The sequence below is a fragment of the Ureibacillus sinduriensis BLB-1 = JCM 15800 genome (assembly GCF_000772955.1).
GTDB lineage: Bacteria > Bacillota > Bacilli > Bacillales_A > Planococcaceae > Ureibacillus > Ureibacillus sinduriensis.
On the sequence record NZ_JPVO01000046.1, the window covers coordinates 1 to 57671 of the forward strand.

Consider the following 57671-nt stretch of genomic DNA (forward strand, 5'->3'; position numbering starts at 1 on the left):
ATAACGCCTTCTGCGTTAGATCGCTGGATTAAAAACCATCAGGACACAGGAGCATTCACTGCACAAGAGAACCGTACTGAAGAAGAAAATGAGCTAATAAAATTACGCAAAGAAAACCAACGTTTAATGATGGAGAACGACATTTTAAAGCAAGCAGCGCTGATCATGGGACGAAAATAGATGTGATTCGAAATAACGTTCACAAATATTCAATATCAGCAATGTGTAAAGTCCTCAACATCGCCAAAAGTACCTACTACTATCACGCCAATCGGCGTGAAAAAGAAGCACATGACAAAGAAGAAGTTGAGCTTTCCAACGACATTCAACGACTCTTTAAAGAAAGTCGTAGCAACTATGGTACTCGTAAACTTAAAGTAGAATTAGAGAAAAAGAAAAAGATTGTTTCCCGTCGTAGAATTGGTCGGATTATGAAACAATTAGGGCTGGTATCTAAGTATACCGTGGCACAATATAAGCCGTATAAACAAACCTGTAATGAAGCACTAATCAAAAATGAATTACATCGTCAGTTTAAACAAGAGGAACAATTAGCAGTAGTTGTAAGTGATTTAACATACGTCCGTGTTGAGAAAAAATGGCACTATGTATGCTTATTTGTCGACCTTTTCAACCGAGAAATTATCGGTCACAGTGCCGGTCCAAATAAAACGGCAGCCCTTGTCTATCAGGCATTAGCGAGCATTAAAGGGGATTTACATAACATCAAGATGTTCCACACAGACCGTGGAAAAGAGTTTGATAATAAACTAATTTCAGAGGCTTTAGAAACATTTGGAATTCAGCGATCATTAAGTATGAAGGGCTGTCCCTATGATAACGCAGTGGCCGAAGCGATGTTTAAAGTATTTAAAACCGAATTCGCAAACGGAGCGCACTTCGCTTCTCTTGAACAGCTCGCTCTAGAACTTAATGATTATGTGCATTGGTTCAATAACATTCGAATTCACGGAACACTAGGCTATTTAACGCCAGTGGAATTCAAGAACAGGTCCTTATAAAAATTGTCCAGTTTAGTGTTGACATTCCAGGGTCTGCTATTGGACAATTTACTTCCTGTTCCTCTCTTTTTTGTCCATGAAGGGTCTGCTATTGGACAATTTACTTCCTGTTCCTCTCTTTTTTGTCCATGAGGGGTCTGCTATTGCAATTTACTTCCTGTTCCTCTCTTTTTTGTCCATGAGGGGTCTTCTAATGGACATTCATCTCCCTGTTCCTCTCTTTTTTGTCCATAAGAGATCTCCGAGGAAGCATCTACCTAAAAAGCGATTGCTCTAATTTAGCAACCGCGCTCGGGATTATTAATTACTAATATACCGGTAAATAGATTTGAACCTCTTCCTCTCCATCATCCATAGGGTGGTATGTTTCCACAATGTAGGACTCCAAGTTTCTTGTATACCCCTGCACGTTCGCCCAATTTATCAAATTTGTATGGATGCTGCCGATTGTTGAAATTTTGCCTCTAGCCGTGGCATATTGTTGATCTATGTCAATAAACTCCATCCCTGCAGGTACGGTTTTTAAGAAATCCCTAACAATTAACCCTACAATATAGTGCCCCTGCCGATGACCTACATCCCGTTTCGGTTCATATAATGCAATTTCTATACCTAAATGGTTCCCGATTTCATGAGTCCGGCTCAATAGCTGTTGTGCGAGAGCCGGCACCTCCACTCCATGGTTCTCAAAGTATCCTCTACCTTTTAAGCCAACCACTTTAAACTTCTTCCTGCCAATTTGGAAATCCACCATACTCCTCTTCCTCCTCCCCCTATTTACATTAGAGTTTCTCTCAGAATCTATAAAATCCTTCTTTCATAAAAAAGAGGCGATTGCATCTCTTGTGCAGTCGCCTTTTCCGAAAATTAATTTTTAAGGAATCTAACTCTCTTTTAGAAGTTTTCTTTAAGCATTTCAGGGATTTTCTCGAAAGGTACCGGCTTACCGAAGAGGTAGCCCTGGATATAGTGACATCCCAGCTCTTGCAAATAAAGCAATTGATGCTTCTCTTCCACACCTTCAGCGATGATCCCTTTTTCCAAGCTATCCGCCATCGAAATAATTGTACGTACAATTGTCTCTTGATATAAACCATGGATATTTTGTATGAAAGATTGATCGATTTTAAGTGTATTGATTGGAAGTATCCCAAGATAACTTAGAGAGGAATAACCTGTTCCAAAATCATCGAGAAATACGCCGATACCAAGTTTTTGCAATTGATTCAACTTATCGATTACGTCCTCTACATCTTTCATCATGATGCTTTCCGTCAATTCTATCTTGAGATATTTTGGATTAAAATTCGTCTCCTTCAAGATAGTAGTAAGTTTTTCCACAAATTGCCCATTATCAAATTGCTTTGTTGATACATTGATCGATAGATACGGAGAAAAGCCAGCCTTATATAATTCGTTAAATTTGAAGCATGCCGTGCGGATAACCCACTCCCCCAACGGAATGATCAGCCCTGATTCCTCTGCTATAGGAATAAACTCTGCAGGGGACAGTATTCCCAATACGGGGTCATTCCAGCGTAAAAGTGCTTCAAAGCCGACAATCTTTTCACTTCGCGCATCCACAATCGGTTGATAGTTTAGAGTTAACGAATCAATGTCTTTTATCGCCTGCCTCAGAGCCTGCAGTATATCAAGTTTTCTGACGATGCCTTCGGAGAATTCGGGTTGGTATAATTTATAAGTATTTTTCCCTTCTCTTTTCGCTACGTATAAAGCCTGGTCGGCAAAGTTGATCAACTTCTCGCCATCCCTTGTATGATCCGGGAAGATGCTGACCCCGATGCTTGCCGTGAGCACATAGCTTCTTTGACCAAGAAGGATGGGTTGGACAATGTCGTCAATTAGTCCCTGCGCTTTCTCTTCGACTTCCACCAATTGATTGATATCTTTCAGCAGGATGATAAATTCATCCCCACCCACTCTTGAAACAATCCCATCTTTTCCAACAAACGTTCTCAACCGTTCTGCTATTACGCGCAAAACTTTGTCACCGATAATATGTCCTAGCGTATCATTAATCCATTTAAATTGGTCCAAATCAAAGTACAGAACGGCCATTCTAGTATTTGTCACACGGGCATTTAAAATGGACTCATTCAAAAGCTGTTCAAATCGCCTGCGGTTCGGCAATTGTGTTAGCTCATCATTGAATGCCATAAATTCAAGTTGCTCCTCGGCAATACGTCTCTGGTGAATGTCTGCCACAACTCCATTCAGCCTGATAATATCACCTGCTTCATTAAAAATCGGCGTTGTAAAATTTGATACCCATTTAATATTTTGATTAGCATCGATAATGCGGTATTCGAGATTAAGAGACTTCCCTTCAGCTAATTTTGGCTGCATCTCTTTTACATAATCGATGTCATCCGGATGAATCAATTCCATCCATAGATGGGGGTTCTTTTTAAACTCATCCTGTGTGTAACCATATATCTTTTTGCAGGCAGTGGAAATCTGAAAAACGTTCTCTTGTCCAAAGTTGCTCGACCATACACAAACATCGATGTTATTGAACACACTCTCCAATTCGTTCTTCGTTCTCTCCAATTCTCTTTGCATCTGGTTCTTTTCGGTCATATCTTTCACGATACCTGCAATACCCAATGTTTTATTATCCACAATAATAGGTACCGAGGTTCCATACAACTCGATGATTTTGCCTGTTTTATGTTTTATGGAAACATCGAAGCTTTTTCTCGTTCCATTTAATAAAACATCTTGGAACGTTGCAAGCATCATTTCTCTATGTTCTTCCGCCACGATTTCCGCAAAGTGAAATTTGGAGATCTCCTCGCCGGTATATCCAGCCAAGTCTACTGCCATTTTGTTGATGACAATAAACTTCCCATTCTTATCCAATGCATAACACGGATCGGGATTCGATTCAAAGAGAGATCTGTATATTGCAAATAATGTGTTTGAATCATCATCGATGCGATGCATATGTACTCCTCACTTCATGAATTATAGTATTAAAAGGATATATCAGATTTTATAGATATTCAATTCCTATTATTAATTCCTGCCTTTAACGCCTATGAATCCCAGTAATTAAATCAATCTTATATGCCCATTTACAATATCGGATTGTTGTTGATAGCTGCCCTTTGGAAAAATAAACGTCCAGGGCATGCTTGTTTTGTGTGGAATCGACAGTGCCGGTAGAGTGAATGTTTCTTCTGCAATAACTTCACCTTGTATGCTATAAAGTAATCTTGTATTTTGAAAACTCAATGATTCATTCGTAAAATTATGGACCAATACAGTTACAAGCAATGCTTCCTCATGGTTATTAGCTTCTCTTATCGGTGTGAAAACAATATCGGATTGATCATGGCGTTTCGTTTCATCAAAAATTCTTTTAATTTCAAGTCGGTCTTCGGCAGCCAATGCCTTGTCCCAAGATGCTTCGAATTGTAATTGCTGCATAATTTAATCACCTCTAAATGCTTAAGATTATCATAAAGGATTGAAGAGTGTGGATTGTTAACTTTATCGTGAATGTCGTTCGTTCTATCCGTACTGGAGCAATTCCTTCTTTATAGACAGTGTAAACTCTATGGATTAAGATGAATAGGAAAAATACTTCTTACATATAGATGGACAAGTGAAGTTTTGACACGGATGAAGGAAAGGAGCTGTTAAACATGACGGTATCTTTTTTAGAAAATGTAAAGGAAGTTGCTTCTTTAGTAATCCTTCTATCTTGCGTGATTTATCGAAGGCAGCTGAAGCTAACGAAGTGGAGAAGAAAACTCTCTAAAGGCGAGATGGCTATGTACGTGATCACTTCCATTGTCATTCCCGTATATGCAATCACCTATTTACTGCTTCTATTAGGTGTTGAGTAAGTCTTGGGTCCTATTCCACCGGGAGAAGATGTTCTTCAATGAACTCTATACTCTTTGGACTTATTGCATATGTTAAAATTTGCCTCTTAATATTAGGATATAGAGAGATTCCCGCCAATTCGGCAAGCTGGATCCACTTAACACCAACTTGTTTCGGGTCTGGATTTTTTGGAAGCATTGGAGTCGTTCCGTTTTTAATTTTACAATCGAAAATCAATTGCAAGGAGGGCGTTTCCCCAAATTTATTGGCGCTCATTTGAGGCACGTATTCATAGACTAAAGCTAGAGGTCCAACTTCCACATCTATTGATGCTTCCTCTTTGGCTTCACGTTTGACTGCCTCCACCACAGATTCGTTCGGCTCTACCCCACCTGCTGGCAAGTTGTAGTGCACTCCTTTTTCATCTTCAAATTCTACCAACAAAATACTGTCATTTTCTATAATTAGTGCACAGGCCCTAACTCTAATCAGAAAAGTCATTCAGGATCCCACCTTCTTTTTATTAATTACATTTTACTCCAATCTTTAATATAACAGTTATAATCAAAATTAAAAAACACTCCCGCCTTAATTAAAGCGGGAATGATAACTACTTATGCTGTGAAGTTGCCGTCATAGCTTAACATAATGGCTGATTTGACGCCTTCGATGCCGGATATATTGTTAATAAAGCTCATATCATTTTCTTTAACACGGATTTCATAGGTTACTTCAAAGTCATTTCCTGGCATAACGGATTTTGACTTGATGCAGTGTTTTTTGACATGTCCGGAAATGATATGTTCCATTGATTTCTCAATGGATGTTTCATTATAGCGAACGACCAATAGGAATGGGTTTTCTACTTTTATGCGGTTCCCGAATAGAATTAATACAAGGCCGATAAGTACGGAACCAATAATCACGAGCGGGATGAATCCTGCTCCGCATAATATGCCTGCAACGATTGCCCAAAAAAGATACACGATATCCATCGGGTCTTTGATTGGTGTTCTGAAACGCACAATCGATAATGCTCCTACCATCCCTAAAGACAACATAACATTAGACGAAATCCCGATAATAATTAAAGCGGTGGTCATCGACATGACGATTAAAGAAATATTGAATGTATGGGAGTAAATAACACCCGAGAAAGTTTTCTTATAAACATAATAAATAAATATCCCTATTAAAAAGGCCGCTATTAAGCCTATCGCTGAATCAATAATCGAGAAGCTACTTGTTTTTTCTAGTATACTTGATTTGAATATATCATCAAAATTTACAATTTCCATTTAATTTCCCTCCATTTTCTCCATTAACCTACCCAAACATCCGGCTGATTTGATATTTGGAATAGGTCCCTTTTTTCCGATTGCCAAGCTGCAGCAAATACTTTATGACATCCGGAATGAACTCGTCATATTTTACTTCTAAAATAACAACTTCCGGATTTGTTTCAACCATGGCCAGATGTGGATTCAACAAATCATTATTACGAAAGCTCGTTTTGATATTGCTGTCGAATGTTACCCGGACATTGCCTTGGTCATATATAAAAACTTCCCTTTCATAATCCACAACCGTTACTGGCTTGACTTGAAACATGTTCATCTGGACGTAAAGATCTTGAATAAGCGTTCTTGGGTCACTTTCCATCCAGGTGATGTCCCCGAATCTTATCTTTTCAAATTCCTCTGCTGTCATCGAACATTTTTGTTTATATGTCAAATTATTTCGCTTACTCTTTTTCTCCAAGTTTAGGAAGTCCATATTGTAGTCATAGAGCCTTACGCGAAACTTATCGCGATGATAAAAACCTTCTTTTTTTTCGGTTAGTACTTTATTGTCGAAGTTATCGAAGTACACACTACGAATCAAATACTTGCCATCCTTCTTGGCGTGGGGATCCACCTTCATGTAATGCTTTAATTTGTTTCTCAAAAGATAGCAATCCATCTTGGTAATCTCATGTTTTAGTTCCGTCCGCCCCATTACTCCATTTAAGCGTCTTGCCTCCATCTGCGTTTCTCCTTTTCTCTGCTTTCTCTTATGAATCACATTATTGAGGACAAACCTTAAACAAACCTTAAAAGGAAATTAGATTAAATTCTGTTCTGGGTTTTGTTTAAACAGACATGGTTAACTCTAATGGGGATACCTTACTTCCACGGCTCGTTTGCTTGTTGTCATTGAACTGGCGTCTTTTGGATCGCTTATTCTTTCAATGGTTGTCTCTTTGCTCGGTGTTCTATTGGACAACTTTTCCCCAACTCACCAATAGTTGTCTTTTAGCTCGCTTCTATTGGACAACTTTTCCCCCATTCACCAATAGTTGTCTTTTAGCTCAGTTCTATTGGACACTTTTTCCACCATTCACCAATAGTTGTCTTTTAGCTCGATTCTATTGGACAACTTTTCCCCCATTCACCAATAGTTGTCCCATAGCTCGATTCTATTGGACACTTTTTCTCCCAATCACCAATAGTTGTCTTTTAGCCCGCTTCTATCGGACAACTTTTCGCCCATTTTTCAATAGTTGTCCCATAGCTCCCTTCTATTGGACAACTTTTCCCCCATTCACCAATAGTTGTCCCATAGCTCGATTCTATTGGACACTTTTTCCCCCAATCACCAATAGTTGTCCCATAGCTCGCTTCTATCGGACAACTTTTCGCCCATTCTTCATTAGTTGTCTCTTAACTTGCCTCTTTGGGACAAAATCTTTACAGAAAATCGTATAAAAAAAGAGATTGCATTTCTGCAATCCCCTACTTAGGAAGTTTGATGATAAAAGTCGTTCCCTTTTGTTGATGTTTCATGACTTTTATGGAGCCTCTGTGTTTCTCGACTATCCATTGGGCGATGGATAGCCCCAAACCAACCCCGCCTGTTTCTCTTGATCGTGCTCGGTCTTCACGGTAGAAACGCTCAAAAATATGCTGTATATTCTCTTCTTTTATCCCTATTCCCGTATCACTCATCTCTATTACTACACGCTGATCCTCAACATAAGTTTTCACGCCGATGCTGTCATTTTCCCCTGTGTATTTCAAAGCATTATCAAGCAAAATGACGAATAACTGATGCAGGCGGGTTTCATCGACATTGATTGAAATCGGGCATTTTAAGTTAAGCCAAAAATGCTTCTGCTGTGACTCGGCAATTTCCTGATAGGGAGCACAAACCTTCTGAACAAAAGCATCAAACTCAACAGGTTTTATATTAAGTTCGGTCTCTGCTGAGTCTGCTCTTGCTAAAGTTAACAGATCCGATGTTAGCTTTGATAAACGGCGTGTTTCAGAAAGACTCAAAGCAATATTTTCAAATTTATCTGCTATTCTTTCTTGCGGCGTTCTAAGCAGCAGCTCTAATTTATTTTGTATAATGGTTAATGGCGTTCTTAGTTCATGTGAAGCATTTTCCACAAACTCCGCCTGCTTATTCCACGATGAAATAATTGGTTTCATCATCTTTCTAGATAATAGGAAACTTGCTGAAATCGAAAGAATAATGAAAATTACTGAACAAATTGTCACCAGTTTCATAAAATTGGAAATAATCGTTTGTTCCGCATCCACATTGATCAAAAGCTGAATATAGGCAATGTCATCCTGTTCGTTTGCATCTTCAAAAAGAAGGTACCTGAAATGGTACATATCGTCAATTGCCATCATCTTGATTTCGTCTATCTTGGTTTTATCGAGCTGATAATCTGTGAGATAATTTTCATAAAATAAAGATCCGATTTCTCCCTTATTCAAAATATTGCCAGTACGGTCCCATTGAATCACCACAATCCTCGGGTTCGGGTTGTCTCTTTTTTTATCCATCGGAGAAGGGTCCTGGTTTCCTTTTCCAGGCATCGGTCTTATTTCATCCCCCTCCAAACCATTCAAATCGTCAGTAAGTCGCTCTTTAAACAATTGCAGCTCCTCATCTGCATGGGAGTACAAAGTTCTTTGAACCTGACCGAAAATGATGAAGCTAAAAATTGCAAAAATGACTGTAAATGCAAGCAGATTCAGTAGCATGAACCTAAGCTGCTGCTTCCTGAATATTGTCTTGTTAAACATTCTAATCACCACTATCCGCAAGCATATATCCTAATCCACGGTACGTTTTGATGAATTGGTCATAGCCATGTTTTTTTAAGTTTTTGCGCAGATTGCTTGCATACACTTCTACTACTGTCATCGAAGTATCGGATTCAAATCCCCAAATCCGATCGAAAATTTGCTCTTTTGTTAATATGGCATTTTTATTATTGATCAAGTACTCTAAAAGGTCGAATTGCTTGCCATTAAGTTTAAGTAGCTCTCCATCAAGTTCAGCGGTCTTATTCTTAATATTCAATTTGAGGTCCTTAAAGGTAATCACATTCTCCTTCAATAAGTTGCCCAATCTTCTCACCATCGCCTCCAGCCTGAGCAACAGCTCTTCCCTATGGAACGGCTTGACGAGATAATCGTCCGCCCCCACCTTGAACCCCTGAATTTTGTCATCTATGCCATCCTTTGCAGTCAGCATAATGACAGGAGTCGTTATGTTTTGCTTTCGCAGGTTTGACAATACCTCGTATCCGTTCATCGAAGGCAGCATGATATCTAGAATAATGACGTCAAATATATTCTGTTCTGCTAGAAACAGCCCCTCTTCTCCATCGAACGCTTGCTCCGCCTCGAACATCTCTTTAGTCGTTTCACATATGGAATCAGAGAGATATTTGTCATCTTCAATAATCAATAGCTTCATCTACCTGCTCCCTCATTTCTCTGTTCATTTTCTACGTTTGATTATAGGACCAATTTCCAGAATTGCAAATTTAATTTTTTAAGGTTGGTTTAAGGTTGACCCTCAATAATAGCCTCAGATGCTATGACAGATTATTAATCGACATATGAAAAGGAGTCAATTTTAATGAAAAATAGTAAACCTAAGTTTATAAAAATCGCAACACCTCTTGTAATGTGTAGTGCGTTATTAATTGCATGCAGTGATACTACAGAAGAGAATTCTTCAACTAGTAAACCAGCAATTGCTGAAGCAGAGAGTTTGAGTACCATTGGCAACCAGGAAGTAGCTAGTGTGATTAAAGATAAAGTAACATATTCCGATGAGGATTATTATACCGATTGGGACAATGCCACTTCCATCAAGCTTGAAGGCGACAGTGCAAGTTTTGACGGGAACGGTGGCGTTACCATTGATGGCAGTACCATCACCATTCGAACATCCGGTGTATATGAAATTAGCGGGAAGTTGAATGACGGGCAAATTATTGTAAATGCCGAGGATGAAGGAACGGTTCGGCTGATTTTGAACGGAGTGGAAATCATTTCATCAACCTCCTCCCCCATTTATGTAGAAAAAGCGAAAAAAACAGTTGTCTCATTGGAAGAAGGAACAACTAATAGTTTAAGCGATGGTGAAAATTACGTCTATGAAAACTCAGAAGACGATGAACCAAACGCCGCACTTTTCAGTAAAGATGATTTGACGATAAACGGTGATGGCATATTAGTCGTGAATGGCAATTACAACAATGGGATTGCCTCTAAAGATGATTTAAGAATTACTAGTGGGACTATCCAAATCGACGCAAAAGATGATGGGTTGATGGGACGCGACCTCGTTGCCGTTCAAGATGGGAAGATAACGATTACAGCAGGAGGAGACGGAATCAAATCAACAAATGACAAAGATACTTCAAAAGCAATCATTGCTATTGAAGGTGGGAGCTTTGATATAAAATCGGCAAATGATGGAATTCAAGCAGAGACTTCCCTCCTGATTGCTGATGGCGATTTTACGATTACATCCGGTAATGGTAGTCCCGAAACGATTGAAACAAATGAAAATAATCAGATGCCTGGCATGCCTGGTGAAATGAACAATCCTGCAGCTACAACTAGCGCAAGTACGGAGATGGATACCGAAAGTACGAAAGGTATAAAAGCAGCTGGTGAAATAGCTATTGGTGGTGGTACCTTTACGATTGATTCCTTGGATGATGCGGTTCACAGTAATAATTCGATTACCATCACTGGCGGAGAGTTGGAAATAGATACAGGAGATGATGGAATCCATGCTGATACTTCCATTCTAGTTAAGGGTGGTCATATCAATGTGACAAAGAGTTACGAAGGCGTGGAAAGTAAAACCATTACTATCGCTGATGGAGAAATACATGTTAATGCTTCTGATGACGGTATTAACATTGGTGGTGGCGCAGATGCTTCCGGCCGTGACTTTTCATCAACAGAAAGTACGGAAGAGAATGTCCTTTCCATTATCGGCGGCTATGTCTATGTGAACGCAATGGGAGACGGCCTTGATTCCAATGGTTCGATTGTTATGAAAGACGGAACAGTAATCATAAACGGTCCAGCCAACAACAACAACGCTTCCTTGGACTATGATCAAAGTTTTAATATTGATGGAGGCTTACTTATTGCTACTGGTAGTGCAGGTATGGCAATGGCCACTTCTGAAGACTCTGCCCAAAGCACAGTTATGATGACGTATACTGAAACCCAAGCAGCTGGAACGGTACTTCAGCTCGAAGATAGCAACGGAGATGCTCTACTGACTTTTGCACCTGGGAAAGATTTTCAATCGGTGGTAATCAGTTCACCACAATTAGCGGAAAATGACGCTTATACACTTCACTGGGGCGGTACAGCAACAGGAGATGAAAACGACGGATTGTATACAAAGGCAAAGTATCAAGGTGCCACAAATAAAGTCGAGTTTACGATTTCGGATACTGTGACATGGCTAAATGAATCGGGCGTTACCGAGCAGGCTACCACACATCATGGTACGGGTGGTCCTGGCGGTATAGGCGGAAATCCAGGCGGAGGCCGTGGCGATATGTTCGCGGATTTGGATGAAGCAACGAAAGAAAAAGCCCAAAGCATCATAGAACAACAGCGAAACGGCACGATTACACAGGAAGAAGCCCAAGCACAACTAGCTGAACTCGGAATTGAACTTCCAACCGGAGGACAAATGAAAGAACCAGTTCAGCCAGAATAAAAATAACGGTTAGTAATAGTTTGGACGTACCCAAGTTACGAAAATAATTCATTTGAGTGCTTGGGTATGCCTTTACTGATTCAAGATCCAACCTCTTTTATCCTAAAATACTCCAATACTCCTTCTTTATCCTAAACAATTTCCCTTTTCCTCCTAGTTTCCCTTAAGCTGGTCTGCGGGAGGATTTCTCCAAAAGCATATAATCATATGTTTTTACTACTGGGATTGAATGTTTATCAGCAAATATATTTAATTCTGCACATACATGTACAGGTTCAAAATTAATGATGCGTATATTGAACCCTTTTTTCACCTTTATAATTGCGCCCTTATTGCTCCATCCGGATCGCACAAATTGTACCCGTTTAATTTCATCGGGGTTGATTATTCTTTTATAAATCACTATTGAATAGAACAGAATTTCATAAGTGAGCGTTTTGTCTTCGATGTAGAATTTGAACCTTAAAAAAGAGAGTAAAATGATTGCCGCCAACAAGGCGATCCGTAATACCAATGTTTCCACTTCTAGTCCATTGAATGTAACCGATGTGTTAATTACCATAATAGTCGTTAGAATAATAATAGGTCCACTACGTACCGAGGCTGTGTAATTGTATTTCGTACGGTTATTAACTCTTTGCCCTATGTCTTGGACACTGACGAGAATCATTGCACTTATTAGGATAAATACTGCCATTACGTAGATGTATTCCCAATCGATGGCTTCATTGAACAAAAAGCTAAATAATAGAAACAATCCTATTAATGGTAGTAATAAACCGAGAGAGATAGTTAAAAATTGTCTGATCACCAAATCCCTTCTTCCCCGTTCGTTATTGATATTCTCCCAAACAACACCCAGATGTTTCCATATTTTATATTCTAACATATATTTTTTCAGTTCATGAAACATTATGTCATTGGGCATAATAAACATCAGTTGATTAAAATCGAAGGAGTAGTGACACGATGCCCAGAAAGCCAGCTCAGACTAACGAAGAAGCTGAAAATGAAAAAATAGATGAGGAGCCAAATAATCCGCAAAGTGAAATCGATAAACTTTCACGTATGTTAGCTGCTGTACTTGATTATTTGGCCGATGAAGAAAATGAAGAAATCGATATTGAATATCTTTTCGATAAAACCGAAGGCCTGCGTGAGTGGCGCAAGCAATATCAAGAAAAAAACAGGAAGCTCATTGAGGAGGAAATCAAAAAATCCCTTGCTGATTTGACCTTTGACGAACTTCAAAGAATACGTGAACAGATTAAAGAAAAATAGGCAAATCCAAAAATTAATTTCCTGAGACACCTAGATTCTTTAATACACTTTGTTTTAGATGGTTATATTGTTTTTCATTGGTATCCAAATAAGCTTCTTGTCGATTTGAAGGGATATCTTTATAATCGATCGGTTCTTCAAACTGGGAAGATGTGAAATCATATCGCTTCCCATCAATAAGATTATAAAAGTGCCATCCGTCAGGTAATTCCGTTTTTAAAATCTCCCCACCCAATAAATCGTTTACCACCAATGTTGCGACACCACAATGGCCTTTTGCGGGGTTTTCCAAGCTCCATTTGGAACTCGATTCCACGGACCATGATTTAGATAATGCATTCATTATTCTTTCAATCTGTATATGATCATTAATCACTTTAGTCTTCACTCTCTTTCAAAGATTATTGGAGGATTTAAAACTTCATAACTTGAATGAGGACGTATTCACCCGTCCACATTTGGGTGGTTGCAATTAACCTTTCCCCGTCTTTTTCAAAGAACAAGCCAGAACCATCTTTTTCTTTAAAGCTCCACCCTTTAGCTGCCACCAACTGTTTGACTTTATCATCAGCACTTTCGATACCTTTGTCATCAACTCTAGTGAGGTACCATAAAAATTCGCCATCATCTTCAATTTGAGTAAGTTTACTATCCGAATCATTTAAGCTATCAATAGCTTCTTTGGCTGAAAGGCCTTCTACTGGAAGCGGTGGGTAGTATAATTTATTTACATATACAACTGCTGCAAAAATAGCTATTAAGACACAAAAAATCATTGCCAGCTTCTTCACATAAATTAACTCCTTCCAACGAAAGTATTTTTTAAGATAGTTAACCTATTGTATCAGTTACCAAGTTTCATTTTGCCGTTGAAATCATTTTGGAAATACCCCTTAAAAATAACTGCCCAAAAATATACACTATCGCAATTAATATTATAGCCACATTCCGTCCAAATGGTTTAAACCAAGACCCATCATCTTCAATAAAGAAATGGCCTAACGCAAGTGAGAAGAACGTCATCAAAATGCTTGCTGGAAAGAACAATGATAACTTAACCTTCCGCATTTGCAGTCCCACAACAATCATCACAAAGATAAAAGCAGGAGCTAAAAGAAAAGGCTCTTGCCTGGCTAGATGGCTATTAAATTCATACAAATGAAACAAAAACGGGATTGGAAGTAATGACAAAACAAGGTGAATAGCTTTCAAAAATACATCTCCTTTCCGCGGAACCTCTCCAATGAAATGCAGAAATTTTTTCTTTTATTTTTATGAGTTTAATTCGTCCAGACGTTTCATTGCTTCTTCTTTTTCAAATGAACTAAACCGGCGGTAGTTGCTTTCATCCAATATTCGATAGTGATGACTGATGACATTTTGCTGCAAACGGAAATTACCCCGTTCTTTGATTTCCTTCCACCAAAACATCCCACCCATCGTTTTATCCTTTGGCGCATCTTCGCTGTTATTTGCAATTAAGCGGATGAGATAGACTGGCTTATCACCAATGACCGATAACAATAATTCACTGTCATTAAATAGGGCACAAAATGCGATTACAGTCGTCCAATTGGCATTTGTTCGCCCTTTTTCAATTTGAACAAGTGTCTTTTTTGAAATACCCAGCATTTCTGCCATTTTGTCTTGCGAGAAACCTTGTTCCGTTCGTACAAGTTTCATTTTTCCGGATATCAGTTGTATAAATTGATCTCTTTCCACATCGCAACACCCCCTTAATAGTGTAATATTACACTATTTGTAACTTTCCCAACAACTTCAAAGTTAATAAAAATGTCCAGAAATTAAAAAAAGACATAACATCAACTTAAGTGTTATGTCCCTTCTATAGCTTTACCGCACCTATGAAATGCCTTTTCCTCCCAATGCCTTAAGGGTAGAGATTCTTTCCATCCCTGTAATGATGGGTTTTGCAAGTTGAATTAGTGTTTTTGTTGCTTCAAGGGTCAACGATGCTTGATGTGCCTCTTCATTACTCCATACTTCATAGACGTAAACCGATTCTGGCTCATTTTCGGAGATATTCACAAGATAGATTTCACATTCCTCCAAGTCAGTCATTGACTTTGCAGCTTCCAGCAAAATCTCCACCATTTTCTCCCGTTCACCTGTTTGTACTGTAAACTTGCCAAATAGACTAAATTTGCTCATTGCTTCCTCCCAATTTTGGCTTACGATTATTGTTTCTATATATATGCTGCATTAACCTTTTATTAAAATAAAAAATGAGGAAATCATCCAAAAAAGGATGCCCCCCTTTCTACGATAAAACTATTTAATCTAAACTTGCAAATTTCGCTAAATCATTTCGATTTCCTATTGCTACTAAAATATCTCCCATTTGTAGCAACTCTTCAGGGGAAGGCGAAATTATGATTTCGTCATTTCTTAGTATCGCAATGACGCTTACTTTGAATCGCGCACGAATATCAAGTTGCCGCAAATTTTTACCTGCCATTTTCTTCGGTAGAATAACTTCTTCAATATTATAATCTTTGGATAACTCAATATAATTAAGCATATTTGGTGATAGGAGTTGATTGGCGACTCGTTCCCCCATATCTCTTTCAGGGTAGATGATCCAATGTACACCGATTGTTTCTAGGACCTGCCCGTGACGCTTACTTGTTGCTTTCGCAATAATTTTTTTGATTCCCAAGTTTTTCAAAAGCATTGCCGTCAGAATACTTGATTGTATATCATCCCCGATTGCCACAATCACACAATCAAAGTTCCTTATTCCTAATGAAGCAAGTGCCTTTTCTTCGCTTGCATCAGCTATTGCACTATCTGTTACGTAGGGCTCTGCATTTTCGACACTTTCTTCATTAATATCGATACCCAATACCTCTTGCCCGGCTTCATGTAACCTTCTCGCTATACTTGTGCCGAATCTACCTAAACCTATTACAGCATATTGATTTTTAGACATTTTCAATTCTCCTTCCATGGTTAGCCGATCATCATATTTCCTTTTGGACGTTTATAAGCCTCTTTGGTCCGTCTTTTAGTAATCGCAAACCCAAGCGTTAACGGTCCCAATCTTCCAATAAACATCGTAATAATAATCAAGATTCGCCCGAACGGCGTTAATTCTGGTGTTAGGCCCATGGATAGCCCCACTGTCCCGAATGCTGAGGTTGCTTCGAATAAATACATCATAAAATCATGTCCATGTTCCGTAATACTAAGTAAAAAAGTAACCAGGATGACAACCATCATTCCACTAACAGCAACAGTGAATGCTTTCAATATTGTCTTCTCAATAATTCGGCTTTTAAATATCAGGACATCCTCTTTCCCTTTCAGCTGTGAAAGAACCGTCACCATTAGAACCGCAAAAGTAGTTACTTTTATACCACCCGCTGTAGAACCCGAACCGCCACCGATAAACATAAGGAAGATTGTTAAGAACAGGGTTGCATATGTTAAATCGCCCATGGATAAAGTATTTGCACCTGCTGTTCTAGGAGTTACACTATGAAAAATGGAACCTAGTATTTTCCCTCCCATATTTAAAGGACCAAGCGTTTTATCGTTTCCATACTCGAATAAGAAAATTAGGATGGATGCTCCTACAAGCAAGAATACCGTTGTTGTCAGGACAACTTTTGTATGAAGTGAAATCTTGTGTGTTTCACGGTATTCGTATAACTCATTGATGACAACAAATCCGAGACCGCCAATAATAATGAGCGTACATATAGTTAACACAACAAATGGATCATCTACATATCCTGTTAAGCTATTGAAATCTCCGAATATATCAAATCCTGCATTATTAAAAATAGAAATACTATGGAATATCCCAAAATAAATCGCCTCACCAATTTGCATATCAAATGCAAAGCGAATGGCTAATAAAGAAGCCCCAATACTTTCTGCAATCACTGTAAAGAACAAAATCCTCTTCACTAACTTCACAATGCCGGCAGTAGAAGTTGCATTATATGCTTCCTTTAAAAGCAATCTTTCTTTTAGTGAGATCTTTTTGCCCAACAATGTAAATAAAAACGTCGCAAAGGTCATAAACCCTAGACCACCAATTTGGATAAGTGCCAATATGACAATTTCCCCAAACATTGAAAAGGTATCGCCAGTATCAACTACAACTAAACCTGTAACACAAGTTGCCGATGTAGCAGTAAATAGAGCATCTAAAAATGATAAGCCAGTACCATTGGCTGTAGCTATAGGTAGTGTTAACAAGAATGCTCCAACGAAGATGACTACAGCAAAACCGAGCACTAATATTTTAGAAGGATTAAGCCCTTCCAAAAGTATATTTTTCATGGTTATTCTCCCCGATTTAAATAAAACCCAATTCTAACTACATAGCTTTTTCTCTTAAATCCTTGTTTTTGGCATAATAAAAAACCGCATTTAAAACAAGTTGCTTTTTGTTGGATTATCAACAAAAAGGCTCCTTGAATTAGGCGGTCAATAAGACCTCCTTCGCTTTAGCCGACGAAGTTAGCTGACGGGTAGGATGGCGAAGAAGCTTAAAATCATCCCTTCTGCATTTGCAGAATTAACCCCAAAAAGATTGGGTCCTCCGTTCTCGTTACGAGATTTGGCCATTTATTATTTGATTTCGGATTCATTCTACTCCTCACTACATGACTTGTAAATATAAAAATAAATATTTTAAGAGGGTTGATTTCCGTATTAAGAAGATTTTTAAATCAAGACATTTGGTCACTTATTTTATGTATTACCTTAATCATGGCCTTCTCTCTATCATTTCAATTTCATGAAGGCTGATGGATTCAATCCGTCACTTTCAATGACGATGGCTGTCAATCCTGTTTCCGACTTTGTTTCATGCCATTCACCTTTAGCCCAGAATACTGCATCACCTGATTGGACTCTAACGTATTCATCATTTTCCCCACGCACATGACCTTCCCCATTCAATACTAATAACAGCTGTGGAACAACAGCTTGATGATAACCAACAAGACCATTTTTATCCAAATACATACAACCAATATGAGCAGCCTCATCTGTTTGTATTATTCGGGACATAACAAAATTCGAATTGAACTTGGTAATTTGCTTTCCATTTTCTTTGTTAAAACTATAAAACTCCATTATATAGCAGCTCCTTTTAAATAATTTATCTGGTGCTATCCCAAATCCTTTTAACATCTAGCAAATTTTTATTTTCAAAAGTTAATTTATAGATATCTGGCATATCAAGGTTTTTCCAGAAATTAAAATCAAATTTCTTATCAAAGTGATTCATGATGAGTACCATTATGTTTCCATGAGTGCCGATCGCTATATTTTTCCCTTCATAGCTTTCGAGTACATTTCCAATAGCCATAATGCCACAGTTTTGGGCAACATGATTAGACTCCCCTCCAGGCAGCGAAAAAGCCGGATTCTCCCAAACTCTCGTTATTGCTTGGGTAAAGTTCTCAACAGGTTCTAAAGATAGTGTGCGTTCCTTGAAACCAGCTTCCAATATAACTTCCTTCTCAAGCTTCACACCGAGAGGCTCCACCGATTGGATTGCTCTTTTATAGGGGCTAGCTATAATAATGTCAATATTTTCTTTCGCTAGAACTTCGCTAATTCTTTCTGCGTCAGCAAGCCCCTTAACAGACAAAGGTCTACCTACTTCATCCGGTGTATATGTAGAATGAGCATGTCGTACGAAATATACATTTGTTAGCAAGACTTTCAGCTCCTTCAAAATATCATTCAGCCGATTCAATATAGGAAGTGTTACTTCCTAGCGACTCCTCCTTTATATGTCGGTAATATTCATGCAGCTTGCTTCCTCATCCAATACAAACCCATAAATCACATTTGGTTCCTCTTGAAATGATACTTCCACTAAAAAATCATATGGAAAACTATAAAAATTAATATCTTTCTTCATTGTCCATTCTTCTGTTGGATACCGTATTGCCAGTTGATTTTCAACCTCCGCTAGGAATTCTTCATATTTTTTCTCTTTGATTAACGGTGCTGTTATTATAATGGCGGCATATACAATCGTATAGGCTAACATAATCGCAATGCTCCATTTACGATACGCTTTTTTTATGAGCAATGTAATGATTAATAGTACAATTAAGCCATTAACAAATACGATATAACGAAAAGATTCGTATTCCATGAAAACCTCCTCTAATAAAAGATACTGCTTCAAAAAAATTTAACAGTGAATAGAAAAATGCTGAAAAGCTCCTACTCTTAACCGCATGACTCCCTCTACATATATGAATATGGAGAACACATTCCTCCCTAATTGCCATCTTATGAAATAAATGACTATCTCAAATATTCTAATAATACTTCAACTTAGACTAATGATTTTCCTGTCCTTCTTTGGCGTAAACCATTCCGATTTTAAACTTGCCAAATACCTTCTATCTTTCTTATATCCTTTTATTGGTTGTTATACCAGTAACATTCCGACATCTCCGCCATTTATATTAAAAATCAATACTAAGAATTCTTCTTTTTGAACCGATATACTAATAACGGGTAGTTTATTGAGTTAAAACTCCGTCTCCTACCCTGCGAAATTGTAAACAGAGGGGAATTAGTAACATGAGGAAACTAAAATTACCTAAAATAGGAAATCTTAAGCCGAAGTTGATATTTGCGTTTGCTTTTATATTGATCCTTCCTTCAATAATAATTGGTACACGATCATATATGGCCGCAAAAGATGCTATCTCCACCGATCTTCTAGATGGTATTGAAGATAATTTAGAAGTATTAAACATGTCGATCGATAACGCCATTAAACCGAAAATTCATGATATCGGCAAGATAACGGACCAATTCAATGAAGCCAGTTTACAAAAAGAAAACACAAAACAAATTGAAGATTACTTAGAACAATATACTGAATTACATCCAGAAGTGGAGTCTATCTATATAGGTCTTGCTGATGGTTCTCTTATTATTCCAAATGCAGATGTCGGGGCAGATTTCGACGCCACAGAAAGAACTTGGTTCAAGGAAGCAGTTGCCCAGAAAGGAAACGCAATTATTTCCGACCCATATGTATCTGTCACAACTAATGATGTTGTTGTGGCTATCTCTCAAACTACTAGTGACGGGAAGAATGTAATTGGAATCGATTTGAAGCTGAGTTATCTTCAAGAGCTAGCGCAAATCATCAACATCGGTCAAGATGGTTATGCACTTATTCTGGACAAAAACGGAAAATTCATTGTCCATCCTGAAAACGAAGCAGGAACGGATGCAAAAGAATCATTTTATCAAAATATGTATAGCGATCAAGCCGGTAACTTCGATTACGAATTAAATGGCCAGCCAAAGGTAATGGGTTATACAACAAATGAGCTGACAGGCTGGAAAGTTGCCGGAAATTTGTACACTTCCGAAATTAGCAAAGCGGCCTCTCCTATCCTAAATGCAACTTTGGCAGTCATAGTGATTGCTCTTATTATTGGTGCAGTGATCGTTTATTTTATTATCCGTTCGATTGTCACACCAATAAAAGACTTGAAGGAAAAAGCAATAACGATCAGCAATGGCGATCTTACACAGTCCATCGAAGTAAGAACAACGGATGAGATTGGCGAATTGGGACAAGCCTTCATCAGTATGCAAGACAATTTAAAAACACTTTTACACAATATTGAACAGAATGCAGAGCAAGTCGCCTCTTCAGCAGAACAATTATCAGCAAGTTCCGAAGAAACGACGGCAGTGACGGAGCAGGTTTCCACATCAATCCAGCATGTATCAGCTAGTGTAGAAAAGCAAAAAGATAGTGTAGAGGCAAGTGTGCTTGCTTTAAATGAGATATCTGATGGCGCCACTCATATCTCCAACTTTTCTCAAGAAGTAACAGAACTTACCCAAGAGGCAACCAAACAGGCACTGGAAGGTGGCGAATCCGTTGGGAAAATCGTCAACCAAATGGAATCCATTCACGACTCTGTCTTGGAATCCAACAAAATGATTCATTCTTTAACGGATCGCTCTAAACAAGTAGATTCGATTTTAAAAATCATTACTGGTATTGCCGAACAAACCAACCTTCTGTCCTTAAATGCTTCGATTGAAGCTGCTAGAGCTGGGGAGCATGGAAAAGGCTTTGCGGTCGTAGCGAATGAAGTAAAAAAATTGGCCGAACAATCGAGGGAATCTGCGAAAGATATTCATGACATTATCTCAGCAATACAAAACGATACGGAAAATACAGTGAAAATCATGTCCCAAGTTACACAAGAAGTAAATAATGGCATGAACATTTCAAATGAGGCCGTAACGAAATTTTATGGAATTATCGATACGATGAATCGAGTAACCCCCCAGATGGAAGAAGTCTCTGCAACTGTACAACAAGTGTCCGCTTCAATACACGAAACTACAGATCGTGTAAATGAAAATGCACTACTGGCTCAAGGAAATGCCGCAGCATCGGAAGAGGTGGCTGCATCGGCAGAACAGCAACTTGCAGCTATGGAGGAAATTTCAGCTTCAGCTCATGCATTAACGAAAATGGCGGAAGAACTGCAAATCCTCATTTCCAAATACAAGTATTAATTATCAATCAAACACAGTTGTGGTCAGGAATGGCCAGGACAAACGAGCAATACCCTTCTCAATTTGGAGAATGGTATTGTTTTTGTTCTTGTATGAAATAGTAGTACTCTTTCTTATTTTGGAACCCTTCCCCTACCAAATATGTTTAAACAAACGGATTAACCATCTTGGTATAAACAATAGGAGGTTCCCTGCCACTTCTAATAAGATCGAACCCTTAATTTCGTTTATCAATTCTTTTAAAAGCGATCTGCTTCTCTTCTTTCTTTTTTTAAGTCCCATTTTCTGCCCCTGATTCCCGACATTGCATAACTTACAAGATGTATGTTGTAAAAATTAAGCATTCATTTCAAGATTAGGAAGTCCACAATAACTGCAAAAGCTATCTTTAATACCTATTACTTTTTCGCAATGGTTGCATCGCTTGTGGTCATCACCGCTTAATTTAATGTAGTCGATGTTTTCTTCGCTATCCTCACTTATCGTTGAAGGAACAGGCTTTGGATTTTGCCTCTTTTCTCCCTTTTTTCCCTTTTCTCTAGTGCCGCTTGCATCGCTTGGTTCGGCTTTATCATTTCTTTCTTTTATAAAAGTCCAGATAATACTAATTATAAAAAATAGCAATATTATGATATCAAGTATTCCCATTTCTATCTCCGTCATCCTTGCTAGCATTTATTTCTTAGGATGTAGCTATCACGCTGCATTTATTCACTTAACGTTGCTATCCATCCCAATTTATATCTTCAAAAATGGTCACGTAATTCACGAGGTGGTGATGAAGAAAAACTCCGGGGACAAGTGATGGGAAACGTCACTCTTCATCCAAAATTGAGAGTGTTCCTTAGATATTTTAAAAATACGAAAAAGACTGCAGACAAGCCAAATGGTGCATTGAGCTTGTCTACAGTCTGAACTTTGCTTATCAACTCGAAAATCGCGATTAAATACCGCTATTTGTTAAAGCTGCTTCTTCCAATTCTAACAACTTTTCGAATGGGAGAACATTTTCGCCAGATGGAATTCCGATTTTAAAATCGAATTTTTCATTTACATTCGATTTTGTTTGAACGGACGACAACTTAAGCGTAAAGGCCTCTTCTTCTTCTACAAGTATCGTAAAATCGATTGTTCCTTCATCATAGCTAATATAGTTATCTTCCGTTATAACTATAATCTCCTCTAGCTTATTAATTTTCAGGAATTTATTAAACTCTGCAACCACTTCATCAACATTGATTTCTTCTGATGAAAGTGATTCTTTCAATAATTTTACATCTTCAGCAGTTAAGCCTAAAGCTTCTACATACTCAGGCTTCTCCAATAATTCAACAAACTTAGGAAGCATATCATTTAGTAGAGTATCGATAAACGGTTTGATTGTTTCATTTGTTAATTCGAATTTAATGACCTTATCTGCTTCTATTCCCTCAGGAATCTCCACAGTACTTGGATCTACTTCTTTATAGAAATCTTTCCCTAGTAATTCGACGAATAGATTCATAATATCTGAATTCATCTTCATTTGTAAATCATAATCAAGAGCAGTAGCTGGCTCCCCTGAAAGTTCGGCTAATTCCGATAGATCAAACTCAATGAATTTCCCATTTAATTCTTCAGGCATTGGTAATAGAGGAGACTGTGGAAGCTTGATCCACATTTTCTCTTGAGTCATAACCATTGGTATAGATAATTTCGTTTCAACATCACCTTTTAAAGTAAGGTCGATTGTAGCTTCCAGTTGCATTGGGTCTTTTTTGTAAGCACCAGAAATATCTATTTGTATATCTTTTAACATTTCAAATACCACAGCAACTTCCGGCTCAAATTCTTCTGTTTCAGGTAAAATTAATCCCAGATTAATGTTTCCGTCAAATTTGTACGAATCTAAATTTTGTTCATTAGCATAAACTTCTTTCAATAAATCAATTAGTGACTGACTTGAATCTGCAACATCCTTAGATGATGCAGCATTGGCTTGCGAAAATGGCAATGCCACAATTAGTAGAAGTGCTAGTAAAATTGATGCAAATCTAGTTTTCTTCATAATACGCCCTCTTTCCTTGAAATATATTACATTACATACAAATTATATCATAGATTCTCAATAATTATGTTAACATTTACCAAATAAAGAAAATAGTACTTAACAGCGATGAGCTATCTGGATATAAAGAGCTAATTCCCTCTTAATCCTCAATAAAAATCCTGTAGGGTTTCGCTTTTTTGTTTGACATTACAATAGGATGATGGATAATTAAATAGAATATAAAAGAAGAAAAATTAGAAAGAATTGAAGGAGAGATTCGATGTTTGACCAAGTTGCGATTTTTATTTTAGAGGCCCTAACTGTCTTAACTGCAGTAGTTATAGTGTTTGGAATCCCGCTTGCAGATACAATGCTACGCAAAAAGTAAAATCATTATAGATTCAACCAAAAGCCCCATTTTTCGAGTAGAAAAACGGGCTTTTTTACGTTGTGCGAATGATCCCTTCTATCCTGCTCTCTTTCTTCATTATCTACCGACTTACTAATTCATTGAAAAGAGGTGCCCTTAGTTGAGCACCCCTTTCACTAATAGCATTAACCTATTTCACTACTAACTCCCAGCTTGATTCGATTGTTTTCTATCGTACTTAAATGAGGGCCGAACTTGGTTCTTACAATAAAACCTGTTTTATTATATTTCAAATAATCATTCAGCAAGAATGCCCCTATAGAGGGTAGTTCTACTTGCACATCTATCCGTCGATCTAAACCGTCCAAGAAATTGCCCAATTTCACCAGTAATTCTGTTTCTATTTCATTTAAGTAGAGGCAAATGTCAATGTCGCTACTAGGTGTTGTTGCCTGAATGGAAGTGGCAATCTCGAATCCTACACTCCCTGTTGGTCCCCATGCTAGTTTGTACTTTTTGAATTCTTCTTTAATACTTAACAATGCAGGGAAATATAACCGATCAGCGAGCCTCTCCACTCGCCCCACTAACGAGATCGGGGAAATCACCTGTATTATATTTCTTTCATGGATAAAGGCCCCGTATCGCTGCTCCCTCTTATTACCGCGCAACCCGATTGGAACAATTTTGTCGGTAATAGGCATCCTTCTAACGACACCGAAATTTTTGGCCGTCGGTGCATCTTTCACCCAGCCGGGTTGATCAATAGTGTTTTCAATATCACTCATTGCTTCAAATCGCACGATATCATGTACTTTTATCTCCATTGCAAATCAATCATTTCACGAACTTGAATCGATGCTTTTCTACCGGAAGATCGAGCGATATCGGATTTTAAACGACTCGATAAATCTCTCGCCGAGTCACTTTTTATATCATTATACGCTTCGATAACGGCACTTTCCAATATATCCCTATCTTCAGGATTTGGTTCTTTTGCATTTACCCCATCAAGCAATTTGAACAGTGCTCCCAGTTTTTCAAATGACTGAATATCATAAGCCATGGACGGCACTTCTTTCGCAGCCTCATCCAGTTCTTCAATAGTTCGCTGCGTAATGATTGCAGCGGACTTTTTTGACATTACATGGACATTCACCCCGTCGTCATTCAACGCTATTAAACGATTGGCCTGCATTCCATGAGAAAGGAAAGCACCGGAAATAGCATTTCCCACCAGTGTTGCAACCACTGGGTGCCCTGCCAAACGTGCCGTGGCATAGGCATCGACAGCAGCCGAACAAGACAGATAGATGCCGAATAACTCTTCATGATAGCCAAATGCTTGGCTAGGTACATCAACGATTGGTATGATTAAACGTTTTTCCGTTAAGTCTTTGTCTTCCTCGATAGCTTGACGAACATATTTTGCAATTGTCCATCCTTCCAGCAAGCCCACTTCTCCGTTACGCGCACGGTAGTATTTGCTGTCTGGGTTTGGTACAACGGCTATTAACCGGGCATTCACTCCTGAAATGATCGTATCCGCCACTAATACAGATGGCACCTCGCTGATAGAATGTTGACCGTTCGCCAACAAATCAAACCATCTGCTACCGGTACTCTTCACATCCCCCATAGGAGTGGGTAACTCTATATCCATATTCACGGTTTTTGAATTTAAGTACTCTTTTGCCTGTTCTGGCATGATTTTCTTTTCGATATCCAATGTTTTGAATAATGACAAGTAGTTTTGGATTTGTTTTGTCCGATGTTGAAGTCGAATCTCTCCGCTCCAAATGTTCTTTATTGCCTCTTTATAATTTGGAATATCATCCTCAACGATAACATCTGCAAGTGCTGATTCATGTCGAATTGCCCCACCGATCATTTTCCAGATCAATTGTTTATTCCTTGAATCCAGCTCCCGTATTCCTGCCTCTTGTTCAATTACTTCCGGACCGTTCATTCCTAAACGTCCTTCACGTGTCATGATCAACGCACTACACAATCCTGCAGTTAAGGACATTCCACCAAATGAGCCCACCTTGCCGGGGATAATTCCTATCACCGGAACATATTCGCGTAACGCAACGATTGCAGCACTTATCTCGGCAATGGACAGTAAGCCATAATTCGCTTCTTGCAGTCGCACACCGCCCGTATCATAAATGATCACCGGGTGAATCTTATTGCCCTTCTCGCACTCCTTGATTAGCTTTTCCAGTGTACCTGCCAGTTTGGCACCCGAAACTTCCCCGATGCCGCCCCCTTGGAAATTTCCTTCAATCGAGATGATGACTGTTTGTTGTCCATTTAAGGTACCTTTCACAATAATCATGCCATCATCGAACTGTGGCACAATGTTTTGAGCGACTAAGTGTGGCGACTCTATCCCATCGAGAGGCCCCAAAATTTCATACGCGCTCCCCTTGTCCAATAATTGAAATGCCCTTTCGCGTGCCAAGCTTTCTACTAAACTCTCAGTTATGATTTGCGCCAATTTTACTCACCTCCACTGCTTGTGCTAAACGGATCGATACCACTCCCGGTGTTGCCCCAAAATCATTAATCCTAATACGTGCCGAAATATCATTTTGACTAACGAACCGCTCGACAACTTTTTTCCATGTATCTTGAAATCCTGTAATACCTGTACGAATTTCAACGATTGTTTTCTTCTCATTGGACGGTTCAATCAATATTTCTAAATCCCCGGAACCAACAACACCAACATGTGCCGGTTGTTCAATCATTTTTGATGCCGGAAATGAATAAGTTAATTTTTCCACAATATCGCTTCCCTTCGATTAATGAATTGTAGCAAGTTCCATATCTTTCGATAATCTCATTTGAGAAATTTTATATAAATAGATGGTTGCCGCCAGTAAATCCGCACTTCCTCCAGGAGATAAATTCCGCCAAATAAATTCCTCATTCATCGATTCTAGTTCATCCAAGTTGCCGCTTTCTAAAACCGTAGTTGCATATTGTTTCGCGTAATCCAAACCTTCTATCCCACCTCTGTGCAGGAGACAGGTGTCATCCAAGTTAGCCATTAGTGCTAAAAATGAACGAAATTTCGCCACTTCGTAGTTATATTGAATTAAAGAGGTTTTGAAGATTGGCATGCTGACAGTGCGAATGTGAGGGAATGCCAATTGTGCCTCTACTTTTGCGCCGTTTACGCCGTATTTATTGATAGCTTTTATCCCATTGGTTAGCTGGGGCGGGATATACCGATCATCGAATCTTGCAATCTCCCCTGCAGTAAAGCAAAGTGCCAGTTCATCACACTCCCCTTTATGAATTGCTGCTGAGGCCGTTAATAAACCAAGCGACCAAATAGCTCCTTTATGTGTGTTGACACCATTTGTTACTTGAAACATGGTGTTTTCCCCTTCACGACCAATCTCGCCAATCTTTTCCCGTAAAGATTGGGATGGCCTTTCTCCATAGGCGGCCATTGCCATTTTGGAGAAGGTCTCATGCAGGCAGTTTGCGGATTTTACCATGGTTGCATAGTCCAAATCATTATGTGAGCCTTGATCATTTAGGTCGACAAGCCCCGGTTTCGGTGTAAGCGACACTTCTTCAACAAGCGAGGCTACTGCTAAATCCGCCAAGGTAGATGAAAAAATATGTGCATCTTGCAATCTCCTTTCCTCCTTTACACTACCAACTACGGAATTTTGCAGGTGGCGAGTACAAGCCGCCCGACCATTGAACGAGTTCATCTATATTTTTGGCTGCAAGCAAAGATCGTTTCGCTTCCGAACGGCGTATACCTAAATCTTCCGGAAGGGCGATCATTCCTTGTTCGCGTAGACGTTCAGTAGTTTTAGGATTATGCTCCATACCGATTGGCGTAATTCCCGCGATTGAGGCAATCATTTCCCTTCTTTGTGCTATACTGTCGGATTTATATAAATAGGCAATTCCTTCTTCGGTCACGATATGTGTTACGTCTTCTCCATAAATCATTACCGGTGCAACCGCTAGTTTAGCTTGATCTTTTACACTGATGGCATCGAGTGATTCAACAAAAACTGGCTTATTCGCTTCCTGGAATGTTTCAGCCACTTGTACTACCAGCTTTTTACCACGTGCCAACGGATCGTCGGAAGTCTTCAAATCAAACCAAGCATCAGTGGAATGTCTTCGTCCTCCTGGGTTATGCCCCATATTCGGCGCTCCGCCATAGCCGGCAACCCGACCTTTTGTTACCGTCGATGAATTTCCTAGGCCGTCCATCTGCAAAGTGGAACCGATAAATAAATCAACGGCATACTGGCCAGCCAATTGTGCCAGGGTCCGATTCGAACGCAGGCTGCCATCCTTCCCTGTAAAGAAGATGTCCCTTCGTGCTTCCACATACTTTTCCATTCCAAGCTCCCCGCCGAAGGCATAGACACTCTCCACCCATCCGGATTCGATAGCCGGGATAAGTGTGGGATGAGGATTCAACACCCAATTTGTACATATCTTCCCTTTCAGTCCCAAAGACTCTCCATAAGTAGGCAATAATAATTCCACGGCCGCTGTATTAAACCCAATACCATGGTTTAGTGATTTTACACCGTGTTTTTCATAGATGCCTCGGATGATCATCATTGCCTGTAAAATTTGGATATCTGTAATATGTCGTGGATCTCTTGTAAATAATGGTTCAAGCTCGTAAGGCTGATCTGCTACAACTATAAAATCGATCCAGGAACTTGGAATGTCTACGCGAGGCAGCTCATCCACAATTTCATTTACTTGAGCAATGACGATTCCGTCGCGGAAAGCTGCCGCTTCCACGATAGTAGGTGTTTCTTCGGTATTCGGACCTGTATATAGATTCCCGTTGCTATCGGCCTTATCCGCCGCGACCAACGCTACATTGGGGATTAAATCTACAAATAGCCTCCCATAAAGCTCAATATAAGTATGCAAGTCTCCCAATTCTATTTTTCCATCCTCTATCATGTGGGAAATTCGAAGACTCTGTGGACCTGCATAAGAAAAGTCTACTTTTTTTGCGATTCCATATTCAAAAACGTCCAAATGTTCCGGTCTTGAAATGCTGGACATAATCATATGCAAATCATGGACCTTTTGTGGGTCTACTTGCACCAATGATTGAGATAAGAAGGAAGCCTGTTTTTGGTTATTTCCTTCCAACACTACGCGATCACCCGTTTTAATCAATCGCTCCAGAACCTCTACAATTCGGTCGGTCGGGATAATTACCCCATCAACCAATCCCTTTACACTTTCTAGTCTTTTTTTCTTCGCTTCAACTCTAGTTGTCCATGATTTAGCTGTTTCGCCCACGTCTTTCAAAACCATTCTATACACCCCTGTTTATGAATTTGACAATATATAAAAACAATCCTCAATACTATTTTTAGCGATAGACATCGTCCGAACATCCGGGAAAGCTTGTTGAGCTAACTTGCTCAACACTTCACCCGGCGGCATTTCGATAAATAACTTAGTGCCGGATTCGTATAGTACATTCACTGCATCGTGCCAACGGACCGGGTAACAGATACTTTTTGCCAAGTCTTCCTTTATTGCGTCTGCTTGCATTAATAACCTTGAAGTAATATTGCTGGATATCGGAATTTTCGGTTTTTTTAAGTCGAGCCTATCCAATTCATTGAACAACTCCTCGCTCACCCGCTGGAATAAAGGGCTATGAGAGGGGGTTGAAACGTTCAACAGATGAGCAGATGTTGCCCCGTGGCACTGCACATAATCTATTACTTTTTGTAGTCCTGCTAAAGAACCCGACAATGTAACTTGTGTAGGCGCATTTCGATTGGAAACATAAACCGGTTCACCCGGCAGGAATAGCTTATTTACGATTTTGGATAATGTGTATTCATCAAGCCCTAATACAACAGCCATTCCATAGCCTTCTCCACAAGTGTTTTCCATCAGCTCCCCACGCAAGGTTACTAATCTAAGCCCTTCTTCAAATGTAATGACACCAGAAGCAACGGCAGCACCGAACGCACCTACGGAATGACCGGCTACATAATTTGGCAGGATTCCATTTTTCACGAATACTCTATACGAAGCAACAGATGCAATCAATAGACATTGCTGTACCGCCTTTGTTTTTAGAAGCGCATTTTTGCTATGCAGTGATTGGATTTCCGTATTTAAAATTTCGCTACTTTCTTCCAGCAATTCTTTAACGACAGGATCATCGGGCAAATCATTTAACATTCCTTCATATTGAGAACCTTGACCCGGAAAGAGAAAAGCACTTTTCAATGTATCCCTCCTCTTAGAATAGTGTTTTACTTACATTGAAGATTACATTTTGCGTATGGTGACGCAAAAGTTCAGTGAATTCGCCCATTTCGTTTCTTTTTAAATGTTCATAGATTTTTCGATGTTCTTCTTTGGACTTTTCGATTGTTTCTACTTGGGAAAAGTGAATACCTTGAATTCTTAACAACGGAAAACTAATTTTGCTGTAAACCCCTTCTAACACACTGCTCTCACTGAATTTGATGATTGTATAGTGAAAAGCATAGTTCAATCGAACATATTGTACTTGATTTGTACATTTCTCCAACTCTTTTAATATACTTTTCAGTTCTTCCAGTAAATCTTTCTTTTTATGGGGCTCATGTATTCTTTTTGCCGATAGAAGTTCTATATTGTTTCTGATATCCAACAAGTCTTGTATTTCAGATAATGTATATCCTTTTACAAAAGCACCTTTTCTAGGTATCCTTTCGATCAACCCTTCAGTAGTCAGCATATAAATCGCTTCCCTGATTGGAGAACGGCTAGTATCGAACATTTCCGCATACACGCTCTCTACTATTTTGTCTCCAGGTTTTAAATCTCCATTTAAGATCTGCTCCAAAATTTTCTCTGCAACAATTCTGGATAACGCATTATCTAACGGATAGTTTAAAAAAAATTCCATCCAAGCCACTTCCTTATGCATGATTCAACCTCAAAACGGTCGACTGTATACATTGATAATAAAACAGATAATTGGAAAATTCAATCGTTTTAAACTATTTATTCTGCTTTGCGATAAATTTTTAGTTGATTTATATTTTTTTATATTTTATGATGTTCACAGAATACAGTCGACTGAATATTCTTTCTTTCAGTTCACTACTAAACTAATACTTGATAAAGGGGTGTCGGGGATTATGGTGATTTATGGGGTTGCTATTTTAGCTGGGTGTTTTTTGGTTGGCACAGTTGTCGGGGAATTTATAGGTGCATTGATGGGGGTAGATTCCAATGTGGGGGGCGTTGGGGTTGCCATGCTACTTTTGATCATCGTAGTTGATAGACTAGTCAAGTCCGGAAAGATTGCAGAACCTTCACTGGACGGTTTGAGCTTTTGGAATCAGATGTATATTCCGGTCGTGATTGCAATGGCAGCAAGCCAAAATGTATTGGGTGCTTTAACAGGCGGAGCTTTAGCAATTATAGCGGGAATCGCAGTTGTAGTAATCAGCTGGGCATGTGTCCCTCTCCTCAGTGGAAAACATAAAGAGGAAGAATCTTCTTATTCCAGTAGAGCTTTGAGAGGTGAAGCGGATGCTTGATATGATCAAGAATGTATTTGTTAATAATGGACTGGTTACAGCTTTCCTGGTTGTCGGGATTACAATGTGGGTTGCATATTTCATTTCTGGTAAATTAACAAAAGGCAGAATCCACGGTTCTGCTATTGCCATTGTACTCGGTCTGGTTTTGGCATATATCGGTGGAGTCGTAACGGAAGGCACCAAGGGGATTTCCGATATTAGCTTTTTGTCAGGCATCGGTTTCCTGGGCGGGAGTATGTTACGTGATTTTGCCATTGTAGCCACTTCATTCGGAGCCAATTTTGATGAAGTTAAAAAGGCCGGTTTCCGTGGGGTAATTTCTCTTTTCATCGGTGTGATACTGTCGTTTGTGGTTGGGGCAATTTTCGCCTTTATGTTTGGTTACAAAGATGCAGTGGACATCGCAACAATTGGTGCTGGAACTGCCACATACATTGTTGGTCCAGTAACTGGCGCTGCATTAGGGGCAAGCTCTGAAGTAATTGCAATAAGCATTGCTGCTGGCTTAGTTAAGTCCGTACTAGTAATGGTGGGGACACCATTTATCGCTAGATTTATTGGCTTGAATAACCCGATGACCGCAATGGTTTACGGCGGTTTAATGGGAACTACTTCGGGAGTAGCAGGCGGTCTTGCTGCAACGGATCCAAAATTGGTTCCTTATGGTGCCGTTACCGCGACTTTCTATACAGGATTAGGGTGTTTATTAGCTCCGACCGTATTGTTCCTGTTAACTGATTTAATTTTTTAGAAAAATGAATACAATGATTTTCAATGTCGGTTTGTACAACAAATCGACTTTTTATTTGTGTTTTAAAATACAGCATGGATTTTTCTCCTATTGATTGCTTCTTACCTACTATTCAAACTAAACGATTCACTTTGAAAGGTTCCATTTCTTTTAAGCAATCAGCTTTGTCTTCCCCTTTACTCACTACGGATTTCCAATTACGGGAAAAGCGCTTAATATAGCCTCTAATTCTTTGATTAATTTTTTCAGGTAGGACTGATCCGAGCTGAATTCAAATTTCAATAAAGCTCCATAACCGGCAGGATAGCACGTTTCTCCCAACCACTTCAGTTTTCCTAGGTGATCCATTTCACACTCAAAGAATATTGCATTGTCCAAATTATTCAAAGCCGCCTTTCCTCTTAAATTGCTGTACATTAATTTGAGTCCTTGGAGGAAATCGCTTATTTCGTCAGTTCTCAAAGCAGCATGAAATTGAACAACATACCCCGGGATTTCAACACTAATTTTTGAATCGATCCAGTTTATATCCCAGTAATCTGTCGTATTTGGGTGACTTCTTGTCACCACCTCAATCTCGACCTTTTCAAAATCATCACCTAAAAGATGAAATTTCATATAATCACCTCCATAAGATACTTAACTTATTCAACTATACTGTTTCTTTTATTATATCCTTAAGCCTTGGATAGCTATAATCCATAAATAAAAAGGATACTACAGCCGGAACTTCGGCCATAATACCCTTCAAATGGTACCTTCTTCAGAAATCTTTCATTTGCAACTAGGATAGTTTAAATTGTTGAATTAAATCATTTAATTCTTTTGCCAGTTTTGCAAGTTCCTCCGAATTGGCAGCCACTTCTTCCATTGAGCTGCTCGTTTGCTGGGTAGAAGCGGCAGTTTGTTCCACACCAGCAGCGGATTCTTCTGAGATGGAAGCAATTTCTTCTATAGAGGAGCTCATTTCTTGGCTTGTCGATTTAATCATCGTTAAACTATCACTAACGGTTTGGATGTTTTCAACCATCATTTGGACAGATTCTGTTATCTTATTAAATGTCTCGCCGGTCGTTCTTAGTTGGTCCGTCCCCTTTTCTACTTCCGTATAGCCATTTTGCAAAGAATGGGCAACCTCTGAAGAATCGCTTTGGATTTTTCCGACGATTTGTGTAATATCCGAAACGGAAATGGCCACCTGTTCTGCAAGTTTTTTCACTTCTTCTGCAACAACCGCAAATCCTCTTCCATGTTCTCCGGCACGTGCAGCTTCAATTGCAGCATTCAGAGCAAGTAAATTCGTTTGTTCCGCTACTTCCTTTATAACCGTTACCAGCTTGGAAATTTCATTCGATTGAACATCCAATTGCCGCACCTTTTGAACCGAGTCATGAACAATACGGTCTATACTCGCCATCTGCTCAATCGACTTCGACATTAACTGGGAACCACCTTGCGTCAATTGCAATACTTCATGGGATGATTGATGGATTTTTTCGCCATTCTCATTCGCTTCTTCCACCTTCTCCACATAAGTCCCCATTGCAGAGGAAAGATCGGAAGCATGACTAGCCTGCGACTCCGTGCCCGAAGCAATCTCCTCCATTGTTCTAGCCACTTGCTCCGCACCTATTTTTACTTCATTTGCCGATTGCGTCAATTCCTCGCTATGACCTGTGATCATTTGGGAAGCTTGAGATATATTTTGTATCATACTGCTCAACTTACTTTGCAAGTTATTCAAACCATTTGCCAGCTGGCCTGTCTCATCTTTTAATTTGATGTCTAGTTGGGGGCGTGTTAAATCGCCTTTTGCAATATATTCCATTTGCTCCGTCACTTTTTTGATAGGATTCGAAACACGATTTGCAAACAACCAAATGATCAAAATCCCGATCACCAGTGTAATGCCCATGATGATCACGTTTAATTGAAGTATTTCATTGGCAGGTTGGTTAAAATCAATCAGATATGCACCTGCAACTACTATCCAGCCCCACTCTTCGAAAGCTTTTGAGTAGGTTACTTTTTCTTTAATGACATCTTTGTCGCCTGGAATTGGGAAATAATAATATGTAAAGCCTCCGCCATTCAATCCTTTTTTTATAAATTCCTGTGCGTAGGTCTTGCCGTTTATATCCTGCTTATCCCAAAGATTCGTCCCCTCACTATTCGGGTGGGCAACCATATTTCCATCATTATCCGAGACAAACACATATCCATTCTCGCCTAGATCAAAATTTTTGTTAATCGGTCTTGTATGATCTTCCTGCATTTCGCCTAATAGAGCGACTCTCACTTTCTCTTGTGCATCTTCTAAAGTGAGATCCCCACTCTCAACTTGTTCATTCAGTACATTCATTAATTCGATCGTGTGTTCGACACTATTTTTCAAATTCATTTGCCCAAGTTCATCAAGGCTACCACTACTTTTCTGGTAGCTAAATATACCTAGAACAACCAAAGGAATAATCAGTAGTAAAATAGAAACCGTTAATAGCTTTAATTTAATTGATCGGGTAAATACCCCTTTTCCACTGAATTTCATCAATAAACATCCCCCACCACTTCAATATAGTTAGTATCCATCCTTAGCCTTTTATTACATAATATTCCCTTTCGCTCTTTTTCTGATTATATTCTTACAAGACTTTTAATTCAATAGATTATAATAATTTATGATATTATCATTTATGACTAAAGACCCTATCGAAAATAAAAAAACGCGTTCCCACGCAATGCAGAAACGCTTGAATTTATATGAGTTTAGTACGTCATATTGCACATACTTATTAATCACTGCCAACTTTGACCTCGTAGCGTTGATATCGCATGTGTTAATTAACCACTTTTGCCCAGCAAGCTCCTTAACCTAGTTAAATTGTTCTCCAAGAACAACGCATTCCTCTCGATTCCGCGACGCCTACACCAACCGATGCTATTAAAGGCATCTGTAAAAAGATAAAAAGGCAATACAACTTCTAAATCAATCAATGGTCTGATGCTCCGATAGCCTTCTTTAAAGGCTCGAAACAGCGTGGGATTGAATTGTAAAAAGTCGCGGTAGAGTTTCGTGAAATCGATTTCGGTTGAACCAAACCGGACACTTTCAAAATCAATCATGCCTAAAACTTTATCACCTTCTACAATGATATTTGCCGGCCGAAAATCCATATGGACAAAGCATGGACCATCCGGCGAAGGAATGTGTCGTTTCATTGCTTCGTATTTTTCAACCGCTTGATCATATAAACTCCCTTCTACAACCTCTTTTACATCCTCTGCAAAGCTATAAAATTGTTCTTCTATAAAGTTGGACCAGTTTGGGAATTCATTTTGTACACCCACCAGCTTTTTCCCCTCCGGCGGCTGTACAGTGTGCATTGTTGCATGAAGAACACCGACTTGATAAGCGGCTGTTTCTGAAGCGTTTGTTGTTAACGGGCTCCCCTTTAGCTCGGATAATACAAAAGCACCTGGATATTCTTCATCACCAGTCCAATAATCCAGCAAATTTGGAATGGCAATACGCCCTTTTAATATTTCATAAGCTTCCAACTCTCGCCGAAACTTCAGTTTAGTATAAGGGATTTTTAAAAATATATTTTCACCGTTATGTAATGTACATCTGTACACAGTTGAACTATGGGAATCTTCTACCTCATTCATTGTATTTATCTTTAATCCCAGTTGTTTAATGGCACGATTAGGCAACATGACAACACATACCTCCTTTATTCGATTATTAGTGATTCAAAGGTAATATTGGACATCCTCCCGCCTTAAATATCCAAAGTTCACTAAACATATAAGGAAAAAAAAAGAGGATTTGTCACAGCATAGGCAGCAAAAAATCCTCTTTTCAAAATTATAATCCCAGCTTTTCTTTTACCTCTTTAATTTGCAATATGTGACGCATTTCATGATATCCAACAAATGGGATCCACTGTTCCAAACTCATTTGACCGAATACCGGATGAGGAAATCCCTTTATTTTCAATTCTTTTTCATCGGCTAATTCCTCTATCTTTAACAAAGTTTGATGGGTTACATTCAACTTCGTTTTCAACTCTTCCAATGTGGCAAACTCATTACCAGGTAAAGCGAATTCCGGAGCATCTATCTTTATTTTTCTATTTGTAGCCGCTTCAATTGGCTTCATTTCGGCATTCACCACTTCGCCATTTTCCAATTTGCCTTGAATCATTTTGGCAATGGCACCCTCCATTAAACATAAGTGTTCCACAATCTGCTTTATTGACCACTCATCATCGGAAGGTTTTTTATTGAAGCTTTCAGTAGATAGACCATTTATTTCATTAAATAATTCTCCCCGTGCTTTTTCATTAATTTCCATGTTCGTCGTCATCCTTTTCGTTCAGACTTTACATATATATACATATTCTATCAACACCCTAAAAGCAGCTCGTATTCCTAGTAGTGCTACGTTTATATAATGAGCGGTTAATACCGGCCAGCCCAACTTTCATACTAATCAAGTTACCTTCCTTTTAATAGGAACATATAAATCAACTTTGCATTTCCCTTCTGGATCTTCAGCGGGATTGTTCATATTAAATTCCAGGGAATGCCTTGCATAATCTGCCTCGTAATCACTCCTCGGCAACCATTGTCCGTACATAAATTGATAGGCACCGTTCAACTTAGCAGGTGTGTCATAAAATGGATGCAAAGCATATAAACCTCCATCCAAAGTTCTATATTGGATATCTGGATGCTTCTCTTTACCAAAGCCTTCCGGAATTGTGACGCATGCATCGTGCCGGCAACGATCAGCTTCTACTACCTCCGGATTATCCAAGGATATGCCTATAAAAGCTTGCTGCGCCGGAAAAAGTCCGTTCGAAAGTGCCCAGTTGAACAGCTTTCCCCAATGCTCTTGCGGTTCACTATAGCTGCCCGTACGCCGTATATACGCTACCTCTAAATTTCCCAATTCCCTAACTTCAACTTCCATTTTTCCATCCCCTATCGGTAACCTATAGATTCAATCAGTAAATTCAACATCAATGAGCAGCAATCCTGCTTAAATTAGCACTCACTATTTAAATATTGAATAAATTCAGTCAAGATTGGAAAATCCGGCGGACTTATATTGGAGGGAAGATTATTTAAATTAAAAAATTTCAAAGCTTGCACTTCACTATCTTCTTTTCTTAAGTCCCCATGATACTCCTTGCATATGTAAGCAGTTACCACATTATATACTTCATCTCCATGAGGATATTTATAGTAGAATTCCTCTCCGGAATAGACATTAAGTAATGTTAAGTTGTCGGCAATCAATCCCGTTTCTTCAAGCAGTTCTCTTTTTGCTACTTGTTCCAAAGACTCGCCCAACTCCAATGAACCGCCAGGCAACCCCCAGCAATCATTGTCCTGGCGAAGCTGTAGTAAAACCTTATTTTCTTTATCCGTGACAATGACGCAAGCTCCGACCATAATGAGAGGTCTGCTTCCGACTGCCTTTCTTAGTTCCATGATATACCCCATAAATTCGCCCCCATCCAAATTCATCTTCCTGACCGAAACAACTGGGAAGTGTTCTATGTATCGAAATATATTCAACACCAATACCCCCTTACAGATTTCATTTTACCATATATATCCTTTTACCCAACTCTTCTATACATTAATTTTTACATAGAATCGTCCTCTCACCTTGATCAATATTGCATTTGTAATTTACCTTCATTCCGTTGTAATTGATTGAAAACGGGTAATATTAGAGGAAGGAGTGATCTTATGCATACATTTATTTACTTCCTTCTTGCTTTCGGGTATATCGGCCTTTTAGTATGGGCGTTAATCCTGTCAAAAAAGAGTTTATGGAATGTAACCAACGTACTTTTGCTCGTAATTATTGGCCTCGTCTATGATAATCTCATCATTGCAGCTGGAAGATTTATTGGCGAGGGGGAACTATTGGAAGGGTTAAGCTATGCCCGTTTCTGGTTACATGCCCTTTTCACGCCTACACTTGTTCTGTTTGCTTGGTGTATTTGTTTCAATCTAGGCATGCCCTGGGCGAAAAAGACATTCTGGAAAATTGCCTTCCCCCTCATCACACTCGTGCTCATCCTTTATGAACTATTCACTTCAATTATTGGACTGAAACTAAGATCCAAGGAAGAATTTAATGTGTTAAGCTATGAAAGTGTCGAACCGTCCAGCCCGGTGATGGTTATCCTTGTCACAGCCGCTCTTATCATTGCAGGGATTCTTTTACTCAAAAACTTCAGATTCCCTTGGTTGTTAATCGGCACAGCAATCATGCTTGTCGGCAGTATCGTAGGGATATGGATCAAAAACTTCCCAATAATGAATACAATGGAGTTTCTGCTAATCCTTTCACTGCTCTTAACGAAGCGGTTCCAAGTCAAGATGTCGGAAAGCACGTCTTCATAAAACCACCCACTTCCAATTAGGCATAAAAAGAGTCGCCTCGCTTTAGGACGACTCTTTTCGTTATTTTAAAGAAAACGTGGAGCCATCGATAATTTCGATGTCCTCTCTTTTCTTAATTTCCTTCATTAAGGTAAAGAGTGCTTCATCCTTCTTCTTCGCTTCAATCATACAATCGATTTGAGGGACTGATCCTTTAATTTCGTTCAAAAATCTTAAAAACATTTTCACATCCACATAATCGGAGTGATGACGGAACTCGGCTTCACTTTTCGGACTTGAGATATGCATTTTAATGGGGAGAGGTGATTTATCCCACGTTGCCACTACACGGTCCCAACTCTCTTGCCAGTGTTCATTTTCATGGTGTGCAAGATGGTGGTGATAATCAAAGACTATCGGGATCCCCAACTTTTCACATAAGTAAAGCGTGTCCTCCAAGGTAAATGACTTATCATCGTTTTCGAGCATAATCATTTTTTGGATACCCGCCGGGACATTCCCCCAATTATCAATAAAACTTTCTAAGGCGTTTCCTGTTTCCTCGTATTTCCCGCCAACGTGAATGACACATCGATGCGTCGGGTCGATCCCCATTTCCCTAAGCAACAAATAGTGCAGCTTTAAGTTTTTAACGGAGTTAATGAATACATCTTTCTTGCCGGAATTCAGAACGACAAAATGGTCTGGATGAAAATCGATTCTCATGTTGTTTTTTGTTGCGTATTCCCCTACTTCCCGCAACTTATTTTTGAGAGGCTTCATATAATTCCAGTCATCAAGCGCTTCATGGTTCGCTAACGGAATCAATCGGGAAGTTAGCCGATAGAAATGAATTTCATTAAAATAGTTATGTTTGAGCAGTCTGTGTGTACTTTCTAGATTTTTCAATGCGATTTGCTCTAATTTTCGTAATGCCGCTTCTCGATCCTCAATTTTTTGAAATTGAGTAAAGGTCATTGTTTGGGAAGGTGAAGCATTTTTAAGTTCCATGCTCATCGCCACATACCCTAATCGTATAATTGTCATCTTTCCACCTCACAATTAGTATGTGGAAAAATGATAGTCGTAATCATGCAAGAGTGATGAACAAATGCCACGTCCAAAAAACTTTGCCATCGTGTAAATAGTTCCAATCAAGTTTTTGAAGGTATCGCTACACAAGCAGATACAATTGCCTAAAATATCGTTTTCCCGTGTTTTCAGAAGCCTCGCTTGGGTAAGCTAAAGCTAGAAAGGAGTCGACATGCAAATGACAAGAAAACTGATCAATGCCATCAAGGAACAATCCCATCCATTGAACGATCAAAGCTTGGACAAAATCCTTGAGGCAATTGGCAATGCCCGAATCGTCATGATTGGTGAAGCGTCCCATGGCACATCCGAATTTTACACTATACGTGCCGAGCTATCCAAAAGACTGATTGAACAAAAAGGGTTCAAGGTCATAGCGGTCGAAGGAGATTGGCCTTCTGTCCAGGCTATTAATCGCTATGTAAAAGGTTATGAAGGTGAAGCTCAATCGGCAAAAGGGATTCTCGTGAACTCTTTCAATCGCTGGCCTACTTGGATGTGGGCAAATGAAGAAGTAGAACATTTTACAGAATGGCTAAAGGAGAAAAATAAATCATTAGCTGAAAAGGTTGGATTTTATGGCATCGATCTTTACAGTCTTTATGAATCGATTGACGAAGTGTTGAAATTTTTATCTGAGAATCCCCAGTACAAAGTGGATTTGGAACACGCAAGAAAAGCGTTTTCGTGTTTTGAACCATACAATAGGATGCCCGAACATTATGCCCTTTCCACCGCCCATTTTACCGGTGAATGTATCAGCGAAGTATCCAGTTTGCTGAAATCTTTGAGAAGCAATGAGGAACAATACTCAGACGAATATGAACAGGACTTAAATGTCATTATGAATGCGCTCGTTGCCAAAAATGCAGAAGCCTACTACCGAGCAATGATGCAAGATGCAAAGTCCTGGAATACGCGTGATTCGCACATGGTCGAAGCCATCAATGAATTGATGAAATACCATGGAGAGGATACAAAAATCATTATTTGGGAACACAACACACATATTGGCGATGCTTCCCAAACAGATATGAAGGACGATGGTCTAATCAACGTCGGCCAAATAATGAGGGAGCAATATGCTATGGACAATACATTTGCGATTGGATTTGGTACGTATGAGGGCACCGTTATCGCTGCAGATAGCTGGGGAGATCCGTTGGAAGTAATCGATGTGCCGCCCTCGAAACTAAGTACATGGGAAGGACAGCTGCATGCCGCGGGTGCAGATGATAAAATTTTGCTTTTCAATGATGAAAATCGAGAAGTATTCAACAATTGGATCGGCCACAGGGCTATAGGAGTCGTGTACAACCCTGAATACGAGGCTTATGGAAATTATGTTCCTTCTAGGGTTGGCAGCCGTTATGACGCCTTCATCTTCATTGATCAAACGAAAGCTTTAAGACCATTAAAGGAGTAAGCCGTGCATTTTATGTACGGCTTACTTAGCTTCTAGATTATCCACTTGCTCTTCCAACTGCTTCACCAATTCAATTTCATCTTGTATCGGAATCCCCTCATTACCGATTAAAGGAATTTCAGGTTTAATCCTTCTGGCTCTGTCAACTGCATTATTTATAATTCTCGATAATCTATATCCCCGTTTTTGATAAAACTTCAGCGCCAATAAATTATCATTTGTGGTAACGAGTCTAATACGCGTCAGGAGTTGTGACATGGCCATGCTCTCAACTTCTTCAACTAGCAAGGTACCAATTCCTTTACCTTCTTCCACGCTGTCTAAGGAGATGATTTCACATTCACCATTTTCAACGATATATGTAATTAAACCAATCATTTCATCCCCCTTCAAAACCGCAAATCCATCTAATTCGCTGCAATCATAAACCCCGCTTGAAATCACCATTTGCGGACTTCCCCAGTGCAATTTAAAAAAATCGATCATTTTACTTTTTGGTAAATCTCGAACCGATTTTACATTCACCTTTGTCACCTCATCTCATCTCCTATGAACTTAATTCCGTCCCAACTCTCTTTTACAAAGTACGTCTTATACTTGCCACCTATGTTATAACGCATCATATTTCTTCGCACCTTGATTATGGCAGCTATATTGATTCCTAACTTTCGTATAATAACTTCAACAATAAAGAGCTTTATTCCTTCTTTGGGAAAAGCCTCTTGAACAGCTCACTCATTTGCTTTCTTTTTATAGGCAAATGGTGTCATCTTCATCGACTGGCGAAACTTATCGATATAGTAACTCGCACTATTAAATCCGACCTGATAGGCGACGTCGGTTACGTTGAACTGAGGTTGTTGCAGCAATATCAAGCTTTTTTGGATACGGTAGTCCGTCACGTAGTTCAATGGCGACTTTCCCAAGAATCGCTTGAAATACCGGCAGCACTCTGAACGGCTTAGCTGTCCTGCCTGTGCGATATCTTCCAAAAGAATTTTTCCTGCATAATGTTGATGAATCCAATCCAGCATTAGCTTCATCCGTTGATTTCGAAGCATCTCCCTCTCTTCGAATTGCAATTGAATGCCGTTTTGTAGGAGGTTCTTCCAGATAGTTGTTAATTCTATGCTGACATTCATCTCATAAAATGGTTGGCTTTGTTCGATGAAGTGCGCAATCATTCCAATCGAATTTAGGATGCTGCTTGCCCATGATTCCCTTTGGCTTAAGTGGATATATTGCAGATTCGTCGCTTGTATGTATGGAGCTACAAACGTCGCATAAAGCTCGTGGGGAACAACAAAATCAGGAGATACATTTATGCAAATATAGACACAGCCCGAATTATTCCTGTCATTTGCCATATGCAAACAACCACTATTGATGAAAAGCCCCTCCCCTTCTTGTATATCGATCGTTTCTTGATTGATTTGGAAATAGGCTGTCCCAGTGACTACAAGCACAAATTGAAATTCATCATGCCAATGAAGCGGGATGTAGCCATTTATATTCTCATCGATCTTCGTCACGTAGCAGGCAACCGGCAATACAACTGTACGGTGTTCCGTTAACTCCTTCAAATTATGATCGACCGTAAAATCCCTGATTTGCATTGTATCCCCTCAATATTTTTATATTTTTTTATTTGATTTATGTATTATTCAAGATTCCGAACGATTATTCTAAAGATATTATAATACTATTTTTATATTTAAAGGGTGACTTGCGATGAATCGGAACAAAGGAATGCTTCTAGTTATTACAGGTGCCATGTTTTGGGGGATTGGCGGCACGGTGGCACAAAAACTTTTTCAACAATACGCCGTTGATGTTGATTGGCTAGTAACAACACGGTTGCTTATTGCGGGCGTTTTACTGCTGGCGGTACAATTTTTAAGAAAGGACCGTGCGCAAATTATGGGCGTTTGGAAGAATAGAAAAGCTGCTATAAAGTTAATCATTTTCGGTTTACTCGGTATGCTTGCAGTCCAGTATACATACATGGCTTCGATAAAACACGGAAATGCGGCCGTTGCAACACTTCTGCAGTATTTGGCCCCTGTCATGATCATCATTTATTCCATTCTCCGTAGGCAAAATACTTTAACACGAGGAGATGTATTGACAGTATCATTGGCATTGATTGGCTGCTTCTTCTTGCTTACCAATGGCTCCGTGTCGCAGTTTTCGGTGCCGGCAGCAGCCATTGTTTGGGGTGTTTTATCTGGTGTAGCCTTGGCTTTTTATACGTTGTACGCAATTCCCTTACTCAAACAATTTGATTCGCTCGTCATTGTCGGTTGGGCGATGATTATCGGGGGCTTTGCATTAAGCTTCATTCATCCACCTTGGCAAATCAATCTAAACAGTTTTACAAGTGAAGCTTATCTATACTTAGTGTTTGTAATTATTTTTGGTACAATGATCGCCTTTTGGTTTTACATTGAAAGTCTGCAAAGCCTTGCTCCGAAAGAATCCAGTCTTTTGGGGAGCCTAGAGCCATTGGCAGCCGTCTTAACCACCGTTTTTTGGTTAAAAGAGCCTTTCGGGATATTCCAATGGATTGGTGCACTTTGTATCCTTCTGATGATCATCTTCTTAGCTATAAATAAAGAGAAAGACCCTTCCCTGTAAACAGCTTCGAATTCGATGTAAAAGCCGCTGTTCTAGTAGACACAAAAAAAATGGCGATAATCTGCTTTCTTGGTTTACCGCCATTTCCCCTGTTTGTACAGCGTTTAACGTAAAATGCGATATTTCATACTTTCAGTTTTTTCCTGGTGTTTTTATGGAAACAGAAGATGTGCTCAGTGATATTTTATTTAGAGTTCCCTTAAGTACACACTTTTATTTAAAAATTGTGTATATAAATTAGCTTTCGCCCCATACTATTAAAGATTTCACTTTAAATCCAATGAATTGGGAGGGTTAACCCGATGAGTGCGATTGATCGTTTTCTCTAAAGGAATCTAACTAATATCGTGGATCGTGTGTAATCAGCCCGGAATTTATTCCGGGTTTTTATTTTTTTGCGTATAAAGTAAAGCAATCCGTCTATACTATTAAAGATTTCACTTCAACTCCAATGAATTGGGAGGGTTAACCCGATGAGTGCGAATGATCGTTTTCTCTAAGGAATCTAACTAATATCGTGGAATCGTGTGTAATCAGGCCCGGAATTTATTCCGGGTTTTATTTTTTTTGCGTATATAGTAAGGCAATCCGTCTATACTATTAAAGATTCCACTTCAACTCCAATGAATTGGGAGGGTTAACCCGATGAGTGCGAATGATCGTTTTCTCTAAGGAATCTAACTAATATCGTGGATCATGTGTAATCAGGCCCGGAATTTATTCCGGGTTTTTATTTTGGTGTTATTTAAACATTTTTTCATTAGTAAGTATGATAAACAATAATCGGTCTATACTATTAGAGATAACACTTCAAATCCAATGACTTGGGAGGGTTAACCCGATGAGTGCGAATGATCGTTTTCTCTGAAGGACCATCTAACTGAAGCTTGTGCAAAATCTTGAGATTTTCTTAAGGTGAATTGCGAAAGCGAGGCAGCGTGTCATGGATAACAAAATGTAGTGTAATCAGACCCGGATTTATATCCGGGTTTTTATTTTTCCTGCATGTGTCTCCCTCAAAAATTCGTTAATGCCTAGCTTTATCCCCTTCTAACTCGGGAAATACTCCATCGGCTCCTTGGAAAATACATAGCCATTTTTCTGGTAATAGGAAATGGCTTCAATATTTGGCCATACGATGACAAACTCGTATTCATTTTCTTTAATCCAATTATTAATGAAGTTAAGCAGTTTACTTCCAACACCCATATTCCGATATTCCGGCACGGTATACACATTTGTCATATAGACAAATGGATGTGTCACTCTACCGGGACGGGGCACTTTCTGTATTAATTCTATGTATATATGGGAAACAATCTTTCCAGCCTCTTCTACTACCCAAACGAACCATTGACCACTAGTAACAGCCTTTTTAAAAAATGAACGAAATTCTATTTCATACTCGGAGTAGGAATAATTCATCTTCCTTTCGTTGTGCTCAAGTGTAAAATCCCAACGCATTTTGATTAATTGATCGATGTCTTTTGAATCAGCCAGCCTTATAATCATCTAATCTCTCCTTGTCCTAGAATAAAAATGAGCTCTTTTATATAATATGTTCCACAAAAGGTAAGCAAATCCTTGTGGAAATACATTTTTTCATTTCAAAGATCTTATAAATTAGCCGATAGTATTATTAAGAAAAATTATAGGCAGAGGAGTTCTTCATTTGAAATTTCTTAGAAATTTAAGCATTTCCAAAAAATTATTAATCATTATCATTGTAAGTGCGCTAGCGCTGGGCTCAGTTGGAACATTGGGAGTAAGCTATATTAATGAGATGGCCAAGGGTTCGAATGATATGTTCAAAGACAACTTGATCCCTTTAAACAAAATCATGCAAATCAGGGTAAATGCCAGAGCCAGTGATGCATATACACTGGAACTCCTTGTAACAGAGGATGCCGGAAGGAACAAAGAACTGATCGATGAAATTTCATCCGCTTGGGAAGAGATTGATTTACTAATCTCTGAAATTGAAACGATGCAATTAACAAAAAATCAACAAGACTTTGTACAACAATATAAGCAACGTGCACAAGAACTTGCCGATAAACGAAATAAAGTTCTGCAGCTTGCTGAAGTAAATAACAATGATGAGGCATATTCTCTATACTTGGGTGAAGTTGAAGAAAGTCGGGCTGCTCTAAATGATACATTAAAAGAAATGCAGCAATCTACTATCACCAATGCAGAATCGATAAATGGAGCCAATAACAAAAACAAGCAAGAAATAATTGTTTTTGTTACAGGTATAATTGTTATTGCCCTCATTATTTTGGTGGCACTAAGTACAATCATTAGCCGTATGATTGTCCGTCCGATCAACGAGATAAAGGGACTGGTAAAAGAAGCCGAAAACGGCGACTTTACAGTCAAGGGGAACTATGAATCCAAGGATGAGATTGGTCAACTTACTGCTTCAATCAATAATATGACGAACTCACTCCAAACTGTATTCAGTACAGTCCAAGACTCTACACAGCAAGTAGCTTCAGCCTCTGAACAACTAAGTGCCAGTGCGGAGCAGAACAGTAACGCCAGTGAGCATATTACCATGACTGTTCAAGAGCTTGCTTTGGGGTCTGATAAGCAGTTGGAGGCAGTCGAGCAAAGTTCGAGAGTGATTGGCGACATAACAAATCATACTGAAACAATTTCTGGCCATACCGAGAAGATCACGAAAGACGTACTTCATACATCAACTCTTTCTATAGAAGGCAATAAGGCAATCCAGAAAGTAAATGAACAAATGAATTCCATATTCGAGAATGTGAATAGCCTTTCAATGGCAGTAAAAAGCCTCGACTCTAGATCAAATGAAATCGGCCAAATTACGAATGTAATTACAGGAATTTCGGCACAAACCAATTTATTGGCATTAAATGCCGCTATTGAAGCTGCAAGAGCCGGCGAACATGGGAAAGGGTTTGCGGTTGTTGCTGATGAGGTACGAAAACTGGCGGAAGAATCCACGAATTCTACCGAACAAATTGCAAACCTTATTCAGTTGATTCAACATGATACTAGTTTAACATTAGAAACAATGGAAAAAGCGGCTAAAGAGGTTCAATCCGGTCTTAATGTTGTTAGTATCGCGGGAAGTTCCTTCGAGAAAATTGAACAAGCCGTTAATGGCATCGTTTCACAAATAGAAGATATTTCACAATTACTTAAAAATCTATCGAGTGGAACGGTTTTGGTGAACGACTCCATTAAAAATGTAAGCAATGTCGCACAAAATTCGTCCATGATTACTCAGAATATCTCGGCAGCTACAGAGGAACAACTTGCATCAATGCAAGAAATCACATCCTCCTCACTTGCCCTTGCCAAATTGGCAGATAATCTACAGGTACTGATAAAGCAATTCAAAATTTAATGTCTTGGTAGATTAAAATCTTATAGTGAAAAATCTCCGAGTCAATATTTAGCTATGGGTAACCCTGATTGAATGAAGTTTCAATTAGGGTTACCTTTATTTTCATCCTATATCTACTTCTTGTTGCACCTCTTTAGTACCCCATTCTCACAGATGCACGATAAAATCCTTGCTTCCCTTTAAATAAACTCATTTCTCTTCTTAACTATATTCACCACAGACCCTATTTAAATGCTATTAAATTGCTGAAATATTAGTTTAATCATAATATACAAATAAGAAATCCTATCATATATATATTAGTAAATCCGACGATAGGAGGTAAAGTCATGCAATTGGGATTATGCGGTTCGTCCGATAACTCTAATAACCGTCAATCTAATATATTTTTTGTTCAAACAGAAACCCCTTTGGCCATTCCTTTTGGCGAAGGAACCGAAACGACCGTGCTAACCGTGCCCGTCCAAGTCACTTCAAACTTGCAGCCCGTTTTAATTAATGGTCTTGTTCAAATCCAAGGATTGATTCCCCAAGCTACGCCTTCTTATCAATACGGCGTCACAATGAGAATCCGGCACAACGGAAGTCTCTTGTTTACACAAGCGTTGCAACTAGGCGGCAACCCTCCGGCAAACATAGCTCATTCAAATATTAATAGCATTCCCATCTCACTTGTCCACAACAACACATCACTGGCAACGAATACGTACACTGTTACACTGACGTATTCCCTCCGGTCGGTTACGGGAATCACAATCACTGCACAATCACGATCGTTGAATGTTTTGACGATTTAACATTATTTGAAAGAATATGAAAAAGAGGATGAATAGGCATCCTCTTAAAATATAAAATATGCGATGAATGAGTTTAAAACTTATAGTTCAAAGAAAAAGATACTTTGACATTTGCTGTTCCAGCACCCGTTCCTGTTAAAGCAATCGAGTTAATGTCATTCATCGTGATGGATCTTGCCTCACCCGGCGCTACGACAAAGCCGTCAACTGCCGTCCCATTAACTGTAAGCGCCGCAGTAGGTGAAGCGCCGACAACCCCGTTATTTTCCACCATTATTGTTCCATTAATTATATACGTTGTTGCATCACTCCATATTGGTAACGGTGTTGCCCCTGTATCATCCAAGAGTACAGTAAAACATATGGCATCATTAACCCCCACCAATTGTTCCCCATTACAGCCTCCCAATTGAGCCAATTTTTTCACACCTCCAAGTTACTGGTTATATGTCTATTCATATGTTCTTCAAACAACTTGGACTGTGTGATTTGTTTAGTTAAAGTATATTTTTCTTTCTTCTTTCCGATTCACTTGTATTTCTATTATGCCTTTCACTAGTTTTGCAGAAGGGCAAATCTCAATTGAAAGTAAATCTTTAACAGTGACAGCTCGCCCATTCCCCTTTGGAGCATTCAATGTAACCAGTTTATCTTTTGTACACAAATTCAGTTTCACTTGCGAATCTATACCGTTTTGGTAGTGGAGCATTATAGTCGCCACATTATTTATTTGATTTCCACCCGTGTGCTGCCATATCACTTTAGGGAAATCTGTTTCACCAGCCATGAATGGCAAACGAACATGTTCTTCCATCATGTCACAGATTGTTAAACAGTCGGAAATGGAAATGGGCACTTTTGAAAAACCACTGAACTTGGACAACTCGACACTTACAAAACTATTGGTTCGAAGTAGTGTTTGGATACAATTTGATGGATCGACATCCCCCTCTTGAAAAGGGAACGGAGCCAATATATTGAGGACAGCTGAATGTTGGCATGGGTCTACCGATTCCACAGTAAAGAACGGAGATTTGAACGAAAAACCGTCGATTTGCCCAATCGCAAAAAATGGATGACCTTTGGAATTAAGCAAATGGAATGGCAGCTCCGTGTATTGGGAAAATTCAGTGAAGTTTATGCAATTTCTTTCAAATTGTTTTACTCTTTTCTTGATCCCTTTACTCATTATTGAATCAATCCAGTTCTATTCTAGGGACTACTTTATATACTTTATTCCATTCGATGAAATTCGGTACCCATAATTAAAATTTATAATAAAATAACCACGTATATTGGAGCGATGGATATTTTCTAACTGACACCTTTTAAAACCTTAAAATATAAGAAACCCATCTCTTTTGAACAACGTTGTTCCAAGTGATGGGCTTCGTTTGTATATCTCGGCTTGATAAGAAATTAAATATTTATTTTTTGTTGGTGAATCTCACATTCATCGCTTCATGCTATTTACCTGGCTTAAGCTGGATATGCAGCTCATCATCACGATTATTGGTAGTATAATTCGAGATGTAAATATCGAGTTCTTTTTTGTCGAAATTCTCATATACGTCCATATTTTTATTGTTTCCATCACCCATTACTCCAATTAACATAGGTTTTCCATAGTTCTTATCTTTGCCTTGCAGATAATAGGTTTGGTTGACTCCACCGAATGTCTGATCAGTGCTTACGGATTCCACATAGAGATTATTGTCCTTCAAATAATAAGTCCATGTGACTGGATACCCTGCTATGTGTGTAGTTATGCTTTGCTGTTCAGTTGATATGTCCGTTAAACGGATTGGGTTTTCATCGCCTACGAATTCATCGACACGGTGTTTTGCTATAAGGCTCACGGATTGATTTGCCAGAGAAGAATAGTCCAGACCGGCCATTTCAAATCGCAACTCCTTCTTGTCTAGATGCTCGGTATTCCATATACTTCCTTCCAACAGAGTCCCACCTACATCGAGTTGGTAGTCCATGTAAGGAACACGATATCCCTCATGAGTAACAGTCAGGCGAATCTGGGTTGGCGTAACGATCATTTCATGGATTTCTGCTCCAGCAGCCATTTCATTCAGAGGCATGTTTAACACTTCTGTAAACGATCCATTTTTCAACTTATCTTTGGATAGAGCTAAATCCAAACTCCAAGTCCCCTCTATACTTTCCATTATCCGATCATAAGTAAGATGGAATTTTGTGCCTCCAGCACGTAAACTGTCAGATTCGAATATTTGTTGGCTCAAGTATTCTCCGGATGGTCCTGAAGTACCGAACACCGCAGTCTCAGCTTCTTGAATAGGCTTATCTAGATGATTGCTTGCTTGGATGCGCACCCAACTTTTACTCTTCATTTCGGGATTCGTAAAGGTAATGGACGATTGAAGTAATACACGATCTTCGGCTTGTTCAAAAGATCGCAAGGTCACGCTGTCAATCCCATCTTTTTGGATAGGGAATTCTTGCGTTCCAGAGTTGTTAGGATCATAATTGATGGACTGTTTTCCCTCATCAATAAACTGAATATCCTCTATCGAAAACTCGACATTGGCCGTATTTCCGGCCACAGTCCAATCGGTCTCGAAGTAACCTTGGAATAGACCTAGCTCCTCATTCCAATGGTGTACATAATGCCCCTCAATGGAGTTGCCATTTTTATCTTTCAATCCGATTTGGTCAAAGCTTATATTCTTTCCATCCCATGATGGATCAGGCTTCAAACTGTAGAGCAGGAAGGTTCTATTATCGTCCATAAATGCCGTATGTACGTTTAATGTAATGCCTTCCTTTGTAACGGATTGATCAATGGTTTGGCCGAGTCCTTGTTCTAATGCGGATTGAACACCCTCTTTATAGGTTAGGATGCTAGACCAATCATAAGTCAAGGCTGCATAGACAGGGGTAGCCATCAAAGCGACTGATAGACCTGCTACCATAACAAATCGCTTCCCTTTTCGATAGCGGCGCGCCAACGGTTCCTTGCCGGAGACCTTCAGCTCGTCCTGCTGGATACTGCTCCACATCTGATCAAAATCTGGATAAGATACATTACTAGGGTTTTTCAACTTGTCTTTAACTTTTTTCTCAATGCGTTCCATATTGATTTTCCCCCTTCAACCAAAAGTTTTGAGTGTGTTCAAGTTTTTTTCGTATAATTTTCAAAGCTTTATTATTTCTTGACTTTACGGTGCCCACTGGAATCTTTAGTGTTTCAGCAATTTCATTAATAGATAGTTCTCCTATATAGCGCAGCGTAATAACTGCCATCAATTTTTCCGGGAGCTGTCTTAAAAGCTCTTCCCATTCCTCCGAAAGTACTTTTTCTAATACGATGGTATCAACCGATTTCACCGATACCGTAGATTGTTCATGAAACCATTGGACCTGGTTCTTCTTTTCTCGCTGTGTTTTATTTCTCCTAAGCAGGTTTAAGCAGTGATTCATCGTGATGCGCATGATCCAGGCACGTATATGCTCAACGTTCTTCCAATCCTGGCGAAAAACGGTGACAAATACATCATGACAGAGATCTTCCGCATCTTGTGCGTTGCGAAGCATGTAATAACATGTACGATATACATCCTTATTAAAGGATTCGAATAACTCTTTTTCTGTCAATCCAACTCCTCCTCTCTTTTCTTTATACTTTATAAACAAATGACTTTTGGAAAAGGTTCATCTTTTTTATTAAATACGAAATACATTGAAGGGAGACTCTCTAAGACTAGTAAGTTTACCAATAGCCTCACACCTCACTAGTTTATTTTGTAGCAATCAAATTCCCAAACCGAATAATTCATGAATGCCATTTGGTGTGAGGAAGCTTCTTAGTTCCCCATCAAGACTGAGGAAGTCCTTTTCTTGAATCCACTTGTATTCGAAAATGTTGCCCTGGTCTTTATCGGTCCCTGTAACTAGATGGCTCCAGGATTGTGCCGTTTGATGAGGTGCGAGGAGAAGAAAATCATGTCTTTCTACAAGTCGTTTAATAAAAGGTTTATAGTAATTGAGCACACCAAGTTTCCGAATTAGCGTTAGATCGGTTAAACCTGTTTCTTCTTTAATTTCTCTAAACAGCGCATCTACTAAGTTTTCGTTTTTCTCTACTCTTCCTCCTGGCACGCGCCAGAGTGCGTCGGGAATCGAAGGGAAAGATAAAGATAAAAGCTCAAAGTTGTTCGTTTCATTTTTACGCAAAATAAAGCCCGCAACGGATGTTTTTTTATGTTTGCCAGCCCAAACCAGTGCTTTTTCCGTTAAATCAAGAATTAGTGATGATTTTGCTTGCTGGTATAGTTTTGTATTCTCTGGATATTTATAAGAAAGTTCGATTTTCCTATTCTTATATTTTTCAGCGTCAAATTGATTTTCAATCATATAATCCCGAAAGGCCAAGTGTCTGAGGATTTGTTCTGCTCCTGTTTGATAGATATGTACATGATGGGTTCTTTCCCCATCTTCCTCTTTTACAAAATATTTTCTATTGCTTATTCCATTTTCTCCTCTGGGGATATACCCCAACTTTTTCATTTCGCTGTTGAAGGAATCCACTCTGCTGATTTCTTGTACTTCCAACAACATATCGATAATCGGTTTGGCAGCCATGCCCGGAATCGAGGTGCTCCCGATGTGGTAAATATTCAATAAGTCTCCACCAAATATTTCCCTAATGAATTCTGCTTCTTTGCTATAAGCTATTATCCAGCTTTCATCGTATGAATGTATTTCGACTTTCCTCATTTTGGCCTCCCCGGAAAATTACATTTCTTTTTGCGTTTAACGGAACAAAAAAGGCGTTTCCCTTGAAGAAGAAACGCCCCGTGTTAGAAGAAAATTAAAAGCAATGCACCTACTATGAAACAATAATAGGTAAAATAAACAAGCTTACCGGTTTTCATTATGCCCATAAACCACTTCATGGCAAAATAACTCATAAAAAGTGTGGCAATAAATGCAGCTAAATATGGTATCGCTAGATCTGTTTTATTCGGTTCATTTATAAAATCAGAGATGCCTAGAATGACGCCTCCAAGGCTTACCGGTATATACAGCATGAATGAAAAACGAAGTGCCGTATCCTGCTTCATTCCTACGGCAATCGATGAAATAATGGTCGCACCAGAACGACTGATTCCCGGCGTTAAGGCTACAGCCTGCCCCAAACCAACTAGGAATGCATCCTTGAAGGTAATATTGCGTTCCTCTTTGACCCCTTTCATATTGCGTATCAACCACAAGGCAAATCCCGTGACAAATAGCATGAAGGCGATGAGTGTCATACTGACATTTTCTGCAATATAGTCATTCAATAAAATCCCGAGAACACCTGCTGGAATCGTCCCAACGATGATAAAGCAAACAAATCGAAAGTCACTTTGAAAAGAGCGATTTTTTGTTTTCAAGTATTTCATTGAGTTGCTTGCAAGCCTTACAATATCCTTCCTGTAGATATAAAGAATCGCAAGCAGTGAAGCGGTGTTCGTCAGTATGGCGAACATGAATCCTTGTTCACCCAGCCCCAAAATTTCACTCGCGATCATTACATGTCCACTCGATGATACCGGAATGGGTTCTGTAAAGCCTTGAACCAACCCAATAATGATCATTTTCAAGATGAATAGAATATCTAATTCTCCCATGGTTCTCCTCCTATATGTATACCTTTAATACACAACGTAATACTTTACATAATGTTTCCTTTTGGGGAGGTTCTTTTACTCTATTTAGCTATTGCTCAGGTTCATTAAAAGCAGACACATACAAATCAACATCCAAATATGCATTGATTTCTGCAGCGAACTTACTAAACTCTGGGTAAATGACAAGTGCTGGAGTATAACCATCGTAGATTTGTATGACTAACTCTAAATGAACGTCAATAAATAGTTCTTCTTTCAACTCATTAATGACATCTGTTTTCGATTGAAACGTTTCTAAAAGCGGACGTAGTACATTTTCTGTATCCAAGGTTTCTTTATTTTGTATTTCGAATTTCCAACCTGTATATGACTGTAGTGGATGATTTGGCAGATTAGGGTAACGACGTTCACCTACTTTCCAGGCCAATGTGGGTTGGATTCCTAGTCTCTCTGTTATGACTTCCAGAGGGAAATCGTCATTACCGCTAAATAGAATATAAGCACATAAATATGTCTTCTCCATATAAATGCCCCTCCACATTGCTTGTTCAAAAATTATAGACCATACTAAGTCTTTTGAATTTTGCCTTCTCCTATATTAAATTTGCAATAGCTTCGCATTTTTTTATTGCCCACTTGTAATGTTGGAAAGTGTTTGCTGCAAAATAGGTGTACAGATTACTTGTCTTCGTCCATTTATAATATTTTTTCGTCATTATTTCTTCATCGGTATGGCATTTTATTAAATCCATGACTCGCTCATGACTTAACTTCAATTTTTTTAGTGCTTGATTCAATGATACATCTTGATAGTTTTTCCAAATCTCCATATTAAGCTGCTTCAGCGTACTCCACTTATAACCCGGGGCAGGCATAGAAGGAATATCCCCATCCATCCCTTCTCTATACCATCTCTCAAGCATTCCATGCCATTCATAAAGATGCATGATGACATCACGAAAATTCTTGTCTCTTTCCCCATTCTCAATGGAAATGCTTCTTTTTCTGCTTGGTACAGATTCGATGATTTCAAGCAATACTTTAAACGTTTTATCGCTATTTTCTAATAGACTATCTTTTTCACTTTTTGCCACCATGACCTTCCCCCTATGTTCAATTTTGGAGTGATTCTGAATGCCTTGTGATTGGGCTACTTCACAAATTTCCCTGCAATGTCGAGCTCAAGATACTGTGCAACCGCCAACGCTTGAGCACGGCTTGTATTCTCAGAATGGAGTATCGCCAATGTTTGTTGTTCCCAGATAGGTTGTTTGGCGATTTCTTCAATTGTGTCATGAACTGCTTGGCGTTCATGTGTTTTCCAATTGGCCGCATAGCGTTCCTCCCATATTTCCTCACTTTTCTCCATATATGTTGCTATGCGGGTCAGAATATAAAATTGCTGAAGATCACGGCAATGGGTTTTCGCATGATGGGTATAGCGCATAAGAACCTGGCCGGCATATTCATATTCATCAATTGCTTGGTATGTCTCATCTCCCAATAACCCCGAGATAATTTCTCCCACACCGTTAAATACTTCTCTTGTGATTTCCGATTCATGGAGGATAATATCGAGCTTGCCTTTTTCAGCACAAACAAGAGAAGCATAACCGTTCATGACATTATTTTTTGCACCTTCAGTTAAAAACCAATATTGGATTTCTTCACTATTAGCCTCCAAAAAGTTGATGGCTTCGATTTTCCCCCAACCATTCACCGATGTGGCAATATGCCAGATTGTCTCATTTGCATTGCTTGTCCCATTTCTCAGTGCAATCAATGCAGCACCGGTAAATTCTTCATGCAAGGCTATTGTGTACAGTCGATGTTTTATGTTTTCACAGTTAGTGCATCCAAGAATAAGGATGGCGAATTTCACTACTTCACGATGCGCTGCGTTTTCCAGCAACCAAATCGCCTCTTGCTGCACGGACTGCTCATTCATTTCTTCTTCATGGAATAGCACAAGCAGCTCATGATAATAACTGATCACTTTCTCATCTTTAATTTTTTCATAAGTTGCCTTTCGTGTTTGACTCGTTGGATTTTCCACTTGCTCCATAAATAACTTAAGGAGCTTCTTAGTATAGAATGGGGTCACCCCTTCGGAAACTAACCGATCGGATAAACCCGGGGCCAGTTTTGGATGGTTTTCGTCTACTAAGTAATCATCATCCGGCAGATCTGTATTAACTATTTTTTGATGGTCTTTTATTTGCTGTTCAATATACGGGACAATCAACTCTTTATTTGCCCACGGTAAAAACTCGAGCGTCATAGCTTCCCTTAAAAGAGCTTTCCCATCAACTTTCACTATAATATTCAACCGGACAAACCCACCTATTCTTACATGGACTTTATGAGTTTTGCCGTCTACTGTCCGAAATGTACCCGACAATTTTGAATACGGAATCAAATGTGACCAAATGTACTTGCGTGCATTGCGATCAATGATATTGCCATCCACCAGCAAAGTTTCTTCCATCATCTTATTATGTATCTCAATTTTATGCCCCTTAAAATCAATGGCCCAATATTTGTCGACCTCTTTTGCTGCATCATTTTTAACGTTACGCATCTCTCGTTTGAATTCTTCTTTAAAGCCCATCCGTTATCTCCTTTTCGCATTTAAATTCGTTAAATCTCGTATTCTCTTAATATCCACATACTCTTGAAATTCCAACTACTCAACAAAGCTTGAGTTTCCTCACATATCTATGACATTAATATCCCCAATCATCCACGCGCCATTTGTTGGGTTTACCGTCCCTTATTAAGATCCAATTCCATTCTGTGTACGTTGAATTCGGTTCAAGGCTTCCATCGCCTCCAGAAGAATCAACATCAAAATTGGAAACCAACCCGATAACATTACCCGGGTCTATATTTTTCCCAGAACCTTTACCATATTTCAAATAATCTTCGGCAATTTTATTCGATTCCTCTTCTGTGTACCAAATTTCAGTAAGTTCACAACCTTTAAAACTTAAAAACTTCCTTTTCACACTAGCTACCGCCTCATTTATATCTTCCTTGGAAAACTTATCGGATTCACCTATACTGACTTGAGCATTACCGCTTTTACCAGACTCGCTCAGAAAGAGAATTGAAATTCCAATAACTGCAACTGCTAATACTATGTAAGGAAGTATCTTCTTCAAAAAAAATCACCCCTATAAAAAGAAGCAATACATTTTTTTCAAAACGTATTGCCGAATATAGTTTATTAATCCTCCAACTTTTCAAAAGCGACATACACAACGATGCCGAAAACACTTTAATTTATTATTCATACGATAGAGTCATGTCACAGTCCAACTCATCTAAAAAAATCCTTTGGCAAGAGGAGAAACCTTTTGAGGTTTTCATCATTTCTTGCAACAGTAGATTTAACCATATTTTACCACATTACAATCTCCTCGTTAATATAATTTACAGAAATTACACAATTGATTTTGTCATGATTATGTCAATTTGTTCTTCCTCTCCCATACAAAACGAATGCGCTCCAGTTTGTACAAAGCCCATTTTTTTATAAAACGCGATGGCATTTTCATTCTTCTCCCATACACCTAGCCAAATTTCCCTTTTCCGAAGTGCAACTGCCATCTCAATCGCCTGGTTTAGCAGATACTTGCCTAAACCATGTTTTTGATATTTGCTCTTTATATATATTCTCTCGATCTCAAGTGAATGGTCCCCCATTTTTTCTGATTGGGCATCATAAGTATTGACCTTTAAGTAGCCAGCGATTTCATCATTGACATAGACAAAAATG

Annotated in this window: 61 protein-coding genes and 1 riboswitch (1 of these 62 running past the window's edge); of the genes, 12 read left to right on the forward strand and 49 right to left on the reverse strand. The window is 39.0% G+C overall.

The genetic code is table 11. The features are described 5' to 3' along the window. A protein-coding gene (locus CD33_RS06410; RefSeq protein ID WP_235863354.1) for an IS3 family transposase occupies nucleotides 1–1022 on the forward strand; the annotation gives its coding sequence in 2 pieces (ribosomal slippage) (nucleotides 1–145 and nucleotides 145–1022; 1023 coding nt annotated over the 2 pieces). This gene is flagged as partial in the annotation. Between the two features lie 307 nt (nucleotides 1023–1329). Here the strand turns inward: CD33_RS06410 and CD33_RS06415 are convergent. From CD33_RS06415 to CD33_RS06425, 3 genes are all read right to left on the reverse strand, one after another. Further along, entirely contained in the window at nucleotides 1330–1776 is a 447-nt protein-coding gene (locus CD33_RS06415; RefSeq protein WP_235863356.1) for a GyrI-like domain-containing protein, read from the reverse strand. 140 nt (nucleotides 1777–1916) lie between these two features. Further along, the gene (locus CD33_RS06420; protein ID WP_036199240.1) at nucleotides 1917–3989 is read right to left on the reverse strand and encodes a sensor domain-containing protein; all 2073 of its coding nucleotides are present in this window, start codon (nucleotides 3987–3989) and stop codon (nucleotides 1917–1919) included. A 108-nt stretch (nucleotides 3990–4097) separates the two neighbouring features. Continuing rightward, a complete protein-coding gene (locus tag CD33_RS06425; protein ID WP_036199242.1) occupies nucleotides 4098–4475 on the reverse strand; it encodes an SLAP domain-containing protein in 378 nt (125 codons plus the stop codon). 218 nt (nucleotides 4476–4693) lie between these two features. Between CD33_RS06425 and CD33_RS06430 the strand changes: the two genes are divergently transcribed. Next, nucleotides 4694–4897 (forward strand): hypothetical protein, encoded by a 204-nt coding sequence (locus tag CD33_RS06430; RefSeq protein ID WP_036199244.1) that lies wholly within the window; start codon nucleotides 4694–4696, stop codon nucleotides 4895–4897. A 10-nt stretch (nucleotides 4898–4907) separates the two neighbouring features. Here the strand turns inward: CD33_RS06430 and CD33_RS06435 are convergent, their stop codons facing one another. The 5 genes from CD33_RS06435 to CD33_RS06455 form a co-directional block, all read right to left on the reverse strand. After that, the gene (locus CD33_RS06435) at nucleotides 4908–5378 is read right to left on the reverse strand and encodes an NUDIX domain-containing protein (RefSeq protein WP_036199246.1); all 471 of its coding nucleotides are present in this window, start codon (nucleotides 5376–5378) and stop codon (nucleotides 4908–4910) included. A gap of 113 nt (nucleotides 5379–5491) precedes the next feature. Continuing rightward, nucleotides 5492–6175, reverse strand: coding sequence for a DUF4956 domain-containing protein (locus CD33_RS06440; RefSeq protein ID WP_036199247.1), 684 nt, complete (start codon nucleotides 6173–6175; stop codon nucleotides 5492–5494). A 28-nt stretch (nucleotides 6176–6203) separates the two neighbouring features. After that, nucleotides 6204–6902, reverse strand: a complete 699-nt coding sequence (locus CD33_RS06445; protein WP_036199250.1) for a polyphosphate polymerase domain-containing protein — start codon at nucleotides 6900–6902, stop codon at nucleotides 6204–6206. 749 nt (nucleotides 6903–7651) lie between these two features. Beyond that, nucleotides 7652–8956: a sensor histidine kinase gene (locus tag CD33_RS06450; protein ID WP_036199252.1), complete on the reverse strand. Its 1305-nt coding sequence runs from the start codon at nucleotides 8954–8956 to the stop codon at nucleotides 7652–7654. A 1-nt stretch (nucleotide 8957) separates the two neighbouring features. Then, nucleotides 8958–9635, reverse strand: a complete 678-nt coding sequence (locus CD33_RS06455; protein WP_036199254.1) for a response regulator transcription factor — start codon at nucleotides 9633–9635, stop codon at nucleotides 8958–8960. A gap of 165 nt (nucleotides 9636–9800) precedes the next feature. Between CD33_RS06455 and CD33_RS06460 the strand changes: the two genes are divergently transcribed. Next, on the forward strand, nucleotides 9801–11921 hold the full coding sequence (locus CD33_RS06460; protein ID WP_052130062.1) for a carbohydrate-binding domain-containing protein: 2121 nt from the start codon (nucleotides 9801–9803) through the stop codon (nucleotides 11919–11921). Between the two features lie 163 nt (nucleotides 11922–12084). Here the strand turns inward: CD33_RS06460 and CD33_RS06465 are convergent, their stop codons facing one another. Then, entirely contained in the window at nucleotides 12085–12732 is a 648-nt protein-coding gene (locus tag CD33_RS06465; RefSeq protein WP_156967301.1) for a hypothetical protein, read from the reverse strand. 158 nt (nucleotides 12733–12890) lie between these two features. Between CD33_RS06465 and CD33_RS06470 the strand changes: the two genes are divergently transcribed. Beyond that, the gene (locus CD33_RS06470) at nucleotides 12891–13202 is read left to right on the forward strand and encodes a hypothetical protein (RefSeq protein WP_036199257.1); all 312 of its coding nucleotides are present in this window, start codon (nucleotides 12891–12893) and stop codon (nucleotides 13200–13202) included. A 13-nt stretch (nucleotides 13203–13215) separates the two neighbouring features. Here the strand turns inward: CD33_RS06470 and CD33_RS06475 are convergent, their stop codons facing one another. From CD33_RS06475 to CD33_RS06520, 10 genes are all read right to left on the reverse strand, one after another. Continuing rightward, nucleotides 13216–13545, reverse strand: coding sequence for a YunG family protein (locus tag CD33_RS06475; RefSeq protein ID WP_373906683.1), 330 nt, complete (start codon nucleotides 13543–13545; stop codon nucleotides 13216–13218). A 70-nt stretch (nucleotides 13546–13615) separates the two neighbouring features. After that, nucleotides 13616–13993, reverse strand: a complete 378-nt coding sequence (locus tag CD33_RS06480) for a hypothetical protein (RefSeq protein ID WP_036199259.1) — start codon at nucleotides 13991–13993, stop codon at nucleotides 13616–13618. A 67-nt stretch (nucleotides 13994–14060) separates the two neighbouring features. Continuing rightward, on the reverse strand, nucleotides 14061–14414 hold the full coding sequence (locus CD33_RS20470; protein WP_176400107.1) for a hypothetical protein: 354 nt from the start codon (nucleotides 14412–14414) through the stop codon (nucleotides 14061–14063). A 60-nt stretch (nucleotides 14415–14474) separates the two neighbouring features. After that, nucleotides 14475–14924 carry a helix-turn-helix transcriptional regulator gene (locus tag CD33_RS06490; RefSeq protein WP_036199261.1) on the reverse strand — a complete coding sequence of 150 codons (450 nt, stop codon included), beginning with the start codon at nucleotides 14922–14924 and terminating at the stop codon, nucleotides 14475–14477. Nucleotides 14925–15065: 141 nt separating this feature from the next. Next, on the reverse strand, nucleotides 15066–15374 hold the full coding sequence (locus CD33_RS06495) for a putative quinol monooxygenase (RefSeq protein ID WP_036199262.1): 309 nt from the start codon (nucleotides 15372–15374) through the stop codon (nucleotides 15066–15068). A gap of 124 nt (nucleotides 15375–15498) precedes the next feature. Next, on the reverse strand, nucleotides 15499–16155 hold the full coding sequence (locus CD33_RS06500; protein WP_036199264.1) for a potassium channel family protein: 657 nt from the start codon (nucleotides 16153–16155) through the stop codon (nucleotides 15499–15501). A 20-nt stretch (nucleotides 16156–16175) separates the two neighbouring features. Further along, nucleotides 16176–17516: a TrkH family potassium uptake protein gene (locus CD33_RS06505; protein ID WP_036199266.1), complete on the reverse strand. Its 1341-nt coding sequence runs from the start codon at nucleotides 17514–17516 to the stop codon at nucleotides 16176–16178. 154 nt (nucleotides 17517–17670) lie between these two features. After that, nucleotides 17671–17812, reverse strand: a riboswitch (cyclic di-AMP (ydaO/yuaA leader). Between the two features lie 151 nt (nucleotides 17813–17963). Further along, nucleotides 17964–18317: a cupin domain-containing protein gene (locus tag CD33_RS06510; RefSeq protein ID WP_036199269.1), complete on the reverse strand. Its 354-nt coding sequence runs from the start codon at nucleotides 18315–18317 to the stop codon at nucleotides 17964–17966. Between the two features lie 25 nt (nucleotides 18318–18342). Beyond that, complete coding sequence (locus CD33_RS06515; RefSeq protein ID WP_036199557.1) at nucleotides 18343–18906, reverse strand: histidine phosphatase family protein; 564 nt, start codon at nucleotides 18904–18906, stop codon at nucleotides 18343–18345. A gap of 72 nt (nucleotides 18907–18978) precedes the next feature. Next, nucleotides 18979–19353: a hypothetical protein gene (locus tag CD33_RS06520; protein ID WP_036199272.1), complete on the reverse strand. Its 375-nt coding sequence runs from the start codon at nucleotides 19351–19353 to the stop codon at nucleotides 18979–18981. A 437-nt stretch (nucleotides 19354–19790) separates the two neighbouring features. On the opposite strand from CD33_RS06520, the gene CD33_RS06525 reads away from it, so the two are divergent. Continuing rightward, complete coding sequence (locus CD33_RS06525) at nucleotides 19791–21767, forward strand: methyl-accepting chemotaxis protein (protein ID WP_036199274.1); 1977 nt, start codon at nucleotides 19791–19793, stop codon at nucleotides 21765–21767. A 336-nt stretch (nucleotides 21768–22103) separates the two neighbouring features. On the opposite strand, the gene CD33_RS06530 is transcribed toward CD33_RS06525, so the two are convergent. From CD33_RS06530 to CD33_RS06570, 9 genes are all read right to left on the reverse strand, one after another. Beyond that, a complete protein-coding gene (locus CD33_RS06530) occupies nucleotides 22104–22415 on the reverse strand; it encodes a hypothetical protein (RefSeq protein WP_036199276.1) in 312 nt (103 codons plus the stop codon). Between the two features lie 295 nt (nucleotides 22416–22710). Further along, on the reverse strand, nucleotides 22711–23814 hold the full coding sequence (locus CD33_RS06535; RefSeq protein WP_036199277.1) for a hypothetical protein: 1104 nt from the start codon (nucleotides 23812–23814) through the stop codon (nucleotides 22711–22713). Nucleotides 23815–24351: 537 nt separating this feature from the next. Then, the gene (locus tag CD33_RS06540; protein ID WP_036199279.1) at nucleotides 24352–24993 is read right to left on the reverse strand and encodes a malonate decarboxylase holo-ACP synthase; all 642 of its coding nucleotides are present in this window, start codon (nucleotides 24991–24993) and stop codon (nucleotides 24352–24354) included. Beyond that, complete coding sequence (gene mdcD / locus CD33_RS06545) at nucleotides 24984–26669, reverse strand: biotin-independent malonate decarboxylase subunit beta (protein WP_036199281.1); 1686 nt, start codon at nucleotides 26667–26669, stop codon at nucleotides 24984–24986. The genes CD33_RS06540 and mdcD overlap by 10 nt, the downstream gene beginning before the upstream one ends. Further along, a complete protein-coding gene (locus CD33_RS06550; protein ID WP_036199283.1) occupies nucleotides 26650–26958 on the reverse strand; it encodes a malonate decarboxylase subunit delta in 309 nt (102 codons plus the stop codon). Before CD33_RS06550 ends, mdcD begins: the two co-directional genes overlap by 20 nt. A gap of 18 nt (nucleotides 26959–26976) precedes the next feature. After that, nucleotides 26977–27822 carry a triphosphoribosyl-dephospho-CoA synthase gene (locus tag CD33_RS06555; protein WP_052130064.1) on the reverse strand — a complete coding sequence of 282 codons (846 nt, stop codon included), beginning with the start codon at nucleotides 27820–27822 and terminating at the stop codon, nucleotides 26977–26979. 19 nt (nucleotides 27823–27841) lie between these two features. Continuing rightward, nucleotides 27842–29500: a malonate decarboxylase subunit alpha gene (gene mdcA / locus CD33_RS06560; RefSeq protein ID WP_036199285.1), complete on the reverse strand. Its 1659-nt coding sequence runs from the start codon at nucleotides 29498–29500 to the stop codon at nucleotides 27842–27844. Between the two features lie 15 nt (nucleotides 29501–29515). After that, a complete protein-coding gene (locus CD33_RS06565; RefSeq protein WP_036199287.1) occupies nucleotides 29516–30436 on the reverse strand; it encodes an ACP S-malonyltransferase in 921 nt (306 codons plus the stop codon). Between the two features lie 13 nt (nucleotides 30437–30449). Continuing rightward, nucleotides 30450–31103: a GntR family transcriptional regulator gene (locus tag CD33_RS06570; RefSeq protein ID WP_036199560.1), complete on the reverse strand. Its 654-nt coding sequence runs from the start codon at nucleotides 31101–31103 to the stop codon at nucleotides 30450–30452. 235 nt (nucleotides 31104–31338) lie between these two features. Here CD33_RS06570 and madL point away from each other — a divergent pair, with 235 nt between their 5' ends. Next, nucleotides 31339–31743: a malonate transporter subunit MadL gene (madL, locus tag CD33_RS06575; RefSeq protein ID WP_036199289.1), complete on the forward strand. Its 405-nt coding sequence runs from the start codon at nucleotides 31339–31341 to the stop codon at nucleotides 31741–31743. Beyond that, complete coding sequence (madM, locus tag CD33_RS06580) at nucleotides 31736–32497, forward strand: malonate transporter subunit MadM (RefSeq protein ID WP_036199291.1); 762 nt, start codon at nucleotides 31736–31738, stop codon at nucleotides 32495–32497. Before madL ends, madM begins: the two co-directional genes overlap by 8 nt. Nucleotides 32498–32680: 183 nt before the next feature. Here madM and CD33_RS06585 read toward each other — a convergent pair whose 3' ends face one another. The 6 genes from CD33_RS06585 to CD33_RS06610 form a co-directional block, all read right to left on the reverse strand. Then, entirely contained in the window at nucleotides 32681–33115 is a 435-nt protein-coding gene (locus CD33_RS06585; RefSeq protein ID WP_036199293.1) for a WapI family immunity protein, read from the reverse strand. A 166-nt stretch (nucleotides 33116–33281) separates the two neighbouring features. Beyond that, nucleotides 33282–35045 (reverse strand): methyl-accepting chemotaxis protein, encoded by a 1764-nt coding sequence (locus CD33_RS06590; protein ID WP_036199295.1) that lies wholly within the window; start codon nucleotides 35043–35045, stop codon nucleotides 33282–33284. 293 nt (nucleotides 35046–35338) lie between these two features. Next, nucleotides 35339–36214 carry a phosphotransferase family protein gene (locus CD33_RS06595; protein WP_036199297.1) on the reverse strand — a complete coding sequence of 292 codons (876 nt, stop codon included), beginning with the start codon at nucleotides 36212–36214 and terminating at the stop codon, nucleotides 35339–35341. A gap of 151 nt (nucleotides 36215–36365) precedes the next feature. Then, nucleotides 36366–36854, reverse strand: a complete 489-nt coding sequence (locus CD33_RS06600) for a DinB family protein (RefSeq protein ID WP_036199298.1) — start codon at nucleotides 36852–36854, stop codon at nucleotides 36366–36368. A gap of 138 nt (nucleotides 36855–36992) precedes the next feature. Continuing rightward, nucleotides 36993–37475: an AraC family transcriptional regulator gene (locus CD33_RS06605; RefSeq protein WP_036199301.1), complete on the reverse strand. Its 483-nt coding sequence runs from the start codon at nucleotides 37473–37475 to the stop codon at nucleotides 36993–36995. 74 nt (nucleotides 37476–37549) lie between these two features. Next, on the reverse strand, nucleotides 37550–38011 hold the full coding sequence (locus CD33_RS06610) for an NUDIX hydrolase (RefSeq protein WP_036199562.1): 462 nt from the start codon (nucleotides 38009–38011) through the stop codon (nucleotides 37550–37552). A 252-nt stretch (nucleotides 38012–38263) separates the two neighbouring features. On the opposite strand from CD33_RS06610, the gene CD33_RS06615 reads away from it, so the two are divergent. After that, entirely contained in the window at nucleotides 38264–38926 is a 663-nt protein-coding gene (locus CD33_RS06615) for a hypothetical protein (protein WP_036199304.1), read from the forward strand. 60 nt (nucleotides 38927–38986) lie between these two features. Here CD33_RS06615 and uvsE read toward each other — a convergent pair whose 3' ends face one another. After that, nucleotides 38987–39952 carry a UV DNA damage repair endonuclease UvsE gene (uvsE, locus tag CD33_RS06620; RefSeq protein ID WP_036199306.1) on the reverse strand — a complete coding sequence of 322 codons (966 nt, stop codon included), beginning with the start codon at nucleotides 39950–39952 and terminating at the stop codon, nucleotides 38987–38989. Between the two features lie 223 nt (nucleotides 39953–40175). Here uvsE and CD33_RS06625 point away from each other — a divergent pair, with 223 nt between their 5' ends. Then, nucleotides 40176–41423, forward strand: coding sequence for an erythromycin esterase family protein (locus CD33_RS06625; protein WP_036199307.1), 1248 nt, complete (start codon nucleotides 40176–40178; stop codon nucleotides 41421–41423). Between the two features lie 21 nt (nucleotides 41424–41444). On the opposite strand, the gene CD33_RS06630 is transcribed toward CD33_RS06625, so the two are convergent. Together CD33_RS06630 and CD33_RS06635 are read right to left on the reverse strand one after the other, a co-directional pair. Continuing rightward, a complete protein-coding gene (locus tag CD33_RS06630; RefSeq protein WP_036199563.1) occupies nucleotides 41445–41948 on the reverse strand; it encodes a GNAT family N-acetyltransferase in 504 nt (167 codons plus the stop codon). Nucleotides 41949–42154: 206 nt separating this feature from the next. After that, complete coding sequence (locus tag CD33_RS06635) at nucleotides 42155–43039, reverse strand: helix-turn-helix domain-containing protein (protein ID WP_036199309.1); 885 nt, start codon at nucleotides 43037–43039, stop codon at nucleotides 42155–42157. Between the two features lie 115 nt (nucleotides 43040–43154). Between CD33_RS06635 and CD33_RS06640 the strand changes: the two genes are divergently transcribed. Continuing rightward, complete coding sequence (locus CD33_RS06640; protein ID WP_036199311.1) at nucleotides 43155–44060, forward strand: DMT family transporter; 906 nt, start codon at nucleotides 43155–43157, stop codon at nucleotides 44058–44060. Nucleotides 44061–45110: 1050 nt separating this feature from the next. Here CD33_RS06640 and CD33_RS06645 read toward each other — a convergent pair. Beyond that, complete coding sequence (locus CD33_RS06645) at nucleotides 45111–45572, reverse strand: GNAT family N-acetyltransferase (RefSeq protein ID WP_036199313.1); 462 nt, start codon at nucleotides 45570–45572, stop codon at nucleotides 45111–45113. A gap of 160 nt (nucleotides 45573–45732) precedes the next feature. On the opposite strand from CD33_RS06645, the gene CD33_RS06650 reads away from it, so the two are divergent. Together CD33_RS06650 and CD33_RS06655 are read left to right on the forward strand one after the other, a co-directional pair. Beyond that, nucleotides 45733–47445: a methyl-accepting chemotaxis protein gene (locus tag CD33_RS06650; protein ID WP_036199315.1), complete on the forward strand. Its 1713-nt coding sequence runs from the start codon at nucleotides 45733–45735 to the stop codon at nucleotides 47443–47445. A 329-nt stretch (nucleotides 47446–47774) separates the two neighbouring features. Continuing rightward, complete coding sequence (locus CD33_RS06655) at nucleotides 47775–48242, forward strand: hypothetical protein (protein WP_036199316.1); 468 nt, start codon at nucleotides 47775–47777, stop codon at nucleotides 48240–48242. A 73-nt stretch (nucleotides 48243–48315) separates the two neighbouring features. Here CD33_RS06655 and CD33_RS06660 read toward each other — a convergent pair whose 3' ends face one another. From CD33_RS06660 to paiA, 11 genes are all read right to left on the reverse strand, one after another. Beyond that, a complete protein-coding gene (locus CD33_RS06660) occupies nucleotides 48316–48660 on the reverse strand; it encodes a DUF3992 domain-containing protein (RefSeq protein WP_036199318.1) in 345 nt (114 codons plus the stop codon). Between the two features lie 75 nt (nucleotides 48661–48735). Next, nucleotides 48736–49431: a CotZ-related putative spore coat protein gene (locus tag CD33_RS06665; protein ID WP_036199320.1), complete on the reverse strand. Its 696-nt coding sequence runs from the start codon at nucleotides 49429–49431 to the stop codon at nucleotides 48736–48738. A gap of 277 nt (nucleotides 49432–49708) precedes the next feature. Next, entirely contained in the window at nucleotides 49709–51349 is a 1641-nt protein-coding gene (locus CD33_RS06670) for a DUF4179 domain-containing protein (protein WP_036199322.1), read from the reverse strand. After that, a complete protein-coding gene (locus CD33_RS06675; RefSeq protein ID WP_036199324.1) occupies nucleotides 51336–51869 on the reverse strand; it encodes an RNA polymerase sigma factor in 534 nt (177 codons plus the stop codon). The genes CD33_RS06670 and CD33_RS06675 overlap by 14 nt, the downstream gene beginning before the upstream one ends. Nucleotides 51870–52025: 156 nt before the next feature. Further along, nucleotides 52026–52991: a GrpB family protein gene (locus tag CD33_RS19415; protein WP_052130067.1), complete on the reverse strand. Its 966-nt coding sequence runs from the start codon at nucleotides 52989–52991 to the stop codon at nucleotides 52026–52028. An 83-nt stretch (nucleotides 52992–53074) separates the two neighbouring features. After that, nucleotides 53075–53890, reverse strand: coding sequence for an undecaprenyl-diphosphate phosphatase (locus CD33_RS06685; protein ID WP_036199325.1), 816 nt, complete (start codon nucleotides 53888–53890; stop codon nucleotides 53075–53077). 88 nt (nucleotides 53891–53978) lie between these two features. Then, entirely contained in the window at nucleotides 53979–54413 is a 435-nt protein-coding gene (locus CD33_RS06690) for a DUF4279 domain-containing protein (RefSeq protein WP_036199327.1), read from the reverse strand. Nucleotides 54414–54483: 70 nt separating this feature from the next. Further along, on the reverse strand, nucleotides 54484–54987 hold the full coding sequence (locus tag CD33_RS06695) for a ClbS/DfsB family four-helix bundle protein (protein WP_036199329.1): 504 nt from the start codon (nucleotides 54985–54987) through the stop codon (nucleotides 54484–54486). A gap of 53 nt (nucleotides 54988–55040) precedes the next feature. Further along, the gene (locus CD33_RS06700; protein ID WP_052130069.1) at nucleotides 55041–56501 is read right to left on the reverse strand and encodes a hypothetical protein; all 1461 of its coding nucleotides are present in this window, start codon (nucleotides 56499–56501) and stop codon (nucleotides 55041–55043) included. A gap of 115 nt (nucleotides 56502–56616) precedes the next feature. Beyond that, the gene (locus tag CD33_RS20475; protein WP_084591278.1) at nucleotides 56617–57054 is read right to left on the reverse strand and encodes a DUF4829 domain-containing protein; all 438 of its coding nucleotides are present in this window, start codon (nucleotides 57052–57054) and stop codon (nucleotides 56617–56619) included. Between the two features lie 280 nt (nucleotides 57055–57334). Then, nucleotides 57335–57671, reverse strand: partial view of a spermidine/spermine N(1)-acetyltransferase gene (gene paiA, locus CD33_RS06710; RefSeq protein ID WP_036199331.1) — the 3' portion only. The gene runs 182 nt beyond the window's last position; the window shows 337 of its 519 coding nt (coding positions 183–519); the start codon falls outside the window, past its right edge; it ends in the stop codon at nucleotides 57335–57337.

What these genes read in the sequence shown, in the direction of transcription:
- CD33_RS06415 (WP_235863356.1), bottom strand. Translation starts at nt 1,776, where the DNA reads ATGGTGGATTTCCAAATTGGCAGGAAGAAGTTTAAAGTGGTTGGCTTA.
- CD33_RS06420 (WP_036199240.1), bottom strand. Translation starts at nt 3,989, where the DNA reads ATGCATCGCATCGATGATGATTCAAACACATTATTTGCAATATACAGA.
- CD33_RS06425 (WP_036199242.1), bottom strand. Translation starts at nt 4,475, where the DNA reads ATGCAGCAATTACAATTCGAAGCATCTTGGGACAAGGCATTGGCTGCC.
- CD33_RS06430 (WP_036199244.1), top strand. Translation starts at nt 4,694, where the DNA reads ATGACGGTATCTTTTTTAGAAAATGTAAAGGAAGTTGCTTCTTTAGTA.
- CD33_RS06435 (WP_036199246.1), bottom strand. Translation starts at nt 5,378, where the DNA reads ATGACTTTTCTGATTAGAGTTAGGGCCTGTGCACTAATTATAGAAAAT.
- CD33_RS06440 (WP_036199247.1), bottom strand. Translation starts at nt 6,175, where the DNA reads ATGGAAATTGTAAATTTTGATGATATATTCAAATCAAGTATACTAGAA.
- CD33_RS06445 (WP_036199250.1), bottom strand. Translation starts at nt 6,902, where the DNA reads ATGGAGGCAAGACGCTTAAATGGAGTAATGGGGCGGACGGAACTAAAA.
- CD33_RS06450 (WP_036199252.1), bottom strand. Translation starts at nt 8,956, where the DNA reads ATGTTTAACAAGACAATATTCAGGAAGCAGCAGCTTAGGTTCATGCTA.
- CD33_RS06455 (WP_036199254.1), bottom strand. Translation starts at nt 9,635, where the DNA reads ATGAAGCTATTGATTATTGAAGATGACAAATATCTCTCTGATTCCATA.
- CD33_RS06460 (WP_052130062.1), top strand. Translation starts at nt 9,801, where the DNA reads ATGAAAAATAGTAAACCTAAGTTTATAAAAATCGCAACACCTCTTGTA.
- CD33_RS06470 (WP_036199257.1), top strand. Translation starts at nt 12,891, where the DNA reads ATGCCCAGAAAGCCAGCTCAGACTAACGAAGAAGCTGAAAATGAAAAA.
- CD33_RS06475 (WP_373906683.1), bottom strand. Translation starts at nt 13,545, where the DNA reads ATGAATGCATTATCTAAATCATGGTCCGTGGAATCGAGTTCCAAATGG.
- CD33_RS06495 (WP_036199262.1), bottom strand. Translation starts at nt 15,374, where the DNA reads ATGAGCAAATTTAGTCTATTTGGCAAGTTTACAGTACAAACAGGTGAA.
- CD33_RS06500 (WP_036199264.1), bottom strand. Translation starts at nt 16,155, where the DNA reads ATGTCTAAAAATCAATATGCTGTAATAGGTTTAGGTAGATTCGGCACA.
- CD33_RS06505 (WP_036199266.1), bottom strand. Translation starts at nt 17,516, where the DNA reads ATGAAAAATATACTTTTGGAAGGGCTTAATCCTTCTAAAATATTAGTG.
- CD33_RS06510 (WP_036199269.1), bottom strand. Translation starts at nt 18,317, where the DNA reads ATGGAGTTTTATAGTTTTAACAAAGAAAATGGAAAGCAAATTACCAAG.
- CD33_RS06520 (WP_036199272.1), bottom strand. Translation starts at nt 19,353, where the DNA reads ATGGAATACGAATCTTTTCGTTATATCGTATTTGTTAATGGCTTAATT.
- CD33_RS06525 (WP_036199274.1), top strand. Translation starts at nt 19,791, where the DNA reads ATGAGGAAACTAAAATTACCTAAAATAGGAAATCTTAAGCCGAAGTTG.
- CD33_RS06530 (WP_036199276.1), bottom strand. Translation starts at nt 22,415, where the DNA reads ATGGGAATACTTGATATCATAATATTGCTATTTTTTATAATTAGTATT.
- CD33_RS06535 (WP_036199277.1), bottom strand. Translation starts at nt 23,814, where the DNA reads ATGAAGAAAACTAGATTTGCATCAATTTTACTAGCACTTCTACTAATT.
- CD33_RS06540 (WP_036199279.1), bottom strand. Translation starts at nt 24,993, where the DNA reads ATGGAGATAAAAGTACATGATATCGTGCGATTTGAAGCAATGAGTGAT.
- mdcA (WP_036199285.1), bottom strand. Translation starts at nt 29,500, where the DNA reads ATGGTTTTGAAAGACGTGGGCGAAACAGCTAAATCATGGACAACTAGA.
- CD33_RS06570 (WP_036199560.1), bottom strand. Translation starts at nt 31,103, where the DNA reads ATGGAATTTTTTTTAAACTATCCGTTAGATAATGCGTTATCCAGAATT.
- madL (WP_036199289.1), top strand. Translation starts at nt 31,339, where the DNA reads ATGGTGATTTATGGGGTTGCTATTTTAGCTGGGTGTTTTTTGGTTGGC.
- madM (WP_036199291.1), top strand. Translation starts at nt 31,736, where the DNA reads ATGCTTGATATGATCAAGAATGTATTTGTTAATAATGGACTGGTTACA.
- CD33_RS06585 (WP_036199293.1), bottom strand. Translation starts at nt 33,115, where the DNA reads ATGAAATTTCATCTTTTAGGTGATGATTTTGAAAAGGTCGAGATTGAG.
- CD33_RS06590 (WP_036199295.1), bottom strand. Translation starts at nt 35,045, where the DNA reads ATGAAATTCAGTGGAAAAGGGGTATTTACCCGATCAATTAAATTAAAG.
- CD33_RS06595 (WP_036199297.1), bottom strand. Translation starts at nt 36,214, where the DNA reads ATGTTGCCTAATCGTGCCATTAAACAACTGGGATTAAAGATAAATACA.
- CD33_RS06600 (WP_036199298.1), bottom strand. Translation starts at nt 36,854, where the DNA reads ATGGAAATTAATGAAAAAGCACGGGGAGAATTATTTAATGAAATAAAT.
- CD33_RS06605 (WP_036199301.1), bottom strand. Translation starts at nt 37,475, where the DNA reads ATGGAAGTTGAAGTTAGGGAATTGGGAAATTTAGAGGTAGCGTATATA.
- CD33_RS06610 (WP_036199562.1), bottom strand. Translation starts at nt 38,011, where the DNA reads ATGGGGTATATCATGGAACTAAGAAAGGCAGTCGGAAGCAGACCTCTC.
- CD33_RS06615 (WP_036199304.1), top strand. Translation starts at nt 38,264, where the DNA reads ATGCATACATTTATTTACTTCCTTCTTGCTTTCGGGTATATCGGCCTT.
- uvsE (WP_036199306.1), bottom strand. Translation starts at nt 39,952, where the DNA reads ATGACAATTATACGATTAGGGTATGTGGCGATGAGCATGGAACTTAAA.
- CD33_RS06625 (WP_036199307.1), top strand. Translation starts at nt 40,176, where the DNA reads ATGACAAGAAAACTGATCAATGCCATCAAGGAACAATCCCATCCATTG.
- CD33_RS06635 (WP_036199309.1), bottom strand. Translation starts at nt 43,039, where the DNA reads ATGCAAATCAGGGATTTTACGGTCGATCATAATTTGAAGGAGTTAACG.
- CD33_RS06640 (WP_036199311.1), top strand. Translation starts at nt 43,155, where the DNA reads ATGAATCGGAACAAAGGAATGCTTCTAGTTATTACAGGTGCCATGTTT.
- CD33_RS06645 (WP_036199313.1), bottom strand. Translation starts at nt 45,572, where the DNA reads ATGATTATAAGGCTGGCTGATTCAAAAGACATCGATCAATTAATCAAA.
- CD33_RS06655 (WP_036199316.1), top strand. Translation starts at nt 47,775, where the DNA reads ATGCAATTGGGATTATGCGGTTCGTCCGATAACTCTAATAACCGTCAA.
- CD33_RS06665 (WP_036199320.1), bottom strand. Translation starts at nt 49,431, where the DNA reads ATGAGTAAAGGGATCAAGAAAAGAGTAAAACAATTTGAAAGAAATTGC.
- CD33_RS06670 (WP_036199322.1), bottom strand. Translation starts at nt 51,349, where the DNA reads ATGGAACGCATTGAGAAAAAAGTTAAAGACAAGTTGAAAAACCCTAGT.
- CD33_RS19415 (WP_052130067.1), bottom strand. Translation starts at nt 52,991, where the DNA reads ATGAGGAAAGTCGAAATACATTCATACGATGAAAGCTGGATAATAGCT.
- CD33_RS06685 (WP_036199325.1), bottom strand. Translation starts at nt 53,890, where the DNA reads ATGGGAGAATTAGATATTCTATTCATCTTGAAAATGATCATTATTGGG.
- CD33_RS06690 (WP_036199327.1), bottom strand. Translation starts at nt 54,413, where the DNA reads ATGGAGAAGACATATTTATGTGCTTATATTCTATTTAGCGGTAATGAC.
- CD33_RS06695 (WP_036199329.1), bottom strand. Translation starts at nt 54,987, where the DNA reads ATGGTGGCAAAAAGTGAAAAAGATAGTCTATTAGAAAATAGCGATAAA.
- CD33_RS06700 (WP_052130069.1), bottom strand. Translation starts at nt 56,501, where the DNA reads ATGGGCTTTAAAGAAGAATTCAAACGAGAGATGCGTAACGTTAAAAAT.